Origin of the sequence: Saccharothrix luteola (assembly GCF_020859565.1) — a bacterium.
In the GTDB taxonomy this organism is placed as follows: Bacteria; Actinomycetota; Actinomycetes; order Mycobacteriales; family Pseudonocardiaceae; genus Actinosynnema; species Actinosynnema luteola.
This window is the reverse complement of the sequence record NZ_JAJHUO010000019.1, coordinates 115,344-173,014: the sequence shown is the minus strand read 5'-3', so window position 1 is coordinate 173,014 and position 57,671 is coordinate 115,344. Positions and strand designations below refer to the sequence as shown.

Below are 57,671 nucleotides of genomic sequence, written 5' to 3'. Positions count from 1 at the left end.
GGCGAGCCCGCACACGTGCTGGTCCGGCGCGACCACCAAGGACTACCGCAACCCCGACTGGTCGCGGTACCAGGAAGCACCCCTGGGCGAGGCGACGGAAACCGCGAACCGCCTCCCCTCCGGCGTGTGGGACCGGCGCTTCACCGGCGGCTACGTGGCCGTGAACCCGACCGGACAACCCGCCAGGATCACACCACCACCCGGTCTGGTGAACATCGACGGCGGCGCCGCCGCCCCGGCCACCGTCGAGATCGCCGCCGGCGACGCCATCGTCCTCGTCAACCGCACCGGCATCACCACCACCGTCGCCACAGCCACCACCACCCCAACCACGAGCAGCCCCGCCACCACCACCCCAACCACCACCAACCCCGCTACCACCAACCCATCCACCACCAACCCGTCCACCACCCACCCCAGCACCACCAAACCCGTCACCACCGCCCCACCAAACCCTCCTTCGTAACCACCGCCTCACAATCGCCGCACAACGGCATCACCGGTCATCACTTCATCATCGGCTCAACCCATGAGCTACTCATGAGCCACCGATGAGCTACTCATGACCTCGCGGTAGAGGGCGAGGTGGCGCCGCGCGCAGACGTCCGGCGCAAACCTCTCCCGCGCCCGCTCAGCGAACTCCAACCCGATCCGCGCCGGATCGGGATCCGCGAACAACTCACGCAACCGAGCAGCCAACCCCTCGACGTCACCGGGCCTCGCCAACGCCCCAACCGCTCCCCGGTCCCCCAGCATGTCGGCCACCCCACCGGTGTCCGTCGCCACCACCGGCTTGCCCGCTGCCATCGCCTCGGCCACCACCAACGGCTGCTGCTCCATCGTGGACGGCAGCACGAGCGCATCGTGGTGCCGCAACAAATCGGGCACATCCGTCCGGAACCCCAAGAACTCCACCCTCCCACCCAACTCGCGCGCCAACGCCTCGGCCTTCCCCCTCTCTGGCCCATCACCCACCACCGTCAACGTGGCGTCCGCCGGCATCACCCCGGGCAACGCCAACGCCGCCAACAACGTGGCCAACCCCTTGCGCTCCACCAACAACCCGACGAACACCAACCGCCGCACCCGCCCCACCGGCGGCTGCGCGTGCGCGGGCTCCACGCAGTTGTCGATGTGCGCCAACCTCGACGCGGGCACCCTCAACCGTCCCGACAGGAACCGCCCCATCGCCCGCGCCGGCACCACCGTCCGGTGCACCGCCCGCGCCACCACCGCATCGGCCCCCAACACAACCCTCGTATAGGCAGAGGGCCTCACCGCCCCCGGCACACCCCGGAACCACTCCTCACCCACATCATCCGGCACACCGTGATAGGTCTGGATCACCTTGTGCCGCAACCGCAACCCCACACTCACCAACCCCGCCCGCCGGTCCTGCGCGTGCACCACATCCGGCCCCCACTCCCGCACCACCGCCCGCGCCCGCCGCCCAGCCCGGACATCAGCCTTGTCCCCCACCTCGACAACCTCGTGGTGCCCGCTCAACACCTCCACCCCCCGCCGAGGCAAGGGCCCGAACACCCGCACCTCCGCCTCCCCGGACCCAATCACCGCCCGCGCCAACCGAACAGTGACGTCCACCGGCCCCCCACTGTCCTGCGTCAACACATACGCAACCCTCAAATGCTCACCCACCCTGACCACCAATCCTCTCAACCACAACGGACCCGAAACATCCCACCGAGGCCCGATTTGACATGGGTTCGGCCTGCCTTGAGTGCCCGTAAGGGCCCCATGTCAAATCGAGCCGGGCTTGACCCGAGCCCTGAACGTTGAACTCGGGGTACCTGAACGTAGGACTCTCGCTCTCCGAACGTAGGACTCTCGCGTTCTGAACGTAGGACACACCCGACCTGAGTGTTCGACACGCGGGACCTGAGTGTTCGACACGCGCGAGCGTCCGACTCACCGCGCCCCCACCAACAACTTGTCCACCAGCGTCGCGATCTGATCCGCCACCTGCCTCCGATCGAACAGCAGCTCCACCCGCCGCCGCCCGTGCGCACCCTCCAGATCAGCCGCCGACGGATCGGCCAACCGCACGGCCACCGCCTCCGCCAACCCCTCGACGTCACCGGCCGACAACACGGCCCCCGCCTCCCCCACGCTCTGCCGCACCCCGCTCACGTCGAACGCCACCACGGACCGCCCGCACGCCATCGCCTCCAACGGCACCAAGGCCATCCCCTCGGCCCGCGACGGCAGCACGACCACGTCCGCGGCGGCGTAGAAGTCCGCGACCGAATCGTCGTGCCCCCACCACCACACGGACCCGTCCTCGCAGGCCGCCCGCCACCTCTCCGCCATCGGTCCGTCCCCGACCAGCACCAACAGCGCGTCCGGCACCTGCTCCCGCACCGCCGGCCACGCCGCGAGCAACTGGTCCTGCCCCTTGTAGGGCACCAACCTCCCCACGCACACCGCCGTCGGCACGTCCGGCAGCCCCAACCGCCGCCGCGCCGCCGCCCGGTCGCCCGGCCGGAACCGCTGGACGTCCACGCCGTTGCACACGACCTCCGCCGGCCCCCGCACGCCGGCAGCACGCCCGACGGCCAACTCGTCGTCGCTCACGCACACCAGCTGGTGCGTCCACCGCGCACCGACCCGTTCCCAGACCCGGGCCGCCCACGCCACCACCCCGCCGGCGCTCTGGAACGACCACATGTGCGGCTGGAACAACGTCGGCCGCCGCCCGCGCACCACCAACCGCCCGACCAACCCGGCCTTGGAGCTGTGCAGGTGCACGACATCCGCCTCCAAGTCGCGCAGCACCCGCCGGAGCCGCACCGCCTCCCCCACCGTCCCGATCCCCGGCTGCCGACTGGCCCGCCACGCCCGCACCTCCACACCCAGTCCACGCGCCCGTTCGGCGAGCGGCCCCGGCGGGGACACCACGGTCACCCTCCACCCGAGGTCCCGTTGCGCACGGGCGAGTTCCAGCACCACCGCCGCCACACCCGCCGTGACGGGTTGGCTCACGTGCACGACCCTCACCGACGCACCACCTCCGGGTTCGCCGCCAGCACGACCACGACGCACACCACCGCCAACACGACCCCTTCGCCCAACGCGGCCACCACGGAACCGGGTGGCCCGAACACGTCACCGACTCCGAACGCCACCGCCGCGCAACACCCGGCCGCCGCGACCACCCCGCCGGCGCCACGCGCCACCGAGGCCAACGGCGGGCCGATCCCCCGCCGCGCCAACGCCCACCACGTGCACGGCACCACCAGCCACGCCGCCGCGACCTGCACCAGCGCGACCGCCACCACCCCGTGCCGGGTGAACACCACCAGCCCGCCGACCAGCAGCACGAGGTGGCTCACCTCCAGCGCCAGGTAGCGGCGCGCGTGCCCGGCGGCCTTGAGCACCTGGTACCACAGGTGCAGCAGGCTGATCCCCAAGCCGTACAGGCACAACAGGGCCAGCGGCAGGGCCGCCTCCGCCCACCGCGCCCCGAACACCACGACCCGGTCGGCCAACGCCGCCGTCACCGCGTACAGGCCGCCGGTCACCGCCAGCACGGCCGACGTGAACCGTCCGACCACAGCGGACAGTCCCTCACCGTCGCGGATCAGCTTGGCGCACAAGGGCAGCACCACACCACCCAGCACCACCGCCACCAGGATGTACGGCACCCACGCGATCCGGTAGGCCAACGAGTAGACGCCGACCGCCTCCGGCCCGTGCACCCGGGCGATGGCCAGGTAGTCCACGTTGATCAGCAGCACGGCCACCACCGCGCCCGGTCCGACCACCGCGATCCACCGCGTCGCCTCACCGGCCGCGCCCGCGTCCCACACCGGCCGCACCCGGACGCCGACCGCCACGCCGAGCACGGGCTGCGCCACCGCCGTGCACAGCAACCCGACGACCAGCGAGTACGGCCCGGCTCCCGTCACCGCCAGCACGACCGTCACCGCCGCGCCGAGCACCGCGCCGCCCGCGTCCGGCAGCAGCCGACGGCGGAAGTCCAGGTCCCGGTGCAGCAGCCCCATCTGCACACCGGCCACCGCCGAGAACGGCAGGCTCACCGCCGCCAGCCGCACCAGCGGCGCGACCGACGGCGCGTCCAGCGCGTGCGCGATCCCGTCGGCCGCGAGCACCAGCGCTAACGCCAGCACCACCCCCGCGCCCGCGCTGAGCACGAGCAACGTGCCCGCCGCCCGGCGCGGGTCCCGGTCGGTGCGGCTGACCACGTCGTACACGCCCATCGACTGGACGACCTGGCCGATGTTGACCAGCGCGACGGCCAGCGCCACCAGCCCGAGCCCTTCCTCGGTGAGGAACGCGGCCAGCACCAGCGTGACGGCCATCTGGCTGCCCTTGCTGACCAGGTTGACCAGGAACAGCCAGAGCGACCCCCGCACGGCGCGCCGCCCAACCCCCGATGCCGAACCCGGCCTCGCCTCCGACCCCGACCCCGACCGCGCACCAGAACCCGGCCTCGCCTCCGACCCCGGCGTCACGTCCGAACCGTGCCCACAGCCGAACACCGGCGGGTCGCCGCGAACACCGCCGCCAGCGCCCACGCCACCACGACCGCCACCCCGTCGACCGTCACGTCCACCCGCGCCCCCGTCACCTCCCGGATCGCCAGGCTGACGAAGTGCAGGTGCGCGAACGGGACCAGCAGCAGCACCACCGACAGCCCGAGCCGCCAGTCCCGCTCGCACCGACGCCGCCACCACACGACACCCACCGCCACCAACGACGGCACGGCGATCAGCACGTCACCCGGCTGGTGCACCACGGCCGCCACCACCGCGAGGCACGTGAGCAGGTCCGCCGCGGCGGGCTGCCCCATCCGGTCCAGCCGCCGCACCAGCAGCGCGCTCACCACCAGCACACCCACCAGCGCGACCGGTTCCGCGCCGCCGGGCAGCCAGCCCGTGACCCGGTAGAACACCGCCGCGAGGTCGACCCGCTGCGCCGTCATCGAGTCCACCGCGCCGTACGCCGTCTCCCCCGCGTGCGCCAGGTTCGCCGCGATCACGTCGAGGAACGGCCCGACGCCGCCTCCTCGCACCACCAACGGCACCACCACGACCATGCTCGCCACCGCCGCGACCGCCGTCCCGGTCACCGCCACCCGCTGGGACCCGCGCACGAACAGCAGCACCGCCAGCGGCAGGCCGAACTGCGGCTTGAGCCACGCCAGCGCCAACGCGACCGCCGCCCACCTCGGCGCGTCCCGCCGGGCCAGCAACGCGCCCGCCGCGCCGAGCGCGATCAGCGGGTTCACCTGGCCCACGTACAGCTGCGCCTTGCCCACCTGGCTGAGCACGAGCAACGTCGCGATCACCGCCGTGCCGAGCGCCAGCGGCACGTGCGGGCGCAACCGGCCGGCCGCCAGCACCGCCAGCGCGATCAGCAGCACCAGCGACGCCAACGCGAACGCCACCGCGCCGACCCGGTACCCCGGCAGCGCGAACGGCGCGTGCAGCAGCAGGTGGTAGGGCTGGTAGAGGTTGAAGCTCTGCCGCACGGGCCAGTGCTCCACCATCGTGGCCGGGTGGTACGGGTTGCCGCCCGCCAGGAACTCGCGGATCGGGAAGTAGAGCGCGTCCCGGAAGTCCTGCATCCGCTCCTCGGGCCGGGTGGCCCAGGTCGGCAGCGGCACCTGCCACGACGGCCGCAGCGCGCGCCACGACGCCACCGCGCCGACCGCCACGACCAACGCGGTGAGCACCCACACCTTGTCCTTCAGCGCGGTCTTCAGCGCCACGGTCCTCAGCGCGACGGTCTTCAGCACGTCACCACCGCCACCAGGGTCGCCGTGCCCGGCAACGCGCCGACCACGGTCGCCAGCTCGTCCTGCGGCCCGCCGTGGGGCACGACCGCGATCACCGCGTCGCCGTCGGCGGGCTCACCGGTCTTCTCCGGCAGCTCACCGGCCAGGGCCTCGGCGCGGTCGGCCAGCTCCGGCACGACCGCCACCACGCGCGCGGGCCGGGCCGACGCCTCGCACAGCAACGCCAACCGCTGCGCCAGGTCGGGGTCGTCGTCCGGCAGCACGGCCACCGGCCGCCGCACGCCACCGGCGGTGAGCGCGGCGCGCACCCGGTCACGGGGCCGGGTCCGGCGCAGGTGGCCGACGGCGTGCGCGGCCAGACCCGCCAGCACGCCGGCGATCAGCGCCAGGCCGTAGGCCAGCGGCCGGTCGGGCGCGACCTGCGTGGTCTCGGGCCGGTCGAGCAGGCGCAGCCGGGCGGCGGGCGCGAACAGGTCGGCCTCCACCACCGTCTGCGCGATCCGGGTCGCGGCCTGCGCGGCCCGGTCGGCGGTCTCGGCGCGCACCGACAAGCGGGCCAGGCCGGAGGCGGGCACCAGCTCCACGGACACCCGGCGGGCCAGGTCGTCGATCGTGGTGCCCAGCTCCCCGGCCGGGCCCCGCAGCACGGACGGGCTGCGCGACACCTCGACCAGCGCGGGCAGCGACAGGGCGACGACCTCGCCGAAGCTCGCCTCCGGCGGCTGGTCGGGATCGCCGACGGCCGGCACCGCGAGCACGCCGACACGGCTCTCGTACTCCTTGCCCGCCACCTCCACCGCGACCACCACGGCGGTCGCGACCAGCAGCGCGATCCCCAGGCTGACCGCGAGCGGACGCTTCAGGACCGCCGGCACCTCCGGGACCCGCAGGTCCCACAACACGCTCAGACCCTTCATGATGCTCCGATCGCGGTGCGCAGCAGTTCGTCGTAGGACCGCATCAGCAGACGCGGGTCGTGCTCGCGCCGCACGGACGCGCGGCCGGCCTCGGCCAGCTCGGCCCGGGCCCGCGGGTCGAACAGCAGTGACCGCAACGCCTCGGCCGTCGCGGCGGGGTCGCGGCGCGGCACCACCACTCCCCCACCACCGGCCAACGCCTGCCGCACACCGTCCACATCGGTCGCCACCACCGGACGTCCGGCGGCCAGCGACTCCAGCACCGCGATCGGCATGCCCTCCCAGTCGCTGGTGAGCACGGTGACGTCGGCGGCGGCCAGCAGGTCGGGCACGTCGCAGCGGTTGCCCAGGAACCGCACCCGGTCCGCGACGCCCAACTCGGCGGCACGCACGCGCAGCACGTCCCTGAGGCTGCCGTCGCCCGCCAGCCACAGCACCGCGCCGCCGTCCAGCTTCGCCCACGCCTCCAGCAGCACGTCGTGCCGCTTCTGGGGTTCCAGCCGGGCCGGGCACAGCGCGACCGGCACGTCCGGCGCGACGCCGTGCACCGCCCGGACCGCGTTCCGGTCCACCCGTTCGGGTTGCGGGAACACCGCGTTCGGGATCACCACCGGGTCGGGCACGCCCGCCGCGCGCAGCCGGTCGGCCGTGGCGTCGGCGACCGCGACGACCGTGCGCGAGGTCCGCTTGAGGATGCGGGCCGCGCCGGTGTAGTCGGTCTCCGCGACGCCGTGGAACACGGTCAGCAGCGGCAACCTGCCCGGCAGCACGGCCAGGCGCGCGACGAGGCTGGCCGACACGTTGTGCGCCAGCACGACCTGCGGCCGGAAGCTGCGGATCGCGGCCTTGGTGGCCGTGGTCGCGCGCAGCACGCCGGTCGCCCGGCGCCGGGCTACGGGCACGGTGAACGTCGGCACGCCGCACGCGCGCAACGCCTCGGCCCGGTGCCCGCCGCCGCTGGCCACGGCCGACTGCCAGCCGAACTGCCCGCCCGACCTGGCCATCCCGGCGACGAGCGCTTCGGCGCCGCCGGTACCCATCTCACTGATCACGTGGAGCACACGCAACGTCGCTCGCTCTCCTCGGACGAAGGTCGGCCGCGGCCACGACCGCGACCAGCGACCACAACGGCAGGTAGTACTGCTGGGACAGGAACGTGGAGGCGACCACGACCGCGATCAGGGACGCCTGGACGGCGACGATCGGCAGCGGATCGTCGGTGGTGCGGCGCACGCGTGCGCAGGTGACCGCCGTGAGCACGAGGAGCGCGGCGAACAACGCGAAGCCGGGCACGCCGAGTTCGGCGGCGACCTCCAGGTACATGTTGTGCGCCACCGGGGTCTGCTCGTCGATCTCGGCGTTGTTCGAGGCGGCGGGGTAGCCCTCGCGGAACCCGCCCGGTCCCACGCCGAGGGTTGGGTGCTCGGCGACCATGCGCGCGGCGGCCTGCCAGCGCAGTTCGCGGGTGTCCACGTTGGTCTCGGCGACGTGGGTCTTCTCCCGCACCGCCCGGTCGATCTCCGGTCCGGCGAACAGCACGGCGGCCACGCCGAGCACGGCCAGCGCCGCCACGCCGCCCGCCAACGCCTTGAGCGGCACCGCGCGGCGGGCCAGCAGCCACGCCACGGCGGCGGTGAGGGCGAGCGCGCCGCCCCGGGAGAACGTCGCCGCCGCGCCCGCCGCGAGCACGACGGCCGCCGACGCGGTCAGGACCGAGCGGCGCAGTGCGACCAGCAGCGGCAGGGCGGCGACGAGGAAGTAGGCCAGGTCGTTCGGGTCCTCCAGCGGCCCGGCGGCCCGCGTCTGCCCCTCGGCGACCATGCCGACCAGCGCGCCGACGGCCGCGACCACGGCTCCCGCCACGGTCGCGGCGAGCACCGCCCGCAGCGGCACCTCCCGGGAGACGACGTCGATCAGCACCACCGTGACCAGCAGGAACGGCAGCCAGCGCAGGGCGTAGCCGGTCGCGAACGGGCCGCCCGCGTGCACCGCCCAGGACGCCAGCAGCACGACGGCGAGCGCCGCGAGGACGACGTGCACGGGGTGCGGCTCGGGCGCGCGGCGTTGCCGCACCCGCAGGACGGCCCAGACGAGCACCAGCAGGGCGGACGGCGCCTTGGCCAAGTGGCCGTGCACGTGCAGGAGGTAGCCCTCCAGGGGCGCGGCGAACACCGTCGCGCACGCCAGGGCCCGCACCAGCCACGTCAACCGCATCGCGCCCGCCACGTCATCCGCCGCACCGCGCCACGTCATCCCCCGCGTCATCCCCCGCACCGCGCCAGCAGCCCGGTGTCGCGCTCGCGCAGGCCCGCGTCGAGCCGGTCGACGTGCGCGCCGGTGCCGATCACCTCGAAGTGGTGCTCGCGCAGCGCGCCCAGCACCCAGCCGAGGAACTCGACCTTCCGCGCGCCGGGCACCGCCATGCCGGGGAAGAACTCCATGCCGGGCGCCTCGGCCGCGCCGAGCACGTCGGTGGGGTGCAGCAGCAACGACGGCTGAACGCCACGCGCCCGGCACAACCGCAGCGCTGCGGTGAAGTACGCACGGGCCAATCGTGGTGAGACCTGGTGCAGTTGCAGCAGGTAGGAGCCGTGGATCGGAACGCGCAGGAGCGGCATCGTGGTGACCGGCAGCTCGACCAGGCCCGCGCCGACGCGCCAGCGGTAGGCGGCGTTGGGCGCCCGGACGCGGGAGAAGCCGCCGAACAGGTCGCGTTCGCCGCCGGTCGGCGCGGTCCGGTTGTGGTAGGCGCGGGCGAGCGGGCCGATCCAGGTGGGCAGGGTGCTGGCGTCGTAGCGGTAGCCGCGCTCGGCCAGCAGTTCCAGCAGGTCGCGGGTGACGCTGTAGCCGGGGCCGCGGAAGCCGGTCGGCCGCGGCGCGCCCGCGGCGACGATGGCCGCCTCGGTGCGGGCGAGTTCGGCTTCGAGCCGGTCGCGGGTGTAGCGGTGCAGCCAGGGTTCGTGGCCGTAGGAGTGGTTGCCGACCTCGTGCCCGGCGGCGGTGATGTCGGCGACGGCCTGCGCGCCGTCGTCGCGTTCGGCGTCCGCGCCGACGACGAAGACGGTCGTGGTGAGGCCGTGGGCGCCGAAGACTTCGAGCAGGCGTGGCACGGCGGTGGGCAGGAAGCTGGGGCGGCGTTCCCACTCGGGGTCGCCGTGGGTCTTGAGGTAGGCCCAGAGGTTGTCGAGGTCGAGGGAGACGCTGGCGGTGCTCACCCGGCCACCTCCGCGGGCTTCTTGGCGAACCGGTCGGCGAAGCCGAGCAGGAGCACGCCGGACACGACGAGCGCGACGCCGAGCGCCACCCACCACTCGCGGCCGGGCGTGATCCGGTCGCCGAGCGCGGCGATGCCGATGACCGAGGTGAGCACGACGGTGGTGGCGTCCATGGTGGCGACGGTCGAGGTCGCCGAGCCGCGGCGCAGGGACAGCGCCAGGTAGGACTGGCCGACGAGCGCGGCGACGATCATCAGCCACGCCAGCGGGTACAGCGGGAGGGTGAGGAACGGTTCGTCGGCCAGCGTCCGGCTCGTCATGGCGACCACCGCGAACGCCAGGCCGGCGGACGCGGCCAGCGGCACCACGCCGCCGATCCGGCGCTGCACCAGCACGAGCGCGACCAGGGGCAGTCCGAACAGGACGATGCCGAGGCCTTGGGGCACGTCGTGCGCGGCCGACGGCGTGGCCGCCGCGACGAGCAGCACCAGCCCCGCCGCCATCACGACGAGCACCACGACCTCGATCACGCGGACCCGCCAGCCGAGCACGGCGATGCCGAACAGCGTGGCCAGGCCGACCGCGCACGACGAGCCGGCCTGGACGAGGTAGAGCGGCAGCTCGGCGCGGGCCAGGAACGCCAGCGCGAACCCGCCGACCTGGCCCGCGAAGCCGAGCAGGTAGAGCCGGTCGCGGGCGAGCCGGGCGAGCAGCCCGAGCCCGCCGCCGCCTTCGTCGGCGCGGCGTGAGGCGATCGACTGGGCGACGATGCCCAGCGCGTACAGCACCGCGGACGCGGCGAGTTCGAGGTAGCCAGTCACGCGACCCTTCCCCTGGAGATGACGGCCCGTGGAGACAGCCGGCGCGCGGTAGCGGTCGGTGTGATCCCGATATCGGAAGGGGAGCGTAGAACCCGAAAAACCTCGACTCGTTCGAGCGATAGGCGACTACACGATCGAGTTAAATCGCTGACTACACAACGACTCCGCGCCCGGGATGGCCTGGCTGCCGGCACCCGTGTCGCACTGCGGGATCGACAGGCTCTCGCGACCGGCGGGCGGCGGCGCGGTCCACGCGGGGGTGAGCGTGCCGCGCGCGATGCGCGGCGGCTGGTTCACGGTCGTCCACTCCGGACCGGCGGTCATCGCGGGTGCGGTCGTCACCACAGGCCCGCTGCCCACAGGTCGCGTGTCCGGGGGCGCGGCGAGCTCGCCCTGCGCGGCCGTGCCGAACCCGACCCGCGACGACGACCGCCGGCACACCCGCCGACGCGTCGATCAGCGCGCTCCCGCCGTACCTCCGACCAGTGGGCGAGTTGCCGGATCGGCAACTTTGTTTGCCGCTCGGCCGGGGTGGTCCGCACTATCGGGGCATGGACGCAACTGAGGAGTACTGGGAGACGTTCTACCGCGACCGCGACCAGGTGTGGACGGGCAAGGCCAACGAGCTGCTCGTGCGCGAGGTCGCCCACCTCGACCCGGGCACCGCGCTCGACCTCGGCTGCGGCGAGGGGGGTGACGCGTTGTGGCTGGCCGAGCAGGGCTGGCAGGTGACGGCGGTCGACGTGTCCACCGTCGCCCTGGCCAGGGGCGCGGCCCGGGCCACCGAGCTGGGCCTGGCCGCGCGCATCGACTGGCAGCGGCACGACCTGGCGCGCTCGTTCCCCACCGGGGTGTTCGACCTGGTCTCGGCGCAGTTCCTGCACTCGTCGGTGGCCGTGGAGGGCGAGCGGGAGGGCATCCTGGCACGGGCGGCCGAGGCGGTGGCGCCGGGCGGGCGGCTGCTGGTCGTGGGGCACGCCGGCTGGCCGACGTGGCTGGCGCACAACCCGCCGGTGGACTACCGGTTCCCGACGAACGCCGACGTGCTGGCCTCGCTGGCCCTCGGCCCGGAGTGGGTCGTCGAGGTGGACGAGTCGGTCGAGCGGGTGATGATCAGCCCGGAGCAGGAGCACGGCACGCGGACGGACGTCGTGCTGCGCTTGAAGCGCGGCTGAGGACGGGCGAGGTCAGGTGACGGCGCCGCGCTCGTCGTGCGTGGGCAGGCCGAGGCGGTCGCGGGTGCCCTCGTCGAACTCGTCCAGGAAGTCGTGCAGGACGTCGGCGACGTGGTCGAGCGAGCGCACCGCGTACAGCACCGGCTGGTACCCGGCCGCGACGTAGGGCGTGTTCACGACCCGTTCGACGGCCCACGGCCTGATGTCGGCGCGGTGCAGCTGTCCCAGTTCGCCGTAGGAGGACAGCAGCGCCGCCCCGTACGCCTTGACCCGGCGCCGCTCGAACGCGACGCCGTACTCCAGGGTGAACCAGTACACGCGGCTGATCAGGTCCAGGGCGTCCTCGCTGGACACCCGGGAGGCCGCCGCGCCGACCAGCCGGTAGAGGTCGGCGAACCACGGCGCGGACAGGTGCGTGCCGTGGCCGAACACGTCGTGCACGACGTCGGGCTCGGGCGTGTACAGGGGCATCGCCGGGTGCCGCACGTACTGCACGGCGTGGAAGTACCCGCGCGCCATGGAGCCCAGGAACCGCTCGTCCGGCACGAGCCCGCCGGCGAGGGTGAACCGGAACCCGGTCAGCTCGTGGAGGCGGTCGCCGACCTCGGCGTGCTGGGGCACGTGGTCGGCGGGGATGGGCGCGGTGTCCCGGGCGCGCAACACCGCCCGGCACACCGTGTCCTGCTGGGCCGCGGTCAGCGCGGCGTGGACCTGCCGCCAGGTCTCGTGCTCCCGCTCGGTGTAGGCGACCGGAGGTGAGGGCGCGCCCACCTCGTGGCCCTCGGCCAGGGCCGCGATCGCGTCACGGCGGCGGACGTACGCGGGATCGCTCAGGCCGGGGTGCAGCGGGGCGGCGCCGAGCCTCCCGTCCGGCGCCACCGGCGTCCGTGCGCGCACGTCGACGGTTTCGCTCGTCATGTCCCGGGGCGTACCCGGCCGTTCCGCCGGCACGCGGCCGAAGGACACCGCTCACCCCGTCGGGTGACATCGGGCCCGCCTTCGGGGACGGAGCGCTACAACCGGGCGAGCAGCTCGGTCAGGGCCGGGCCGAGGGGCCGGTCGACGCGGACGGTCGCGTGCACGTCGCCCCTGGTCACGCCCTTGTTGATGATGAGGACCGGCTTGCCGGCGGCAGCGGCGCGCCGGACGAACCGCAGGCCGGACATGACGGTCAGCGAGGAGCCCAGCACGAGCAGCGCGTCGGCCGCGTCCACCAGGCGGTAGCACTGCTCGACGCGCGGTCGCGGCACGTTCTCGCCGAAGAACACCACGTCCGGTTTCAGCACGCCGCTCTCGCAGTCGGCGCACCCGACCAGCCGGAACGACCGGACCTCGTGCTCGGCCAGGTCCACGTCGCCGTCCGGGTTGATCCGGGTGGAGGTGGCCTCGAACGCCGGGTTGGCGGCGCGGAACCGCCGGTCGAGGTCCTCGCGGGGGCTCACCGCGCGGCAGTCCAGGCAGACCACGCGGTCCAGGCCGCCGTGCAGCTCGACCACGTCGGGCGTGCCCGCGGCCTGGTGCAGGCCGTCGACGTTCTGCGTGATCACGCCGGACAGGTGGCCGCGGGCGTGCAGCTCGGCCACGGCGCGGTGGCCGGTGTTGGGCGCGGCGCGGGCGATGGTCCGCCAGCCGAGGTGGCTGCGCGCCCAGTACCGGCGCCTGCCCTCGGCGCTGCCGACGAACTCGTCGTAGGTCATCGGGGTGTGCTTGCGCAGGCTGCCCGCGGCGCCCCGGTAGTCCGGGATGCCGGACTCGGTCGACAGCCCGGCACCGCTGAGCACCACCACCCGACCGTCCGCGACGACCGGCACGACTTCGTCCAGGCTGGTGGTGCGCGGCAAGGGCGCACCGGTCGGCGTCCAGCTCAACGTCGGCCGTGTGCGCATGCGCTCCACTTTACGTGCGGGCGGCGGCAGGTCCCGTGGACTCGCGGACCACCAGTTCGGGTGGTCGGACGGCGAGTGACGCGTCCTCGACCTCGTCGAGGGACGCGAGCAGCACGCGCGCCGCCGCGCGGCCGAGGCCGACGAGGTCTTGGCGCACGGTGGTGAGCTGCGGGTAGACGAGCTCGCCGAGCGGCAGGTCGTCGTGGCCGATCACGGACAGCTCGCCGGGCACGTCGACGCCGAGCCGGCGGGCCGCGCTCATCCCGGCCACGGCCATGGAGTCGTTGGCGAACAGCACGGCGGTGGGACGTCGGCGGTCGGCGAGGAGCCTGCCCACGGCGTCGACCGCGCCGGCGGCGGTGAAGTCGGACGCGATCGAGTGGCTGGGCGCGAGGTCGTGCGCGGCCAGCGCGTCCTCGAACACGCGTCGCCGGTAGAGCGTGTGGACGCGGTCCTCGGGGCCGGAGACGTACGCGATGCGCCGGTGCCCGTGCGCGACGAGGTGCTCGACGGCCGCGCGGACGCCGCTGTCGAGCCCGGTCGCCTGCACCGACGGCACGGGGTCGTCCCGCCACGGCGTGCCGATCAGCACGGTGTTCACGCCGAGGGTCCGCAGCAGCTCGAACCGGGTGTCGCCGATCCGGCTCTCGGTGAGCACGACGCCGTCGACCCGGCGTTCGTCGGCCAGCCTGCGGTAGGCGGCCTCCTCCGCGCTCGGCTCCTCGCCGACGATGTGCAGCAGCAGGCCGTACCCGAGCGGGGACAGCTCGCTCTCGATGCCGGAGATCAGCAGGGTGAAGTGCGGGTCGGCGCTGAGCAGGTCCGGCGAGCGCTTGGCGACCATGCCGATGGCGCGCGTCTTCGCCGAGCGCAGGGCCACGGCGGCGGCGGACGGCGTCCACCGGAGCTTGCTCGCGGCGGTCAGGACGCGGTCACGGGTGGGCGCGGAGATGCCCGCCTTGCCGTTGACGACCTTCGACACGGCCGCCACCGACACCCCGGCGAGGGCGGCGACGTCGGCGATCGTCGGCTTGCGGCTTGCCACCCGGTGAACGTTACACCTGACGACCTCAGTGCCTCGACAGATGTCAGGTTAAACGATATACCTGTGGCCATGCAGCGCAACTCCGCCAAGCTCGCCGGCCCCGACACCTGGGTGGGGGTCAACTACTGGTCGCGGACCGGTGGCCCGTTGATGTGGCGCGACTACGACCCGGCGGTCGTGGACGAGGAGCTGCGGGTGATGCGCGACCACGGGATCGGCCTGACCCGCAGCTTCTGCTACTGGCCGGACTTCATGCCGACCGAGGACGCGCTGGACGCCGACCTGCTCGCCAGGTACGACGACTTCCTCGACCGGCACCTCGCGCTGGGCATGCGGACGATCCCGACGTTCGTCGTCGGGCACATGTCGGGCCAGAACTGGGACCCCGCGTGGCGGAACGGGCGGGACATCTTCGCCGACGAGTCGTTCCTGGACCGGCAGCGCTGGTACGTCCGCGAGCTGACCGCCCGCTGGAAGGACCACCCGGCGGTGGCGGGGTGGCTGCTGAGCAACGAGATCCCGATCTACGCCGACTGGCGGTCGCGGGGCATCGGCACGCTGGACGCGGACGCGGTGACGGCGTGGGCGGCGGCGTTGATCGGGGAGATCCGCGCGGCGGGCGCGGCGCAGCCGGTGTCGGTCGGCGACGGCGCGTGGGGCGTGGAGGTCACGGGGCTGGACAACGGCTTCCGGGTGCGCGACCTGGCGCCGTTGATCGACTTCCACGGGCCGCACGTGTACCGGATGGACGACGACCAGCTGCGGCTGCACCTCGGGGCGGCGTTCGTGTGCGAGCTGCTCGACATCGGCGGCAAGCCGGTGATCATGGAGGAGTTCGGCGTGACGTCGGACTACGTGTCGGAGGAGAACGCCGCCCACTACTACCGGCAGGTCCTGCACACGACGTTGCTGGCGGGCGCGACCGGCTGGATCCCGTGGAACAACACCGACTACGACGACCTGGCCGACCAGGAGCCCTACCGGCACCACCCGTTCGAGATGCACTTCGGGCTCACGGACGCCGCGGGACGGCCGAAGGCTCAGCTGAGGGAGGTCCGGGCGTTCACGGAAGTGTTGCGGCGCACGGACTTCGCGCGGCTGCGGCGGCCGGACACGTCGATCGCGCTGCTGGTGTCGTCGTTCCTGGAGGCGCGGTACCCGTTCACGCAGCCCGAGGACGCGACGAGCGTGGCGAACAACGCGCGGCAGGCCTACATCGCGGCACGGGAGGCGGACCTGCCCGTGGGTGTGGCGCGCGAGCTGGACGGCGTGCCGGACGACTGCGCGTTGTACCTGGTGCCGTCGGTCAAGCAGCTCACCGCGCCGACGTGGCGGACGTTGGTGGAGCGCGCCGCGGCGGGCGCGGTGGTGTACGCGTCGTACTTCGTCGGCGAGCACCGCACGCAGCGCGGACCGTGGTGGCCGAAGCTGGACGAGACGTTCGGCGTGGTGAAGCAGCTGCGGTACGGGTTGGTCGACCCGATCGAGGACGACTCGCTGCGGATGGTGTTCCGGCGGGACTTCGGCGGCATCGGCGCGGGCGAGGAGCTGGTGTTCCGGGTCGGCGGCACGGCCGAGTCGCGCGCGTTCCTGCCGGTGGCGCCGGACGGGGCGGAGGTGATCGCGGTGGACGGGCACGGGCGGCCCGCCTTGCTGCGGCACCGGGTCGGTGACGGGTGGATGGTGCTGTGCACGTACCCGTTGGAGCACATGGCCGCGATGACGCCCAGGGTGAACCCGGAGCCGACGTGGCGGCTGTACGCGGCGCTGGCGGAGGTGGCCGGTGTGCCGCCGCGGGTCCGGGTGGACGACCCGCTGGTGATGACGGGGTTGATGGAGCACTCCTCCGACGGACGGGTGTTCGCGTGGTTCGTCAGCCAGCACGCGTCGCCGGTCACGGTGAACCCTGTTCTCGACGGGCGGTTGGTGACGTTGGACGGCGTGCCGTTGGGCGCCGTGGAGTTGGACGCGTACGGCGTCGTGGTGGCCGAGGTGCGGGAGGTGGAGTCGTGAAGATCGCGGCCGTGGAGGTCGTGGTGACCTGTCCGGGGCGGAACTTCGTCACGCTGCGGATCACCACCGAGGATGGGATCACCGGTCTGGGTGACGCCACGCTGAACGGGCGTGAGCTGGCGGTGGAGGCGTACCTGCGGGAGCACGTCGTGCCGCTGCTGGTGGGTCGGGACGCGTCGGCCATCGAGGACACCTGGCAGTACCTGTACCGGGGCGCGTACTGGCGGCGCGGTCCGGTGACGATGGCCGCGATCGCCGCCGTCGACACGGCGTTGTGGGACATCAAGGCGCGGGCGGCGGGGATGCCGCTGTACCAGTTGCTCGGCGGGGCGTGCCGGGTGGGCGCGCTGGCGTACGGGCACGCGTCGGGACGTGACCTGCCGGAGCTGTTCGACTCGATCCGGCTGCACCTGGAGCTGGGGTTCCGGGCGATCCGGGTGCAGACCGGCATCCCCGGGCTGGAAACGGTGTACGGGGTGGCGGCGTCGGCGGCCGGCGGCGGTGACCGGTACGACTACGAGCCGGCGCGGCCGACCGCGTTGCCGGTGGAGGAGAGCTGGGACACACGGGCCTACCTGCGGCACGTGCCGTCGGTGTTCGAGGCGGTGCGGTCGGAGTTCGGCCCGGCGTTGCCGTTGCTGCACGACGGCCACCACCGGATGACCCCGATCGAGGCGGCGCGGCTCGGGAAGGCGCTGGAGCCGTACGACCTGTTCTGGTTGGAGGACGCGACGCCCGGCGAGGACCAGGCGGCGTTGCGGTTGATCCGGCAGCACACCACGACGCCGCTGGCGATCGGCGAGGTGTTCAACTCGATCCACGACTACACGACGTTGTTGAGCGAGCGGCTGATCGACTACGTCCGCTCGGCGGTCACCCACACCGGTGGCGTGACTGCGTTGAAGAAGGTGCTCGACTTCGCCGCGGTGTACGGGATCAAGTCGGGGATGCACGGGCCGACGGACATCTCGCCGGTCGGCATGGCCGCCGCGCTGCACCTGGACCTGGCCGTGCACAACTTCGGCATCCAGGAGTACATGCGGCACACGCCGGAGACGCTGGAGGTGTTCCGGACGTCCTACACGTTCGCGGACGGCCTGCTGCACCCGTCCGACGAGCCGGGGTTGGGTGTGGAGCTCGATGTGGACGCGGCAGGCCGATTCCCCTACCGTGCCGCGTACCTGCCGGTGAACCGGCTGGCCGACGGCACCCTCCACGACTGGTGAGCGAACCCATATGGAGGGGCACTGGCCGACGGCCGACCAGGACCCGAACGCCTCCCCGCCGGAGGTGGAGTTCACCCGATCTGGCAGGGCGTGCCCAAGGTCGTGCACTCGCGGACGTCGCAGGCGGCGGGGCCGAACGCGACGATCGTGCGTGACGTGGTGGCGGAGGAAGTGCCGGCACTGAAGGCGTCGGCGACCGGGACCTGGTGGTGGGCGGCCCGAACCTGGCGGCGTCGTTCCGCCGCCTCGGCCTGATCGACGAGTACCGGGTGTACGTCCACCCGTGCTGCCGGGAGGCGCCGGCGGGTTGTGGCGATCGAACACGTGGCGGGCAACCGCCTCGTCGGCGACCTGATCGCGGCCAACGGGGTCGACGTCGGCTGGACGTTCCCGACCGCCACCACCGCGGGTCCCACCGCCGGATGCACTGGCCGCCTTGCCGCTCCAGGACGTGTACAGCGTAGACAGCCCACGTGTACGGTGTAGACATGACGGAGACGGCCGAGCGGATCTCGGCGGCGGCGTTGGCGATCTTGCTGGCCGAAGGCGCGCAAGCGGTGACCATGCGGCGGGTGGCGGCGGATGCCGGGGTGACCGCCATGGCCACCTACCGCCACTTCCCCAACCGTGAAGCGCTGCTGCGCTCGGTGGCGGACGCGGCGGTGGCGGAGATGACCGCCGACTGGGGCGGACGCGGCCGTGAGCTGGGACTGGCCCGTCGGCTCGACGCGCTGGCCGATGCGTTCCTGGACTTCGCGCTCGGCCGGCCGAACCTCTACCGCTACCTGGTCACCGAGCACCGGCCCGACGCGCTGCGGTTCCCGGACGACTTCCGCACCGGCGGCTCGCCCGCGTTCGCCCCGGTGTTCGCGGCCGTCGAGCAGGCCATGGCGGAAGGCGTGCTGCGCGACGACGACCCGTTGGAGGTCACGTTGGCCCTCACCACACCGTTCATAGGCCTGGTCCAGCTGTACCTGGGCGGCCGGATGAACATGCCCGAGAGCGACTTCCGCGCGCTGTGCAAGCGCACGACAGGAAGGGTCCTCAATGGACTCCAGGTCTGAGCTCGCGCTGGTGGGACTGGCCGGGTCTGCATCGGCCGCCCTGTTCTACTTCGGCACGGGGCTGGCGCCGATCGCCGCGTTGGCCTGGCTCGCCCCGCTGCCCGTGCTCCTCGCCGCGCCACGCACCTCCGGACGCGTCGCCGCCGCGCTGGCCTTCGGGTCGTGCCTGCTTGGACTGACCAACAGCTGGCCGTTCCTGGCCCACTCGTACGACCTGCCGCTGTTACCGTGGGGCGTCGCCGTCACGGTCGGGATGGCGGCGACCTTCGCACTGGCGGTGGCCCTGTTCCGCGCGCTGCTGAACAGCGGACGCGCGCTGCTCGCGGTGATCACGGCGCCCGCCGCCTGGGTCGCGGTCCTGTACCTGGTGGCGTCGGCCAACCCCACGGGGATCATGGGCTCGCTCGCGACGACGCAGGCGGACGTGCCGCTGGTCCTGCAGACCGCCGCGATCACCGGCGCGTGGGGCGTCGAGTACCTGGTCCTCTTCGCACCGGCCGCCGTCGCCGCGGCGGTGACCAGGCGTGACGTGCGGGTCGCCGCGGTCGGCGGTGTCGTGCTCGCGGCGGTGTCGATCGGCGGCGCGGTGCGGCTGGCCCAGGACGGCGGGCCGGCGCGGCGCGTGGCGCTGGTCGCGGGCAACCACCACGGCTGGGCCACCGACCTGGACACGCCCGCCGGACCCGAGCTGGTGGCCGCGTACGCGCGGCAGGTCGAGGCACTGCCGGACGGGGTGCGGGTCGCGGTGCTGCCGGAGGCCGCGTTCGGCGCGCGCGAGGCCCGGCCCGCGGTGCTGGTGGACACGATGACCGCGCTGGCCCGCGCGGAGGGCATCGACATCGTGGTCGGCCTCGCCCAGTGGACGGACGGCAAGAAGTACAACTACGCGGTGACGTTCCCCGCGTCCGGCGGCGAGCCCGTGAAGTACCTCAAGCACCACGACACGGTCAGCCCGACCGGGCGCGATCTCACGCTCCTCGGCTCGACCGGTGTCGCGATCTGCGCCGACGTCAACCACCCCGACCCGAGTTCCGACTACGCGACGGCCGGCGCACGGCTGCTGGCCATCCCGGCGTCCGACGAGGACGACAACGGGTGGCAGCACAGCCGGACGGCGTTGCTGCGCGGTGTCGAGAGCGGGGTCGCGGTGGCGTGGAGCGGGCGGCAGACGCGGTTGATGGCGTCCGACGCCCGGGGTCGGGTGGTCGCCGAGGCGGGCACCGGCGGCGCGGGCGCGTTCACCGTGGTGGTCGCCGACGTGCCGACGGGTGACGGGCCGACGCCGTACGCGCGGCTGGGCGACTGGTTCGCGTGGCTGTGCGTGGGACTCGCCGTGGCCGGTCTGGTCGGCACGCGGGTCAGGCCCACGCGGATCACGCCCACGCCGGTCGGGGCCGCGTGACGAGCGGTCAGAGGCGGAACTCGGCGCGGACCACGGCGGCGTCGAACGCGCGGCTGCCGGACTGGACCGGCATGGCGTCGGGTGGGCGCGGGCCGACCAGGGACGTCGCCTCGGTGGGCAGCCCGGCCCACTGGTCGGCCACGGCCACCTCCAGCGGCGCGCCGGGGTCCAGGGCGCAGGTGATCTCGCGGGCGGACGGGCCGTACAGGTCCAAGGTGGCGTCAGGGAGGTCCGTGGCGCCGAGGCGGCACGCCGGCCGACCGGGGCCGGACAGCGTCACGAGCGTCCGCCACGCCCGCGCGTTCGGCGTGACGCGGAACGTCACCGTCCGCACGGCGGCCTCGGCGACGGCCACCGGGACGACGGTGGGCGCGGGCAGGCCCAGGTCGGGCGCGGCGGCGCGCATCATCGGCTTGTCCAGCGCCGGGTACGGCAACGTCACCCGTTCCGGGTTCTCCCCCAGCACCCGCGCGGTCCACTCGTCGGGCGCGGGGTCGGCGGACAACCAGCTCGCGCCGCTCGTGTCCTGCAGGTAGATCAGCGAGTCGGGGCGCGGCTCGTCCGGCGCGAAGCCGAACCGCACCGTCCCCACCGCGATCAGCGCCACCGCGAGCGCCGTCACGCCGTGCGCCGGCCACCACGAGTTCCACACCGTCAGCAACGGCATCAGCAGCACACCGGCCAGCACCGCGAACACCACCGCCACCGCGCTCAACGGCATGCCCAACGCCACCATCATCGTGCCGACCAACGGCGGGAAGATCGCCGCCGCCGCCAGCGGCGGGAGGAAAGCCGCCCGGGTCGTCCACAGCGCGGGCAGGCCTGCCAGCAGCGTCCACTGGAACAGGAACCCGGCACCCGGCACGGCGACCGTCGTGGCCGCCAGCAGCACGGCCGTCACCACCAGCACCCCGGCGACGACCTCGGCCGGCGACCACCGCCGCACCACCCGTGCCGCCGCGAGCAGCACCGCCGACCCGAGCAGGCAGAACCCGGCGACGAACCAGCCCCGCTCGGGCGGCTCCGACAACGCCAGGAACCCCAACCCCGGCCGCACGGCCGCCACCAGCGCCCACACCCCGAACGACACCGCGCCCGCCACGACCACCGCACCGACCGCGACCCCGGCCACCGCGAGCACGCCCCGCCACCGCAGCCGTCCCCGTCGGACACCCAGGACCAGCAGGAACGCCACCGCGAGGACCGTCACCGCGGCCAGCGCCACCGCGAGCCACGTCGGGTAGCGCACCAGCACCCGGGAGAACAGGTCGAAGTACACCGCGTCACCGGCGCCGGCCCGCAGGTCCCGGTCGCCCAGCGCCCGCACCAGCCCCACCATCGTCTCGCCGTGGTGCTGCACGCTCCCCCGGTCCAGCCGCTCCAGGTCGTCGTACGGCGAGTGGTAGTCGCCGACGTGCTCGATGAACGCGCTGTTCAACCCCCGTGCGCCCGCCTCGGCGAACACCGTGAAGTCGCTGTAGTTCGGCATCCGGCGGTAGACCTCGTAGGCGAACGAGTTCGCGATCGGCCGGCTGCTCGCCTCGCCGAACGCCGACACGAGCGGCGCGTTGTCGTCGCCCGTCTGGAACATCCACACCGGCCCGCCGCTGCCCCGCGCCTCCCAGTTCAGCACCGCGCCGACGCCGTCGACCCCGTGGCGTTCCACGTACGCCGCCGCGCCGAGCGCCCCGACCTCCTCGCCGTCGGTGAACAGGAACACCACGTCGTTGCGCACACCGCCGGTTCTCAGCGCGCGCAACGTCTCCAGCATCGCCGCGACCGCCGCGCCGTCGTCGGCCGCGCCGGGACCGGTCGGCACCGAGTCGTAGTGCGCGACCAGCAGCAACGCCTTGCCGCCGCTCACCGACGGTTCCGCCCCGCGCACGCGCGCGACGACGTTGTGCGTGGTGGCCACCCGGACGCCCCGCCACGGCCGGACGACGTCGTCGGACTCCACCACCACGTCCGCGCCGAAACCGCGGGCGGTGTCGACGATGTAGTCGCGGACGCGCTCGTTGTCCGCCGAACCGATCGGGTGCGGTCGCTGGGCGATGGCCGCCAGGTGCCTCTCGGCGCGTCCGGCGGCGAACTCCGACGGCGGCGCGTCCGCCACGGGCGCGGGCGGCCGGAACGCCAGCACGGCCGCCACACCCACCCCGACGATCACCGTGAGCAGGACCGGTACCCGACGGACGCCCTCGACCATCCGGAGACCCTAGCCCGGCGGAAACCCGGTCGACAGGGCCGGACGCGCGGCGCACCATGTCCCGCCATGGACGCCCTTCCCGCCGGTCACACCGTCCGGCCGCCCCGCGCCGACGACGCCGAGCTGATCCTCGGCCTGGTGCACGCCTGCACCACGGCGGTCATCGGGTTCGCCGACTACACGCTCGACGACATGCGGGACGAGCTGGCCCGGCCGGGTTTCGACCTGGAGCGCGACGCGTGGCTGGTGCTGGACGCGGCGGGCGCGCCGGTCGGGTACGCGACCGCGAACGGCAAGGGCGACAGCGACGAGGTCGACGTCGAGGTGGTGACGCAGGACGCGGCGCTGGCGGACTGGCTGTTCACCAGGGTGCTGGACCGCGCCCGTGAGATCGGGCGGGCCGGCGGGCACGACCGGGTCACCGTCGACCACGGCGTCTACCGGGACGACGTGGTGCTGCGGGCGCAGGTGGCGGCGCTGGGGTTCGAGGTCGCGACCACGTTCCACCGGATGCGGATCGACCACGCGGCCGCCGTGCCGCCGCCCGCGCAGGCGCCGGGGCTCGTGCTGCGGCAGGCCGTGGACGAGGACGTGCGGCGGGTGGCGCACGAGGTGTTGAACGCGTCGTTCGCCGGGCACTTCGGGTTCGTGCCGAAGACCTACGAGGAGTGGCACGAGCGGCAGGAGCGCAAGTCGACCTTCGACTGGTCGGGGCTGTGGCTGGCGGAGCTGGACGGGCGGCCGGCCGGGTTCCTGGAGCGCACCGACCAGTTCGCGGCCGACGAGAACTGCGGCTACGTCGGTCACCTGGGCGTGCGGGCCGAGGCGCGGGGTCGCGGGGTGGCGAAGCACCTCCTGAGGCACGCTTTCCACCTGGACGCGTCCGACGGGCGGGTGGGCACGATCCTGCACGTGGACTCGAACAACCCGACGCCCGCGCTCGGCCTCTACGAGTCGGTGGGCATGCGGCCGGTGCTGGTGATCGACGTGTGGCGCGGCCGGTTGGCGTGACGGTCGCTAGGCGTTCTGCTGCCCGTCGATCGCCCACTGCCCGTTGACCTTGACCAGCGTGTAGAGGTGCCGCTCGGTCTGGGTCCCACCGGACTTGAACGTGTACGACACGCTCGCCGTGACCTGCTGCGGCCCGACCGCCTGCACGTTGCTCACGGTCACCGCGCTCATCTGGCCCCACCAGCCCTGGTAGTCGGCGAACGTCGGCGACTTGGCGGCCTTGAAGCCGTCGGTGAGGCGGCCGTACGCGACCTCCAGGTTGGTCGGCAGCAGGCCGTAGTAGTCGCTCAACGCCTGGTCCGGGCCGATGTCGGCGGGCGGCTGGGACGTGGTCGTGGTCGTCGGCTCCGGCTCCGCGGTGGTGGTCGTGGTCGGCTGGTCGTCCTCGGTGGGCTGGGCGGGTTGGGTCTGGGCGGGCGCGTCGGACGTCGGCTGGGTGGTGGTCTCGCTGGTGGTGCCCGACCCGGCCGACGGTGAGGTGTCGTCACCCCGGTTGACCAGCCACGCGACGAAGGCGATGGCGATCAGGGCCACGACGGCGAGCGCGACGAGGGCCTTGCGGTCGCCTCGCTTCTCCTCGTTCGGCGGCGCGACCGCCGGGACGGGCTGCGGCGGGGTGGGTTGGGGAGGCGTGGGTTGGGGCGGGGTGGGCTGCGGTTGGGCCGGAGCGGGGTTGACCGGCTCGGGCTTGGGCTCGACGGGCGTCGGCTCGGGGGTGGGCACCGGTTCGAGGGGCGAGGCCAGGATCGCGGTCGGCGTCGGGGACGGTGGTGGCGGCGGCGGTGTCGTGCCGTCGAACCGCACGTCCCGCAGCATGTCCGCCGCCTCGGCCATGCTCGGCCGGGTCTCCGGGTTCGTGTCGAGCAGGCGCATCAGCACCGGCGTCAGCGGACCGGCGTTGCGCGGCGGCGGGAAGCGGCCGTCGGCGACCCGGTGCAGCAGCGCGATGGTGTTGCCGTCCACGCCGAACGGCGGCGTGCCCTCCAGGGCCGCGTAGAGCGTCGCGCCCAGCGCGAACACGTCGGCCGGGAACTCGCCCTTGCCGCCGCGCGCCACCTCCGGGGCCAGGTAGGCGGGCGTGCCGACGAGCATCCCGGACGCGGTGACGGTCGCCTCGTCGGTGGCGCGTGACGTGCCGAAATCGGTGACCTTGACCGTGCCGAACTCGGTGACCAGCACGTTGCCCGGCTTCACGTCCCGGTGCGTGACGCCCGCCTTGTGCGCGGCGGCCAGCCCGTCCGCCAGCTGCACGCCGAGCCGGGCCACCTCGTCGGGCGGCAGGGTGCCGCGCTCGGTCATCACGGTGGCCAGGCTGCGCGACGGCAGGTACTCCATGATCAGCCACGGGTGGCCGTCGTACTCGACGACGTCGTACAGCGCGATCACGTTGGGGTGCGACAGGCGGGCCGCGATGCGCCCCTCCCGGATGGCGCGGTCGATCGACTCCTGGTCGAACCCGGTGCGGGACAGCAGTTCCTTGACCGCGACGATGCGGCGCAGCCGCTGGTCCTCGGCCCGCCACACCACCCCCATCCCACCCGTGCCGATCCGCTCGGTCAGCCGATACCGGCCTGCGATAGTGCGGTCCACCACCCGTGCTCCCAACGTCGCGCGCACGTCCGGCGACGGGGGTACCCGATCGGGTGACCCCTCGAACGTGCGTTTCAGTCGTAACACTTCCAGTGGTCGTTTGTCCCTTCACCACGCGGGTCCGCCACGCAGGTGAGCCGAGCGCCACCGAACCGCCGGTGGCGGGTGCCCACCGGACGCGTCAGTCCTTTGTGGACTGAGGTGTGCGCCGGTTCGGCGAGGTGGGGCGGCCCAGCCCCGACCACAGCCGACCGTCGACCAGTCCGGGCGGCACCTCGACGGGATCGTCGTCGAACAGCGCGTGCACCGGACCGTCCGGCAGCAGCACGGCGTGATCGGTGACGACCGCGACGTACCCACCCACGCGGAAGTCACCGACGACGGTGGCCGGGAACAGGTCGTCCGGCGGCGGGTCCTCGTCCTCCTCGACCACGATGACGGCTTGGGCGGCGCGGACGTCACGCGCTTCCGCGTCCGCCGACCGGTGCACGACGCGGTCGAACACCAGCCAGGCGACCTCCCGGCGGTGCCTGTCTGCGGTGAGCAGGGTCGTTCGAGGTCCCGGCTCGAACCGGACCAGCACCTGCGCGGCCGGTGCGGGGCGGGACAGGAGCCGTCGCGGGGCGAGCCGTGCGGCGGTGAGGCGTGCGGTCTGGACGGCGACGACGAAACCGATCACGCCGACCACCAGCCACAGGGTCGGGTGATCGCCGCGCCACGCCCACACCGCGAGCGCCGCGCCCGTCACCAGCATCACGCCGATCAGCAGCTTCCGCAGCCCCGGCGCGCGCCGCGTGACCGGATCGTCCTCCGGGAGGTCGACCGTGACGGGTGCGGCGAGTCCGCCGAACACCCGCCGTTGCCGCCTCGGGCCGATCAGGAACCGTGCCAGGGAGTACGTGCAGTACGCGCCGTTGATCGCGAACGGGACGACGACCCACGGCGGTTCACCGGCCACGCCCAGCAGGACCGCCGAGGCGACCGCCACCGCACAGCCCAGCCTCGGCCGCGCGATGAGCACGATCGGGGTGGCCAGCACGACCAGGTAGCGCACGCTCCGCGGGACGGGGCTGTCGGCTTCGGAACCGTCCGCGATCAGCGCGATCACCAGCGCGATCAGCCACGTCGTCACCGCCAGCGCCACCCGACCGACCCGGAAGGACGCCGGGTGCCGCCACTTCTGCGCGAACGCCCAGTCCAAGACCGGCGCCGGAGGTCTGCCCATGACGTCTCGCCCCTTTCATCGCCAACGGGGTTCGTCGGTGCCCCAGAGGGTTGGCGGATGGTCCCACGTCCCGTGATCGGTGAGCGGCGGGCGGGCGTGGCGCAGGACGCCGTAGGGCGACGGCGTCTCGACCAGCCAGGGGTCGGGGTCGTAGTCGCCGCGCACGGGCGAGGGCTCGATGTCGTGCAGGAGCCAGGACGCGGTGCCGGCGAGCGACAGGCTGACGTGCCGGCCGTGGGGTTCGACGAGGGCGCGGAGGACGGCGGCGGCGAGCAGGTAGCCGGTGCCGTGGTCGAGGGCCTGGGCGGGCAGCACGCCGGGAGTGCCGTCGGTGCTCTCCGCGGCGGCGATGCCGGTGGCGGCCTGGACCAGGCTGTCGAACCCGCGCCGGCCGGCCAGGTCGCCGGTGTGGCCCCAGGCCGTCAGGTGGGCGACGACCAGGTCGGGGCGCTTCGCGTGCAGTGCCTCCGGGCTCGCGCCGTGGCGGTCGAGCGCGCCCGGCCGGTAGCCGGTGACGACGACGTCGGCGTGGTCGAGGAGGTCGTCGAACGTGCGCCGGTCGTGCCGGTCGGCGAGGTCGAGGAGGGTGGAGCGCTTGCCCATGCCGGTGTCCGCGTGGGCGTCGGGGTCCTCGGGCAGGTGGGGTGGGTCGACGCGGAGGACGTCGGCGCCGAGGAACGCGAGGGTGCGGGTGGCGACCGGGCCGGCGATGACCCGGGTGAGGTCGAGGACGCGGATGCCTTCGGCGGGGCGGGAGGCCGGTGGGAGCACGCGTTTCGCGGCGTCGGTGGGGCGGGTTTCGACCAGGGGACGGCGGGTCGGGTCGGGTTCGGTGGCGACCGCGACGGCCAGGCCGCCCGCGGCGTAGACGGTTTCCTGGACGTCCAGGGCTCGGCGGGTGGCCAGCTCGCGGGCCAGCGCGGTGCGGTCGTCGGCGACGTCCAGGGCTTCGAGCAGGCGTTCGCGGTGGTGGGGGTAGTTGGCGTGGGTGCGGACCCAGCCGTCGGCGGTGCGCCAGAACCCGGACAGCGGCGCGAACGTGGCGCCGGGGCGGCCGTCGACGAGGAGGTGGCGTTCGCTGGTGAAGGCGGTGGCGACGGCGGCTTCGCGCACCGTGACCGGCGGGATCGGGGTGTGGTCGCGTGCGGCTTTCAGCTCGGCCGCGGCGAGGGCGCACGCGCCGACGGTGGCGCGGGCCAGGTCCCGGACGGGCAGTCGGGCGCGGAGGACGTCGCCCGCCGGGGTGAAGTCGACGGTCAGGTCGGGTCGGCCGCCGAGGGCGGCCCAGGCTTGCGCTGTCACCGGGTCCACGGGTGCAGTTTGCTTCTTCTCGCGCCTGTGGGTGGCGGATGGCGGCTATAAGGTCGATCACCATGGACTACCCGATCGCGCGTCGTCCGGGGTTCGACCCGCCGGCGGAGTTCGCGTCGTTGCGGGCGGAGGCGCCGGTGTGCCCGGTGTCGTTGCGGCACGGTCAGCAGGCGCACCTGGTGACGCGGTACGACGACGTGCGGGCGGTGCTGCGGGACCACGGCCGGTTCTCGTCGGATCCGAGCACGCCGGGGTTTCCGCAGCTGCGGCCGGTGGTGGACCGCAAGGCCGCGCCGGGGAGCTTCCTGGTCACCGATCCGCCCGAGCACACGCGGTATCGCCGGATGGTGACCGGTGAGTTCACCGTGCGGCGGATGGCAGCGCTGCGTTCCGACGTGGAGCGGATCACGCGGGAACGGTTGGCCGCGTTGCGTTCGGGGCCGCGGCCGGCGGACCTGGTGACGGCGTTCGCGCTGCCCGTGCCGTCGGACGTGATCTGCCTGCTGCTCGGCGTGCCGGTGTCGGACCAGGAGTTCTTCTCGACCCGGAGCCGTGCCCACCTGGACCGGTCGTTGTCGGCGGCGCAGGTGCAGGGGGCGTTGGACGAGCTGCACGCGTATCTGGCCGAGCTGATCCGCGCGCGCAGGCTCTCGCCGCGGGACGACCTGATCAGCCGGTTGGTGCGGGAGCCGGGGCTGACCGACGAGGAGGCAGTCGGGATGACCGTGCTGCTGCTCGTCGGGGGGCACGAGACGACCGCGAACTCGATCGCGCTGTCCGTGCTGGCGCTGCAACGGGAACGGGCGTGGTGGGAGGCGCTGGTCGCGTCGCCCGATCTGGTCGACAACGCGGTGGAGGAGCTGCTGCGGTTCTTGAGCCCCGTGCACCACGGGGTGGTGCGGGCGGTGGGGGGTGAGGCGACGGTCGGTGGCACCGTGCTCGCGGCGGGCGAGGGCGTGATCGCGTCCCTGTTCGCCGCGAACCGCGACCCCGCCGCGTTCCCCGATCCCGACCGGCTCGACCTGCGGCGGGACGCTCGGACGCACCTCGCGTTCGGCAGCGGGGTGCACCAGTGCGTCGGGCAGCTGTTGGCGCGCTTGGAGATGCGGGTCGCGCTGCGGGCATTGGTGACGGAACTGCCCGACCTGCACCTGGCCGTGCCGTTCGAGGAGGTCGAGTTCAAGTTCGACGCCCCGATCTACGGCCTCCGCTCTCTGCCGATCACCTGGTAACCCCGCCGATCACCTGGTAACCCCGCCGCGCGCCGGGTTCACGCCTGCCCCACACGCGCGATCCGCAGCGGCGAGGCGATCTCCGCCGGGCCGGGATGGTCGTGGGGGTCCGCCAGGCCCGGGTGGTCGAGGCAGCGGCGGTGGGACCGGCGGCGGCGAGGCGGGTGATGGCCAGGGCTCGGCCGACGGCCTGGGCTTGGCTGGTCGGCGGCGCTTCGCCAGCGGGCGGGTGTGATCAGCGATCGGCGCTCGGCCGGCGATCAGGGTGTGGGTAGCGGGCTGGGCGGGGGTTGGGGTGGCGGGGTGGTCGCGGTTCCTCATGTTGCAACCGAGGGGCCGTAACAGTGTTTCCGTACTTTATCGGGCGATGATCACCCGATCGTGTTTCGGCGCGGTTCGGTCCCGGAGGCAGTGTGGTCGATCGTCGATCATGCGGCAACCGGACGACCGCAGGACGAGGTGACGCCGGCGCCCACCGGTGGGGTGGGCGCCGGCAACGGTCACTCCCCCGTGCTGAACGCGGCGTCGAACGACGCTGCCGGTGGGTCGAACAGGTGCCGCCGGATGAACCCGACCGCCTCCTCCGCCCCCCGCAACCGGTCCATGCCGGCGTCCTCCCACTCCACCGAGATCGGCCCCCGGTAGCCGATCGCGTTCAACGCCCGGAACGACTCCTCCCACGGCACGTCACCGTGCCCGGTCGAGACGAAGTCCCACCCCCGGCGCGGGTCGGCCCACGCCAGGTGCGAACCGAGCCGCCCGTTGCGGCCGTCGAAGCGCTTCTTCGTGTCCTTGCAGTCGACGTGGTAGATCCGGTCGGCGAAGTCGAGGATGAAGCCGACCGGGTCGAGGTCCTGCCAGACGAAGTGCGACGGGTCCCAGTTCAGGCCGAACGCGGGCCGGTTGCCGACCGCGTCCAACGCCTTGCGCGTAGTCCAGTAGTCATACGCGATCTCCGACGGGTGCACCTCGTGCGCGAACCGCACCCCCACCTCGTCGAACACGTCGAGGATCGGGTTCCACCGCCGGGCGAAGTCGGCGTAGCCCTCGTCGATCACGGCCTGCGACACCGGCGGGAACATCGCCACGTACTTCCAGATCGACGACCCCGTGAACCCGACGACCGTGTCCACGCCCAACCGGGCCGCCGCACGCGCCGTGTCCGCCATCTCCGCGGCGGCACGCTGCCGCACGCCCTCCGGCTCGCCGTCACCCCAGATCCGCGCGGGAAGGATCGCCTGGTGCCGGAAGTCGATCGGGTCGTCGCACACCGCCTGCCCGACCAGGTGGTTGGAGATCGCGAAGACCTCCAGCCCGTGCTGCTTGAGCACCGCGCGCTTGGCGGGCACGTAGTCGTCCTCCGCCAACGCCCGGTCCACCTCGAAGTGGTCACCGGAACAGGCGATCTCCAGCCCGTCGTAACCCCACCCGGACGCGAGCCGGCACACCTCCTCGAACGGCAGGTCCGCCCACTGGCCGGTGAACAACGTGACCGGTCGGCTCATCGGTGGTCTCCAATCGTGGTCCAGGTCGACTGCTGCCCGGCACTCTCCTCCACGGCCGCGAGCACGCGCTGCACCCGCAGGCCGTCGGCGAAGCTCGGCGACGGGTCGACTCCGCCGCCGATGGCCGTGAGGAAGTCCGCCGCTTCGTGCGTGAACGTGTGCTCGTACCCGAGCAGGTGACCCGGCGGCCACCACGCGCCCACGTACGGGTGATCGGCCTCGGTCACGAGGATCCGCCGGAACCCGGCCGCCGAGCCGTCGTCGGCCGAGAACACCGACAGCTCGTTCATCGACTCGAAGTCGAACGCCAGGCTGCCGCGCGTGCCGTTGACCTCCAGCCGCATCGAGTTCTTGCGGCCCAACGCGTACCGGGTCGCCTCGAACGTGCCCAGCGCGCCGGACGAGAAGCGGGCCAGGAACACGGCCGCGTCGTCCACCGTCACGTCGGCGAACCCGTCACCGTCGGGCCGGGAGCGGACGAAGGTCTCGGTGGTGGCGCTGACGCCCGTGATCAGGTCGCCGGTGACGTACTGGGCGGCGTCCACGATGTGCGCGCCGAGGTCGCCCAACGCGCCCGAACCGGCCTTCTCCTTCCTCATCCGCCACGTCATCGGCGACGAGGGGTCGGACAGCCAGTCCTGCAGGTACACCGCGCGCACGTGCCGGACCTCGCCGATGCGGCCTTCCTCCACCAGCCTGCGGGCCAACGCGATCGCGGGCACGCGCCGGTAGTTGAACGCGACCATCGACCGGACACCGCGCCCGGCGGCCTCCTCGGCGGCGGCGGCCATCGCCTCGGCCTCCGCGACGGTGTTGGCCAACGGCTTCTCGCACAGGACGTGCTTGCCGGCGGCGAGCGCGGCGAGCGCGATCTCGGCGTGCGTGTCGCCGGGGGTGCAGATGTCGACGAGGCCGACGTCGTCCCGGGCGACGAGCGCGCGCCAGTCGGTCTCCACGGCCGCCCAGCCGTACTTGGTCGCCGCGTCCTTGGTGCGCACCGGGTCACGGCCGCCGAGGACGGCCAGGCGGGGCGTCAGGGGCACGTCGAAGAACCGGTGGACGCTGCGCCAGGCGTGCGAGTGCACCGCGCCCATGAACGCGTGGCCGACCATGCCCACGCCGATCTCTTCCGTCATCAGCAGCCTTTCGCAGCAGTGTCGATCCAGCGACGCCGTCGGTCCGACGACCCGGTCAGGAGTCGAAGCCGACGTCGAGGTACTGGTCGACGTTCTCCTTGGTCACCACGGCGGAGTAGGTGGTGATCGACGCCGGGATGTCGTGCTCGGCCATGTCGCCGATGCCCTTGGCCTGGCCGAGCAGCCTGGCCAGCGCGATCGCCGAGGACGCCATCGACGGGCTGTAGAGCACGGTCGCCTTGACCACGCCGCTGTCCGCCTTGATCAGGTCCATCATGTTGCGCGAGCCCGCGCCGCCGACCATGACGAACTCCTTGCGGCCGGCGCTGTCGATCGCCGCCATCACGCCGATGCCCTGGTCGTCGTCGTGGTTCCACAGCGCGTCCAGCTTGGGCGCGGACTGGAGCAGGTTGGCCGTCTGCTGCTCGCCGGACTCGGAGGTGAACGACGCCGAGACGCGCGGGCCGACCGAGAAGCCCGCCTTCGCCAGGGCGTCCTTGAAGCCCTGGCTGCGCTCCTGCGTCAGCGGCAGCGAGTCGATGCCCGCGACCTCGCCGATGATGGGGTTCGAGACGTTCTTGGCCTTCAGCTGCGCGGCGATGTACTCGCCGGCGTTGACGCCCATGCGGTAGTTGTCGCCGCCGATCCACAGCCGGTAGGCCAGCGGGGTGTCGAAGACGCGGTCCAGGTTGATCACGGGGATGCCCGCGTCCATGGCCTGGCGGCCGACCTCGGTGAGCGCCTTGCCGTCGAACGGCAGCACCACCAGGACGTCGACCTTGTCGTTGATCAGCGTCTCGACCTGGCCGATCTGCTGGTTGACGTCGTTGGTGCCCTCGGTGGCCTTGAACGTGACGTCGGAGAACTCGTCGGCCTGCGCCTTGGCGTTCTTCGTCATCGCGGCCATCCAGCCGTGGTCGGCGGCGGGCGCGGAGAAGCCGATGGTGACCTGCTTGCCCGGCTGGCTGTTCTGGCCCGACCCGCCCGCGACGACGTTCTGCGCGGTGTTGCCGGACTCGTTGGACGTGCACCCGGCCAGCAGGGCGGCGGTGCCGACGGCGGTGGTTCCCCAGAGGAAGCGACGACGGTCGAGTGAGGGCATGGCGGTCTCCCGGGTGGTGTGTCGGGGTGGTGGAGGCGTCGGGTGGCGCGTCAGGTGGTGTGCGCGCGGCGGCGGGCGGTGGTGCGCTGCAGGAGCACCGCGGCGATGATGATCACGCCCTTGGCGATGTTCTGGATGTCGGTGTCGAGGTTGTTCTGGGTGAAGATGTTGCCCACCACGGTGAAGATGAGGACGCCGATCAGCGTGCCGATCAACGAGCCCCGGCCGCCGCTGAGCAGGGTGCCGCCGATGACGACCGCGGCGATCGCGTCCAGCTCGTAGAACATGCCGTTGGTGGACGCGCCGGACGTGGTGCGGGCGACGACCATGAGCGCGGCGATGCCGCAGCACAGGCCGGCGATGCCGTAGACGAGCGCGGTGTGCCTGCGGACGTCGATGCCGGCCAGGCGGGCGGCTTCGGCGTTGCCGCCGACGGCGAACGTGCGGCGGCCGAACGCGGTGCGGTTGAGCACCACCCAGCCGACCGCGAACACCGCGGCCAGCATCCAGATCAGCACCGGGACGCCGAGGATGTCGCCGCGGAAGAAGGTGGTGAACCCGGTCTCGGTGACGACCTGCGTGCGGCGGCCGGAGAGCCGTTCGGCCAGGCCCTTCGCCGACGCGTACATGGCGAGGGTGGCGATGAACGGCACGATCTTGCCGTAGGAGATCAGCACCCCGTTGACCAGGCCGCAGCCGAGGCCGACCAGCAGGGCGCACAGCACCATCACCACCGGCCCGTAGGACTGGGTGGCGACGGTGGTCATCCACACGCCCGACAGCGCCACGATCGAGCCGACGGACAGGTCGATGCCGCCGCTGATGATCACGAACGTCATGCCGACGCTGACCACGCCGATCGCCGCGGCCAGCCGCAGCATGGTGGAGATGTTGGCCTCGGTGAGGAAGCTGTCGGGTCGGGTGGCGTAGCCGACGACGCACAGCACCACCAGCACGCCGAGCAGCCCGGTGAGCCTCAGGTCGAGGTTGCGGCGGTGCTTGGGCGGCTCCTGGGGTGCGGCGGATTTCGGGTCGAGGACCCTTGCTTCGGTCACGGGGCCTCCTCAGGCACGACCTCTGGGGTGTCGGTGTCGGCGGCTTCGGTGACGACGCGGCCCGCCATCACCATGTCCAGCACGGCGGATTCGGTGAGCTCGTCGGCACGCCGGTCCGCGATCACCTCGCCGTCGCGCAGCACCAGCACCCGGTCGGCGAGGCCGAGCACCTCGGCGACCTCGCTGGACACCAGCACCACGGCCACGCCGGCCGCGGCCAGTTCGTGGATCACCCGGTACAGCTCGGCACGCGCGCCGACGTCCACGCCGCGCGTCGGCTCGTCCAGGAGCAGCACCTTGCAGCCCCGGACCAGCCACCGCGCCACCACGGCCTTCTGCTGGTTGCCGCCGGAGAACTCGGCGACCAGCCGGCGCGGGTCGGCGGGACGCAGGTCGAGCCGTTCCAGGGTGGCCTTGGAGTCGGTCAGCTCGCGGGCGCGGTCGAGGAAGCCGGCGCGGCTGTAGGCGGGGAGGCTGGACAGCGTCACGTTGTGCGCGACCGGCAGGTCGAGCAGCAGGGCCTGGGCCTTGCGCTCCTCCGGGGCCAGGCCGATGCCGGCTTTCACGGCGGCGACGACGCTGCCCGGCCGCACCGGTTTCCCGTCGACCGCGACGTGCCCGGTGTCCGGTTTCCGCGCGCCGAACACGGTTTCCAGGATCTCGCTGCGGCCCGCGCCGACCAGGCCCGCGATGCCCAGGATCTCGCCCGCGTGCACGTGGAAGCCGACGTCGCTGAACTCGCCCTTGCGGCTCAGGCCGGTGACCGTGAGCACCTCGCGCGTCGTGTCCACCGTGGACGCCTCGCGGTGCGGGAAGACCGTCTCGACCTTGCGCCCGGACATCAGGTCGACCAGGTCGGCGGTCGGGGTCTCGGCGGGGAGGTTCGCGGCGACCGTGCGGCCGTCCTTGAGCACGGTGACGCGGTTGCCGATGCGGCGGATCTCTTCGAGGCGGTGGGAGATGTAGAGGACGGCGACGCCGTCCTTGGTCAGCTCGCCGACGATGCGGAACAGGTTGTCCACCTCGTCGGCGGCCAGGGCGGCGGTCGGCTCGTCCATCACGATGAGCCGGGCGTCGTGGGCCAGCGCGCGTGCCATCGACACCAGCTGCTGACCGGCGGCGGACAACCGGCCGACCTCCCGGTCGGGGCCGATCTCGGGGTGGCCGAGGCGCGCCATCAACGTCCTGGTGAGGTCGCGGGCGGCGCGGCGACGGGTGAAGCCGAACCTGGTCGGTTCGTGGCCGAGGAACACGTTCTCCGCCACCGGGATGTCCGGCACCAGGTCCAGTTCCTGGTACATGGTGGCGATGCCCAACCGCAGCGCGGCCACCGGCGACGGGAGGGTGGTCCTCGCGCCGCGCCAGGTGATCTCGCCGTCGTCGGGCTGGTGCGCGCCGGCCAGCACCTTGATCAGGGTGGACTTGCCCGCGCCGTTCTGGCCGAGCAGGCAGTGCACCTCGCCCTCGGCGACCTCCAGGTCCACCTGGTCCAAGGCGCGCACGCCGGGGAACGTCTTGCCGATGCCGGCCATCCGGAGCAGGGTCATGCCGAGGCCCCTTCGTGTGAACCGCCCGTCTCCGGGCCGCTTTCCTTGACGGGCACGACGGTCGGGTCGTCCAGCACGCGGCGCAACGCGGCCAGTGCCGCGCCCTTGCCGCCCGCGGTGAAGCCGAGGGCGGAGGCGGTGACCCGGGTCCGGCCCTGCTCCTGCGGTGCGACCAGCCAGTCCGGCAGGGCGGCGAAGTAGCCGCCGAGCACGATCTTGCGCGGGTTGAGCAGGGTGGTGAGGACCGAGAGGCCGGACGCCAGCGCCTCGGCCGTGCGGTGCAGCGCGTCGAGGGTGCGGGCGTCACCGCGTTCGGCCCGGCCGCGCAGGATGGCCATGCGCTCGGTCGGCGCGAGCGCGGGGTCGTGCACCCGGTCGTCGCGGGGCGCGCAGGCGTGCAGGAACGCGTCTAGCCCGACCTGCGTCTCCCAGCAGCCGCGCCGGCCGCACGCGCAGCACGTGCCGCCGAGCGGGTCGAGCACCACGTGGCCCACCTCGCCCGCGCGGTTGTCCGCGCCGCGCACCAACGCGCCGTTGGCGATCACGCCAGCGGCCACGCCGTGGTCGCCGTTGAGGTAGACGAGGTCGTCGACCGGGTCGCCGTCGTGCTCGGCGTAGGCGGCCAGGTTGGCCTCGGTGTCGAGGTCGAGCCGGTCGAGGGGCAGGCCGGTCCGGGCGGCCAGGCCGTCGACCACGGCCACCTCGCGCCAGCGCAGCCGGGTGGCGGTGGCGGTGCCCGCGGTGCGGTCGGCGCGGCCCGGCACGGCGACCGTGACGCCTGCCCAGTCGGCTCTCGGCAGGTTTTCCAGGGCGGCGCGGGTCAGGTCGGCGAGTCGGTCGAGGGCGTGCTCGGGGACGCTGGTGTCGCACCTGGTCTGGCGGCGCAGGTGGACGTCGCCGGTCAGGTCGGTGATGGTCGCGCCGAGGTGGCCGGGGCGGACGTCGAGGCCGATGCCGCAGACCGCACCGGGGCGCAGCTGGACCAGTTCGCCGGGCCTGCCCTGGGTGGTCGTGGTGCCCGCGCGTTCGGTGAGGCCGCGGCGTTCGAGGTTCACGAGGAGCGGGGCGACGGTGGCCTTGGACAGACCCGATCCGGCGGCCAGTTGGGCTCGGGAGAGGGGGCCGCGGGCGCGGAGCGTGCGCAGCAGGAGGGCGAGGTTGGCCTCACGCCTGCCTTCGGTCTGCGCCTGCATCGTGGCTCCGACTTCGTCGGGGAGTCGATCGAACGGGGTGGTCCAGCTCACGTTGGAGGGTGAGTTGCGGCAGATCCTGGCATTTGAGCGCTCCGCCTGACAAGAACTTGGGCCCTCTTTTGTCGATTCGTTGCAAAAGTCGGCGCAGTTTTGACGGAAGCTCGCGATCGGCTTACGAGTGGGCGGAGATGCGGAAGGCACGGGGGCAGGACGCGCCGCTTGGGAGGCGGCGCGGCGCTCCCGGTCGGCCTCTGTGCTCGGGGCGGCCTGGCGCTCGGGGCGACTCGACGGCTCGGGGCGCGGTGTTCGGGGGTGGGCTCGGCGTTCGTGGTGGAGTTCGGCGGTCAGGAAGGCTCGGCGTTGAAGCCCCGGGTCCCTGCGGGACCAGCCCGGTCAGCCGGCCGGGGAGAACGCCCGGTCGGTGGCGGACCAGGCGGCGCCGGTGACGCCGGCCAGGTCGCCCAGTTCCGAGAGCACGATGGGCAGGTTGCCGGTGGCCAGCGGCAGGGAACGGCGGTAGACGGCGCTGCGCACCTCGGCCAGCAGGGAGTGCCCCAGCCTCGACACGCCGCCACCGATGACGACCATGCCCGGGTTCAGGAAGCTGACCAGGGACGCGACCACGTGCCCGAGCCGCCGGCCGCCCTCGCGCACGAGGTTCGCGGCGGCGAAGTCGCCGGCCGCGGCGGCGGTGCCGACGTCCTCGGCGGTGAGCAGGCCCTTGTCGTGCAGGGCGGTGGCCAGGGCGACGGAACGACCGCTGCGGGCCAGCGTGTTGGCGTCACGGGCCAGCGCCGAGCCGCCGAAGTACGCCTCCAGGCAGCCGACCTCGCCGCACGCGCAGGCCGGGCCGAAGTCGTCCAGCCTGATGTGCCCGATGTCGCCCGCGGTCCCGGCGACGCCTCGGTAGACCTTCCCGCCGAGGACGATCCCGCAGCCGATGCCGGTGCCGACCTTGACGAAGATCAGGTCTTCCAGCGACCGCGCCACGCCCGCGTGGCGTTCGCCCAGCGCCATGGCGTTCACGTCGTTGTCGACCGTCACCGGGCAGCCCCACCGGCCCGCCAGCTCGTCCCGCACGGGGTAGCGGTCCCAGCCGGGCATGATCGGCGGCGCGACCGGCATGCCGTCGCGGAAGCTCACCGGACCCGGCAGGCCGATGCCCGCGCCGATGAGCCGGCCCGACGCCTTGGCGTAGACGACGTCGGCCAGCTCGGCGACCCGGCTCAGCACCGGCGCCGGCCCGCTGCGGACGTCGCACTCCTCGCTGCGGCTCTCCAGCACCTCGCACCGGCCGTCCGTGACCGCGACCGTCACCGAGGTCGCACCCACGTCCACGCCGAGCACGCGCAGGTCGTCGGCCAGGTGGACGAGCGTCGACCGCCGTCCGCCCCGGCTCGCCGCCGGTCCCCCGACCTGCACCAGGCCCACGTCCACCAGCCTGGCCAGCTCGGCGGTCAGCTTGGCCCGCGGCAGCTCCAGCCGCTCGCCCAGCGCGACCCGGGACATCGCGCCCTCGTCGCGGAGCAGCCCCAGCAGTTCGGATTGCCTGCCGGAAACCACCCGCGGCTGCTGGCCGCTGCCCGTCGCGCTCATGGCACCAATTTACGGCCAGCGGTCCTCCAGGTGCGCGGCGATCAGGGCGGCGTGGGACAGCGGGGTCCGCAGGTCCGCCACGTCGCCGTTCGTCGTGTAGTCGAGCAGCACCACCTCCCCTCGTGCGCTCAGCTCCTTCAGCTCCGCCACCTCGTCGACGACCCGGTGCTCCAGGACCCAGCGGTAGGTGGGCAGGTAGATGGCGCGCCGCGCGTCCTCGTAGGCCAGCAGGCGCTCACCGGCCAGCCCTTCGCGGTGGCCCCGGACCGGGCCCGATCTTCGGACCGTGCGCTTGAGCCCGGCCATGGTCTTCACGTCGAGCTTCGCCCGGTCGACGTCCTCGCCCTCGAAGACCTTCAACGCCTGCCAGACGCCCTCCACCGACTGCGCCGTCACCTCCGGCGTGAACGGCACCGGTATGCCGCCGTGCGGGAAGAACGGGCTCAGCCTTACCCACGGCTGCGGCCCCTTCGACGTCACGTCCACCACCGTCGCGCCGGGATGCGCCTTCGCCAACCACGCCGCGCCCCGCCGCCTGCTCGCCACCCGCACCGCCATCGCTGCTCCCCTCCTCGACACCGTGATGGTGCCAAAGGGGTCCGACAATTCCGGGGGTGTCCACTCCGGACGCCCGGGGATCGCGGGGGAAGGTCCGGGTGGGCGCGGTCCAGTGCTTGGGAATTCACGGGCGCATCACGCCGACCGGGTGTTTGCATGCCGGCATGCCGATCGACCAGCACCTGCTCGTCCTGTTCACGGTGACCACCGTCGTCGCGATGGTCACGCCCGGCCCCGACATGCTGTTCGTCCTCGGGTGCGGGATGCGCGGCGGCCCCCGCGCCGGTCTGCTGGCCACGGCGGGCGTGGCGACCAGCGAGGCCGTCCACGTCATCGTGGCCGCCGCGGGCCTGGCGGCGCTGTTCGCCGCGGTGCCGGTGGCGTTCACGGTGGTCCGCACGATCGGCGCGGCCTACCTCGTCTACCTGGGCGTGCAGGCCATCCGCCACCGCGGGCGCACCGTGGTCGGCGAGCCGGTGACGGGCGGCATGTCCGGCCGCCGGGCCTTCCTGACCGGGATGGCGACCAACCTGCTGAACCCGAAGATGGTCACGTTCACGATCGCGTTCCTGCCGCAGTTCATCAACCCGGACCTCGGGCAGGTGTGGCTCCAGTTCGCCATCCTGGGCGCGATCCTGATCGCGCTGGAGTTCGTGGTGGACGGCGCGGTGGGCGTGCTGGCCGGCCGCATCGGCGGCTGGCTGCGCCGCAGGCACGCCGCCCGCCGCCGGATCGACGTCGCGACCGGCGGTGTGTTCATCGGGCTGGGCGTCCGGCTGGCCGTGGAGCGCTGACCAGCGCGGGCATACTCACATCGCGGGCTTCGTCGACTCGGCGGGCCGGTCGACCCACCCACCCGGACCAGTGGCAGCGGTTGCGGGCCGAGCCCCGCCTTGCGAGGGTGGCGTTCGACGAGGCCGTGCGAGGGGAGTCGCCCGCGCAGGCGTTCTCCCGCACGGCGACCGCCGACCTCCGGATCGGCCCGAGAAGGGTTCTCAGTGACTCAGACGGTTCGCGGCGTGGTGGCCCGGGGCCGAGGCGCACCGGTCGAGGTGACCGACGTGCCGCGCTCGGCGGTGGTCAGCTGATGGCGCGCGTCGACCACGCCGTCACGCGGGGCACGTTCACCCTCGACGGCCAGACCTTCGCCGTGGACAACAACGTCTGGGTCATCGGCGACGACACCGAGTGCGTGGTGATCGACGCACCCCACGACGTGCGGGCGATCCTCCGCGTCGTCGGCGGCCGTGAGGTGAAGGCGATCATCGTCACGCACGCCCACGACGACCACGTGCGCGTGGCGCCGGATCTCGCCCGCGCGACCGGTGCGCCCGTCCTGCTGCACCCCGCCGACCGCGTGCTGTGGGACATGACCCACCCGGACGTTCAGCCGGACGGCGACCTCGCCGACGGCCAGGTCGTGGAGGTGGCGGACATCGGGCTGCACGTGCTGCACACGCCCGGCCACGCGCCCGGCGCGTGCTGCTTCCACGTGCCCGCGCTGGGCGTGGTCTTCACCGGCGACACCCTGTTCCACGGCGGTCCGGGCGCGACCGGGCGGTCGTACTCCGACTTCGACCTCATCGTCGACTCGATCTCGCGGCGGCTGCTGACCCTGCCGGAGCGGACGGTCGTGCACACCGGTCACGGCGAGGACACCACCATCGGCGCGGAAGCGCCGCACCAGGGCGACTGGATGACGCGGGGACGCTGAGCGCCTCAGTAGATCCTCGTGGACGTGTAGATCAGGGTGAAACCGGTGTTGACCAGGGCGCCGGCGGCGTCGAAGCAGGCGATCCAGAAGTGGCTGTCGTCCGCACGGCTGTAGTCGTTGAGCTGCATGACGGCGCAGTGGTTGCCGTGGCCGTGCGCGGTCACGTGGACGGTGCTGCGGATGTAGCCGTTGGTGAAGTGCGCCTTGTACTTGCCGGTGGACAGCCGTTCCAGCGTCGTCGGCGCGTTGCCCGACGCCCACTTCGCCGTGATCACCGGCGCGCTCGACGACGGCGAGTCCCCGATGACGAGGTAGTCGCCGACGGGCTTGCGCGGGTCGTCGAGCAGGTTGTGGTCCACGGTGAACGCGGCGGTGAACGCGGTGTCCGCCGGCGAGCCGTCCGGCGCCGTGCACGCCAGGTCGGCGAGTTGCCCCCGCCTGCCCGTCACCGCGCAGTGGCGCAGCGCCGGGCCGACCGCCGTCACCTCGACCGCGCCGCCCGCCGAACCCGGGAAGTCCGCGGTGTAGCGGCCGACACCGGTCCTGGTGACCGCGCCCGCGTTCACGCCGTGCCGCCAGTCGGGGGTGAAGGTGGGCGCGGTGGGCTGGTCGTCGAAGACGAAGCCGCGCCCGGTCGAGGCGGACCCCGCCACGTACCGCAGGAAGAACGGCACGTCGGCCGGGTTGCCCGCGCGGTCGAAGCACACCACGTCGACCACCTCGTCGGCGCCGTCCTGGAACCAGGTGGACGGCTGGCAGGACACGCCGGGCCGGTAGCCGACCGCACCGCCCCAGGCGGCGTAGTCCTGGGTGGTCACCTTCACGCTGCCACCGGGCGCGCCGACGGCGGGCAGCCGGATCCGCTGCTTGCCGACGGCGACGTGCGTGGCGGTCGGGTAGCCGGCGGCGGGCGTGATCATCTCCCACGGGCCGTAGGTCCAGTTCGCTTCGTTGTTGTTAGGCACGGTGGGGCCGGACAGCGGGCGGGTGGTCCCGATCGCGCCGTCGACGGTCCAAACCCGGACGTGCCCCCACGTGGCGGGGATCGTCGTCCGCGGTTCGGTGGTCTGCGGGTGTGGTGACTCGGTGCGGCTCGTGCCCGGTGCCTGCCGGTCCTCCGGTGTGGCGCCGTTGGTGGAGACCCGTGTGGTCGGGGTGGGGTCGTTCGGCGGGGTGCCGGTGGCGGCGGAGTTCGAGTCGGTCGGTGCGGGGTTCGATTCGCTGGTGGCGACTGGTGGCTGTCCGGCGACGACGCCGGTCGGCGGCATGGCCGTGGCCTCGTCACGGCTGCCGGACGCCGACATGGTGGCCAGCACCAGACCGGCGACCGCCACCATCGACGCGACCCCGCGCACGACGGCCGGGTTCTCCTGCGCCAGCCGTGCCAGCTGGGCCCCTGCCGGCGTGCTCGTCAGCACGGCGCCGCATGCGTCGCGCACGGCCCTGGCCGACGCCGCCACCGTGCTGCCCGCCTCGGCGACCCTGGCCAGGACGGCGTCCAGCGCGGACCACGGCTGCCGGGCGGACAGGTGCTGGATCTCCGCGTCCAGCTCGCGCACGCGGACGGCGAGCCGCTCGTCGTCGCCGCTCAGGCTCAACGCGCCGGCCAGCACCTCGGCGGCCTGCCTGGTGCTGCCGTCGTTGAGCCGGCACACGGCCAGCGCGTAGCGGAAGGAGATCTCCTCGCGCACCGACCCGGCACCGATCGCGGCGCGCAACCCGAGCCCGAGCACGATCGCCAACGCGCCCCAGTGCCGGGTCCACGCGAGCCCGGTGGCGGCCGTGCGGGCCAGTGCCAGCGCGGTCTCGTGCAGCTCCGCGTCCAGGGTCCGCTTCAGCGCGCGTTCGAGGACGTCGAGCTCGGCGGCGACGGCATCGGGTGGCGCGCTCGTCACCCACTCCGTGACGCGGTCGACGAGTGGGACGAGATCCGATCCGGTGAACGGCGCGGACCGGGCCGCGACGTCGCTGACGAGGTAGCCGTCGTCCTCGAAGTGCGCCAAGCGCTTGCGTGCCAGCGTCGCCGCGCCCTCGGCCTCGGGGACGCCGGAGATGGCGGTGAGCAACCGGGTGCCCCACCGCACGTCGTCCCCCAGCGCGGCGAGCGTGCCCAGGGCGCGGCGGGCCTGGTCGGTGAGCGAGCCGAGGACGATGGCCAGGCCCTGCGCGAGCGCTTCGGCGCTCGACTCGCCCTGCGGCACCGCGCCCAGGCGGCGGGCGGCGTCACGGACCGCGGCGCGCTCGACGATGTCCCGGGGGTTGCCGTCGCACTCCCGCCAGTCGCTCTCCACCTCGTCGACGTCGACCCGGTCGCCGACTTCGTCACGCGCCACCGTGATCGCGTCGGCCAGGGGCAGCCCGCCCAACGGCCGCGTGCGGCCCACCTCCCACAGGTCGTCGCGCCGGGACGACAGGACGAACACGCTGCGGGGCATGGCGGACAGCAGGAGCTGCGCTTCGGCGGGAGGCAGGTCGACGCCGTCGAGCACGACGAGCGCACGGACGTCGCCGAGCGCCCGTCGGGCCAGGGCGTCGGGCACGATCACGTCCGCGTCGACCTCGAAGCACTCCTGCAGGAGTTCGCGGACGACGTGCGCGGCGGTCCGGAACCTCCCGCTCAGCCACACCATGCCGACGTCGTCGCCGAGCACGCGCCCGGACAGCTCCCCGGTCTTCGCCGCGTGCTTGAGCAGCAGGGTCTTGCCCGCGCCCTTCGGTCCCGTCACCACCACCGGACTGCCCGCGGCCACGTTGTCGCGCAGGAAGGCCAGGTCGTCCTCACGGCCCCGCAGCGGGGAGCGGGGAGTCTGCTCGACGGTCGCCGGCAGCACCCGTCGCACGAGGTCGGCGCGCCTGAGCACCGGACGTTGATCGACCACGTAGTGGACGTGGACGTCCCGCCCGGCCTGCACGACCTGTGAGGCGCCGAACGCCAAGGCCCGCTGGCCGAGCACCCTCCGCCCCTGCCAGGGCCGTCGCCGAGTACCCATCGCCCGCCATGGTCCTACGGCGTTCCGAACCGGTGACCGCAACGATGCGGACCGCTGTGGACGCGTTGCCGGACCGGGATGTCGGATCACTCGACCGGGCGAAGAGTGCAACCCAGGACAACCCCAATCGCATTTCTCACGTTAGCCGGATAAAACGGCCGGCCCGGCGGCGGACACGGGTGTGGGCAGGCGGAAGGAGGTGGAGGCGAGCGGGTGCGCGGGTGAAAGGAGGCGTAGGCGAGCGGGTAGGTGAAGGGAGGTGCAGGCGGGCGGGGTTCGGTGGGCGACCGGTGGGCGACGAGCGGCCGAGCGCGACGAGCGCGACGAGCCACCGCAGCGGGACGAGCGGCTCCAGCGCGACGGGCCATCCCAGCGGGACGAGCGGCCCCAGCGTGGCGAACCACGCCAGCGTGGCGGGCAGCCTCAGCGTGGCGTGGTGGGGCACCAGGACGCGCGGCGGAGGTCGACGTCCTGGCGGTTCGGGTAGCCGCCGCACGACGCCAGCACGGTGGGCGCCTTGCCGTCCGCCACCCGCAGCACGGCCAGGAACTTGTCGATCGGCACCTGGCCACCACCGAAGTCGATCACGCCGCTCTCGCCGGACAGCGCCCGCGGACCGCCCACGTCGCTCATCTCCTTCCAGATGTGGCCGGGCGAGACCGGGATGCCCCCCAACTGGATCATCGCGTGCACGTACAGGTAGAGGGTGTCGTAGGTGAGCGCGGCGTGGCCGTCCAGCGACGGGTCCGCGTTCCCCTCGCACTCCTCCGGCACGAGTTCGCGCAACGCCTGGTACATCTCGGTCGCCGCCGCGCAGCCTTGGGCGCCGACCGCGAACGACACGTACTCGAACGGGATCTCCGGGTGCCGGCCGCGCAGCTTGTCGTCGGCGGCGTAGCGGGCGATGTCGTCACCGGCGAGCAGCGCGGGCGGGTCGCCCTTGCACCCCGCGCTCACGCCGTCCAGCAGCTTGCCGAAGTCCGCGGGCCGCCCGGCGAAGAACACCACCTCGTCGTCGCCGACGTCGCACAGGGACTGGCCGAGCCGCCGGGCGTCGGAGCCCTGCCCGACCGCCACCGGCTGGTACGGCTCCTCGCGCACCTGCAGGCCCTGCTCGGCGAACCGCGCGGCCACGTCGAGGCGCAGGTTGGCGGCGTAGGAGTCCGCCTCGTCGCTGGAGTGCACGATCACGACGCCCCGCTTGTCGGGGTACGCCGCGCTCACGTGCCGCGCCGCGACCTGCGCCTGCCGGTCGTTGGTCGGCGAGACCTGGAAGTACATCCGGGACGCGGTGGGCATCGCGTCGTCCGACAGCGTCGCGGCCACCACCGGCAGCCCGACCCCGCCCAGCTTGGCGATGGTGTTCCTGGTCGGCGTGCTGCTCAACGCCATCCCGAGCACGCCGATGATGCTCTTGTCCTTCGCCAGCATCGACTGGAGCTTCTCGGCGACCACGTCACCGTGCTGCATGGCCGAACCCGCGTTGCTCAGCAGGATCCGGATCAGGGGTTCGTCGGAGTCGGTGCGGTCGAGCTGCCGCGCCTGCCTGGCCGCGACGCCGACCAGCCGGGCGGTGTTGCTGGCCAACGCGTCGCGCGCCGCGCCCATCGCCGACACGTACACGACGGTCGCGTAGGGACGGTCGGGGTCGCGCTCGTGCGCCGCCAGCACCTCCGCGTTCTGGCGGACGATCAGCTCCTGGATGCGGTTGAAGCGCCGCAGGTCCGCGGGGTCCGCCTCGCCGAACAGCGGCACGTGCCCGGTGGTGACGCCGACGCAGTCGTCACCGATCCGCTTGAGGGTGTGCGCGTCGGGGTTGTCGCGGTCCAGCCCGCAGTGCTCGTGGCGCCACGCCTCGTCCGCGGCCACGATGTCGCGCACGTGCCGGTAGCCGACCGTCGCCACCGACGCGAGCAGCAGCAGCACCACGATCGCGAGCACCGACGTGCGCGACCAGACCGGCGCCTGCCGCACGGACAGGGTGGCCTTCGGCGGCACCTCCACGCGCACCACGCTCACGTCGGGCACCTGCAACGGCAGGAACCACGCGGTCGGTCGGCGGCCCCGGCTGTCGGTGGCCAGCCTGCGCGCCCACGTCTCGTAGGCGTGGCTGGCCTGGCTCACCGACGCCGGTTCGCGCTCGGCGGTGGTCTCCGCGTCCGGCGGCACCTTGGCGCTACCGCTGATGATCACCAGCGGGTCGAACGCGCCGGTGTCGTTGCGCACGTCGTTGATGATCTTCAGCACGGCGTAGCCGCCGTTGTCGCGACGGATGCCGTCCAGCAGCACGACCGGGTACACCGTGCGGCGGGCCGACCTGATCCGCCACCACGACCGGTGGTACGCGCGGCGCACGTCCTCCAGGAACGCGTTGACCAGCAGCTTGGCCAGCTGGCCGGTGTCCTCGCGCGGCTCGGCGCTCTCGCCGGGCACCAGCGCGGACGTCAGCCGCTCGGCGAAGCCGATGAACGTGCCCGGGTCGTGCGGCGCGAGGTAGGGCTGGCGCAGCAGCCACCGGTACTCGCTGCCCGGCACGAGCCCGCGCAGCTTCGCCCGGAACAGGAAGGACGGCACGAGCCGCACCACCAGCCGCACCCACCACGGCGCGGCCCCGGTGGCGTCGTCCAGCACGTCCTTCAGGTCGTCGCCGCTGCGCCGGCGGAGGTCCCGCTCCCGTAATCGGGTCAGCAGGGTGGCGGCCGACTCGGGGTCGACGCCGTCCGTCCGCTGGTTCATCAGCCAGTAGACGAGCTCGAAGCGGCGGAACTCGTGCCGCCCGTAGCGGTCGTTGGCGCCGTGCGCCAGTTCGCGGGCGACGCGCACCAGCACCGAGCCGACCGCTTCCAACGCGCCGGTCTCGGGTGCGCCGGCGTCGTCGGCCGGTTCGGGGAAGCGGTGGTACGCGTGCGGCACGCGGCCGGGGTCCGCCCCGCGCAGGTGGGCTTGGAGCACCTGGAGGAGACCGGCGGCGGGCTTGCCGCGGACCAGGCAGACCAGCGGGATGCCCCGATCCCCGCTCACCCGAGCGCCGGCCCGGCGGCCGGGCAGCTCGCCGAACCGGGGTCGTTCGGTGAGGTCCTGCAGGAGCTTCACGAGGGCGTCGACGACGTCGGCGGACGACAAGCGCTCCCCTGCACCGTGTTCGGCCACCGGACTCCTCGCGGACCAGCCTCGTCCCACCCCCGGCGGCGTGACGCAGGACTTCCGACTTTAGCCGTCCGGAGGGTCCGGTTCGGGCGGTTCCGGCACGATCGCCCCACGTCACCGCACTCTTGCGGACTCCGGACGGCCCGTTGTCCGGAATTCACGCGGAACCCGCCCGTGAGCACCGCGGCACCCGGTAGGAACGGCGTCATGCGCAAGCTCGGGGTCGTGCTCGTGGTCGTGCTCATGGGGTTGGTCGTCGCACCCGCGGCGGCGAGCGGTGTCCGCCGCTACGAAGGGGAGATCGACGGCGCGCGGTACCGCGTGATGGTGCCGGACCGGTGGAACGGGACGCTCGTGCTGTGGAGCCACGGCGCCTTCGGCTCGATGCCCGCGGCGATCCCGTTGACCAACCGGCCGGAGACCGAGGAGCACCTGCTGTCGCAGGGCTACGCGCTGGGCGCGTCCTTGTTCCGCACGCCGGTCGGGTGGTCGGCCGAGGACGGGTTGCGCGACCAGGTGGCGCTGCTCGACTGGTTCCGGCGCGAGGTCGGCGCGCCCCGGCGGACGGTCTCGGCCGGCGCGTCGATCGGCGGCGCGACGTCGCTGGTGCTGGCGGAGCGCAACCCCGGGCGGTTCGACGGCGCGCTGTCGCTGTGCGGCGCGACGGCGGGTGGCGCGACGTACTGGAACTCGGGGCTCGACGTGGTGTTCGCGCTGTCGGTGCTGCTGGGCGTGGAGGTCGACCTGGTGGAGGCGGCGGACCCGGCGGCCAACGAGGCGCGGCTGACCGAGGCGGTCACGGCGGCTTCCGCCGACCCGGCGGCCCGGCCGCGGCTGGCGCTGGCGGCGGCGTTGGCGGACGTGCCGGGCTGGTTCGACCCGACCGCGCCGCGCCCGGCGTCCGTGGACGAGCAGGTCGACTGGGCGGCTGTCTGGTTGCGGTACTTCCGGGTCTGGGCGGCGGGGCCGGCGCGGGCGGACATGGAGAGGTGGGCGGGCGGCAACCCGAGCTGGAACGCGGGCGTCGACTACCGGCGGCTCCTGTCGCGGTCCGACGAGCGCGCGCTGGTGTCGAAGGCGTACGCGGCGGCCGGGCTCGACCTGGAGGCGGACCTGGACCGGTTGGCCGCCGCGCCGAGGGTCGCGCCCGATGCGCGGGCGGTGGCGTACCTGGCGCGGACCAGCCTGCCGGTGGGGTTGACGCCGTGGCCCGTGCTGACCGTGCACAACGCGGGCGACGGCCTGCTGCCGGCGTCGAACGGGTCGGCCTACGCGGCCCGGGTGCGGCAGCCGGAGCGGCTGCGCCAGTACTCCGTCGACCGGGCCGGGCACTGCCGGTTCAGCGCGGCCGAGGAGATCGTCGCGTTCCGGGTGCTGTTCGAGCGGATCGGGACGGGGCGGTGGCCGGCCGCCGACGTGGCCGCGATGAACGCCGAGGCGACCGCGCTCGGACCGGCCCGGCACCTCGTCCACAACCCGGTGACGGGCGCCGAGGTGGCGGTGGCTCCCGCGTTTGCGCCGTTCGAGGCTGGTCCGTCACCACGCCCACTACCCTTCTCACCCGCTAGTGGCACACAGAGCAACAATCGGTAGTGGTTGCTCGGCACAAACGTGACGAGCGTCACCCATTAACGCCCATGCCTTGCCTCCGCAAAACACGAACGGTTACGTTCTCGGCCGCAGATCACGGTTCCATCACCGAAGGGACACGGGCCCGACATCCCCTGGGACGGCCCGAGTCCACCTGGATCCCCCGCCAGGTCTCCGGTGACGGAGTTCCCCGACCGCAGGAGGCTGCACCCTTGGCTCGGCATGTCCGTCACAAGAACAAACGTGGGCAGACCACCTTCCAGGTACCCCCGCCGCCGCCCGGCTACAAGGGCGCGCACCGGGCCGAGGCCGAGCGGGTCCTCCCGCGACGCATCGCCGGAGTCGCGGTGGCCGTCGGCATCGTCTCCGGCGCCGGAGCGGCGGCGCACGCGATGACCGGGACGTTCAGCCCGGTGGCCGGTGGCGCGGACCTCGGCGGCGTGCCGGACGAGACGGTGCGCACCGGCAAGGTCGACACGGTGCACGCCGTGGACCTCGGCTCGGAGACCGCCCGGATCATCCGCCAGGAGCAACTGGCCGCGCTGCACACGTTCAACCAGGCCAGCGGCATCGCGCAGGACGGCTACACGGCCCGCAAGGCGGCCGAGGAGCAGGCGGCGCGGGAGGCTCGCGAGGCCGAGGAGGCGCGCAAGCCGCCGAAGCAGCGCCAGATCGAGGGCTGGATCCGCGAGGCGATCGCCGTCCTGGCCGCCAACGGCACCGCGATCGACGAGAGCAGCGTCGACGAGATCTACACGATCATCATCAAAGAGTCCAACGGCAACCCCAACGCCGTCAACACCTGGGACTCCAACGCCGCCCGCGGCACACCCTCCAAGGGCCTGATGCAGTGCATCGACCCGACGTTCCAGTCGTACAAGCTGGCCGGTTACGACGACATCTACGCGCCGGTCGACAACATCATCGCGGGCGTCCGCTACACCTACGCGCGCTACGGCGGCTTCGCCCGCCACCCCGGGCTCGTCGGCATCAACGCCGGCACCGGCTACGTCGGGTACTGAGTCGCCGTCCCGGCGCAGGGATCCTCGGATCGAGGACCCCTGACCGAGCAGGCGGATCGCGTGCCCGAGCGGGCGGTGTCGAACCGGCCTCAGCCGAGGCGGAAGTCGGCCACCCGGATCGGTGACGGCGTGGTGCCGCTGGAGCGTTGCTGGTACTGGACCGACAGCACCCCGTCCGCGGCCAGCCTGGACGTGTCGACGTTGACCTCGCCGAACGCGTTCATCGACGACCGGTCGAAGACCAGGGCCCAGTCGGTCCACCCGGAGGCCTTGCTCGCCGACACGATCCGGCCGCGCGGCATCACCAGGTAGGCGTTGTCGGCGCGGTCGAACACGAGCTTGGTCCGCTGGGTGCTGCCCGGCGGCACGGGCACCTCGCGCTTGGTCCACGTGCCGTTCGCGTTGCGCACGACGTGGAACGTCCGGCCGTACTGGGCGCGCTGCTGCGAGTAGTTCGAGACGCACTGCGTGAACCGGCCCGGCACGTAGCTGATCACCACGTGGGGCGTGCCCGCCGAGTCCGCGCCCTGGCCCTCCTGGTTCATCAGGCCGTGGTTCGGGTCCAACGGGTCCGCGACCAGGCCCGGCGAGGTCACCGACACCCGCGTGCCGCCCGTCGTGCCGACGACCGCGCCCGCCCCGTTGCGCCAGGTCCGACCGCGGTCGTCGCTGTAGGCGTAGCCGGTGTCGTGGTTGGTCAGACCGCCCGGGCTGCACAGCACGCCCGAGTTGCCCTCGCGCCACGTGAACGCCGCGTGCAGCCGACCGCGCCGGTCGTAGGTCAGGCCGTGCAGGTACATGTTGCGGGTCGTGGACACGACGCCGTTCGGACCGGTGTAGTTGCCGGTGGCCGACGACCACCCGCCCAGCCGCCGCCACGCGCCGCCGGTGTACTCGGCCAGCTCGTTCACGCCGTTGCCCGACCGGCCCGTGCGGAAGCTGAACTGCAACGCGCCCTCGGGCGTGACGACGAACTGCGGGTAGGTCATGTTGCCGAGCTCCACGCCGCCCAGCGTCCGCTGCACGGCGCCGAACACCGACGGCGACCAGGCGTGCGAACCGGGCTGCGACGCGAGCCCGGCGACCGACTTCGAGTAGTACAGCCGCGTGTCGTGGGTGTCCATCGCGACGTGCAGCGTGCCGTCCTGGGGCGAGATGCCCAGCGAGATCACGTTGTGCGAGTCGTTCGTGCTCAGCCGGTGCGGCAGCACCGCCTTCTCCCAACTGCCGCCCAACACCCGCCGCGCGATCACGGCGTTGCGGGTGGAGGTGTACCAGGCCGCGTACTGGTGGCCGTTGTAGGTGACCAGGGCGTCCTGGAACGCGTTGTTGTTGACCAGGCCGTCGTAGGAGACGAAGTACAGCGCCGACTGGTCGAGCAGCGTGTCGGACAGCAGGGTGACGCCCGGCGCGGCCTGCGCGACGCCGGGGTGGACCAGGGACGCGGCCAGCACGATGGCCGCCGCGAGTGGTGCCTTCCTCATTGAAGACCTCGGGGATCGGTTGTCGGTGACGGTTGGCGGGCGGACCACGACTGTCGCACAGAAGTGAAACGTTTCATAGTAGGAGCGTCGGACAGCTGCCCGTGCGCGGCGCCGCGTCGGGCGGGTGTGGAAACGTTCGAGGCCGACGACACGGCCTCACCCGGAACGGACCACGCTGGTGATCACCTCGCACGCCTTCCCCCTGGAGCCCACGCCGATCCACGTGCCCGACGAGGTCCTCGACGACCTGCGCGACCGGCTCACGTCGACCCGGCCCCCGCTGGACGAGGGCAACGAGGACTGGTCCTACGGCGTGCCGCACAGCTACCTCCGCGAGCTGGTCGCCTACTGGCGGGACGGCTACGACTGGCGCAAGGCCGAGGCCGCGATCAACGCCTACGAGCACTACCGGGTGAGCGTCGCCGGCGTCCCCGTGCACTTCATGCGCAAGCCCGGCCGCGGCCCACGCCCGATCCCGTTGATCCTCACCCACGGCTGGCCGTGGACGTTCTGGCACTGGTCGAAGGTGGTCGACCCGCTCGCCGACCCGGCCGCGTCCGGCGGCGACCCCGCCGACGCGTTCGACGTCATCGTGCCGTCCCTGCCCGGCTTCGGCTTCCCCGGTCCGCTCACCGGCTTCCCGGACGTCAACTTCTGGAAGGTCGCCGACCTCTGGCACACCCTGATGACCGAGGCCCTGGGCTACGAGAAGTACGCGGCCGGGGGCTGCGACATCGGCGGCGTCGTCTCCAGCCAGCTCGGCCACAAGTACGCCGACGAGCTGTACGGCATCCACATCGGCTCGGGGCTGCCGCTCGACTTCTTCACCGGCCCCCGCGCCTGGGACTTCGCCCGCAACCGGCCGCTGACCGACGACCAGCCCGCCGACGTCCGCGCCCGCATCGTCGAGCTGGACCACCGCTTCGCGACCCACCTCGCGGTGCACGTGCTCGACGGCGCCACCCTGGCCCACGGGCTCAGCGACTCGCCCGCGGGACTGCTCGCCTGGCTGCTGGAGCGCTGGCGCGCCTGGAGCGACAACGGCGGCGACGTCGAGTCCGTCTTCACCAAGGACGACCTGCTCACCCACGCCACGATCTACTGGGCGAACAACTCCATCGCCACGTCGATGCGCTACTACGCCAACGCCAACCGCCACCCCTGGACCCCCTCCCACGACCGCACCCCGGTGGTGCGGGCCCCGGTCGGCCTCACCTTCGTCACCTACGAGAACCCGCCCGGCATCCGCACCGCCGACGAACGCGTCCGGGCGTTCACGACCGGCCCGCTGAGCGGGTACTTCAACCACGTCAACGTCACCGCTCACGACCGCGGCGGCCACTTCATCCCGTGGGAGAACCCCGACGCCTGGGTGGACGACCTGCGCCGCACGTTCCGCGGCCGCAGGCCCTGACCTACCCGGTCGGAGCAGGCGCGCAACCGCCTGTCGGCCGTACCCGGACCATCCTTCAGCGGCTGATCGAATGATTGCCTGCCGGTCCGCGCGCCACCACGATGAGGTCAGGCCGAACGTGGAGGAGGCCGCGGTGGGGCGATACCGGTTGCACGTCAACGGCGAGCGGCGGGAAGTGGACGTTCCCGGGCAGACACCGCTGTTGTGGGCGTTGCGGGAACAGCTGGGCGTGCTCGGACCCAAGTACGGCTGCGGGGTCGGGGCGTGCGGCGCTTGCACCTCCCTTGTGGACGGTCAGGCGGCACGGCCCTGCGTCACGCCCGTCAGCGAGGCGCAGGGCAAGCGCGTGACCACCATCGAGGGCCTGTCGGAGGACGGCGACCACCCGGTGCAGCGGGCGTGGCTGGAGCTGAACGTCCCGCAGTGCGGCTACTGCCAGGCCGGCCAGATCATGTCGACGGTGGCGCTGCTGGCCGCCAACCCCGACCCGGACGACGCCGAGATCGACGCGGCCTTACGCGACAACGTGTGCCGCTGCGGCACCTACACGCGGGTGCGGGCGGCCGTTCGCCGTGCGGCCCAGCTGAAGCGGGATGAGCGATGAGCATCAGCCGGCGCACGTTCCTGGGTGGCGTGCTCGTCGTCTCCGTGCCCGTCGCGCTGCCCGGTTCGGCCGAGGCCGCCGAGGAGTTCGCGCCCAACGTCTTCGTCCGGTTGGACGAACGGGGCCGGATCACCGCGACCGCGCCCAAGCCCGACTCCGGGCAGGGTGTGCGCACGATGGTCGCGCTGCTGGTCGCCGAGGAGCTGGCGGTCGGCCTGGACGACGTCCGGCTGGAGCAGGCGCACGGCGACACGGCCCGGTTCGGGTACCAGGGCGTCGGCAACTCGTTCTCGGCCCGGCAGCTCTACGAGCCGATGCGCCGGGCCGCCGCGACCGCCCGTTGCCTGCTGGTCGCCGCCGCCGCGCGACGGTGGGGCGTCCCGGTCGAGGAGTGCTCCGCCCGGGACGGCGCGGTCCACCACGGGCGGCGCGTGCTGCGGTACGGGAGCCTCGTGCGGGACGCCGCGGCGTTGGACCCGGCGACCGTGCCGGTGACGACGACCCCGCCGGAGCGGTGGCGGCTGCTCGGCCGCACCCGGGCCGGCGGCGTGGACGCGAAGGCGATCGTGACCGGCCGGGCGCGGTACGGCATCGACACCCGGCCGCCGGGCGCGCTGGTCGCCGTCGTGCTCCGTCCACAGTGGATCGGGGCGCTGGTCGACGCGGTGGACGACAGCGCGGCGAGGGCGGTGCCGGGCGTGGTCGCGGTGACGACGCTCGACCCGGCGACGTCCGGCCAGGGCGGGGTGGCGGTGATCGCCCGGTCGGTGCCGGAGGCGCTGCGCGGGCGTGAGGCGTTGCGCGTGACGTGGCGCGGCGGCACGCCCACCGCGGACAGCAGGCAGTGGCTCGCGGACCTGGAGGCCGCGCTGCCCGCCGTGCCGACCGCGCCGGGCCCGGTGGCGTTCGAGGCCACCTACCGGCTGCCCCTGCTGGCGCACGCGCCGATGGAACCGATGAACGCCACCGCGCACCTCACCGCCACCGGCCTCACCGTGTGGACGCCGACGCAGGACCCGGGCTCGTTGCGGCAGTCCCTGGCCGGTCAGCTCGGGCTCGACCAGGCGGCCGTGCGGGTCGAGCCGACGTTGACCGGCGGCGCGTTCGGCCGGCGCATCGAGCCCGACCCGGTGCTGGAGGCCGTCGGCTGCTCACGGGTGGTGGGCGCGCCGGTGAGCGTGCTGTGGACCCGCGACGACGACATGCGGCACGACTCGTACCGGCCGATGTCGGTGCACCGGCTGTCCGCGGTCCTCGACGCGTCCGGGATGCCCACGTGGCGGGCGCACGGCATCGCGACCTGGCCGTTGACCGTCCTGCCGTTCTTCGACAACCCCGCCATCGTCAAGGCCAGCGGCGACCACTTCCCGTACGCGGTGCCCGGCCGCGTGGACGTGGTCCTGCGGGCCGCGCCGCTGCGCACCGGGTTCTGGCGCGCGGTCTACGCCGGGCACTTCCAGTACGCCGAGGAGAACTTCCTGAGCGAACTCGGCCACCGCGCCGGGCTCGACCAGGTCGACCTGCGGCGACGGCTGCTGCCCGCCGACTCGCGGCTGCGGCGGGCGCTGGACGCGGCGGCGGCCAGGGCGGGGACCGCCCGGCCGGGCTCCAGCCGCGGTGTGGCGTGCCACGACGACTACGGCTCGGTGATCGCGGTGATCGCCGACGCCTCCGAGGGCCGGGTCCGCCGCGTCACGGCGGCCGTCGACGTCGGCCCGGTGCTGCACCCGTCCGGGGTGCGGGCGCAGGTCGAGGGCGGCGTGATGGACGCGTTGTCCACGGTGTCGGGCGCGCAGATCACCGTGCGGGACGGTCGGGTCGTGCAGTCGTCGTTCCGGGACTACGCGTGGGCGCGCATCGACCAGGCGCCGGACGTCGACGTGGTGCTCGTGCGGTCGGACGCGCCCATCGGCGGCCTGGGAGAACTGGCCTACCCGCCCGCGGCGGCGGCGATCGCCTTCGCCACCGGGCGGCCCGTCACGGGCATGCCGGTGAACGTGGACGTGGGCTGAACCGGGGGCGCGCCGAAAATCCGGTGGTGCCGCGGGGAGGTCGACCTACCCTTCCGCCATGGACATGGTGGACCTGTGGCGCCCGACCGGACGTGCCGAGCTGGACCTCGTCGCGGCGTCGAGGTGGCGGGCGTGGCCGCCGCGGCTGCCCGACCAGCCGATCTTCTACCCGGTGGCGAACCGCTGGTACGCCACCAAGATCGCGCGCGAGTGGAACGTGCCCGCCGAGGGCGTCGGTTTCGTCACGCGGTTCAGCGTGCGGCGCGACTTCCTCGACCGGTACCCCGTGCGGCAGGCCGGCGGGCGTGACGTGCTGGAGCACTGGGTGCCCGCCGAGGACCTGGAGGAGTTCAACGCCAACGTCGTCGGCGAGATCGTGTGCGAGGCCGAGTACCGGGGTCCGGTGGCGGACGAGGAGTTCGACCGCGCCGAGGCCGCGCTGGTACGTCCGCTGCCGGTTGCGTGGCGGCGCTACCTCCAGGGCGAGTCGTGGTTCCGCAGCGGGTGGCGGGGCGACACGTTCGTCACCCTCTACACGCCAATGGAGACGCTGGAGGCCACCGAGACCGCCGGCATGGCGGTCATCGGCGACGACGGCGCACGCGGGCGGCTCTCGTTCGACCTGACCCTCGACCCGGCTCCCGTGTCGCTGTCGGACGCCCTGCCGGTGGCCCCGGACGCCGACGCGTTCACCGCGCGGGTGGAGTCCGGCGACCTCTCCTGGTGACCGCGCACGAGCCGCCGATAGTGCATTCGGGTGGCCGAACACCCTTCCAAAAGACGCTGACCGCACCGTGACGGGTGGCTAGCGTCGAGGCGTCGGGGGCTTCGTCACCTTCCGGTTCCACCGCCACCGCGGGTCTGCGACGCCCCCGGACCGCGCGATCCTCGCGCGCGCCGAATCCGGGAGGTATGCGTGTTCAGACCACGAAAGCGCGGTAAAGCCCTGGGAGCCGCCGTCCTGGCGTTAGGGCTCGTCTCCGCACCGGTCACGGGGGTGGCCGGTGCGGAGACCGCGTCGGCGACCCCCGCGGCGGGCGTCCAGCCGCGGACCGTCACCCTCGTCACCGGTGACCGGGTGGTGGTGACCGGCGAGGCGGTCGGGTCGCTGCGGCCCGGTCCGGGTCGCGACGACGTCACCTTCCACTCGACCTATCGGGACGGTCGGCTCAACGTCGTCCCCGAGGACGCGCTCAAGGGCATCGCCGCGGGCAAGCTCGACCCGCGGCTGTTCGACGTGACGGGCCTGATCGAAGCCGGCTACGACGACGCCGGCCGCGACCACGTGCCGCTCATCGTCACCGGCACGCCGACCACCGGTCTGCGCTCCGCCCGCGCGCTGCCCGGCGCTTTCGCCACCGAGGCGCCCAAGGCGGACGCCGGCGGCGTGTTCCGCGACCTGCTCGCCGACCCCGGCGTGACCAGGGTGTGGCTCGACGGCGTGCTGCGCCCGTCCCTCGACCGCTCGACCGCCCAGATCGGCGCGCCGACCGCCTGGCGGGCAGGCCTCACCGGCAAGGGCGTCCGGGTCGCCGTGCTCGACGGCGGCGTCGACGGCGACCACCCCGACCTCAGGGGCAAGGAGGTCGTGGAGCGCAACTTCACCGCCGACCCCGACGCCACCGACGTCACCGGGCACGGCACGCACGTCGCCGCGACCATCGCCGGCGGCGGCCGGACCTACCGGGGTGTCGCGCCCGACGCCCGCATCCTCGACGGCAAGGTCTGCGGTGCCAACGGCTGCCCCGAGTCCGCGATCCTGGCCGGCGTGCAGTGGGCCGTCGACGAGGGTGCGGACATCGTCAACCTCAGCCTCGGCGGCTACGACTCACCCGGCGTCGACCCCCTCGAGGACGCGATCAACCAGCTGACCGAGAAGACCGGCACCCTGTTCGTCGTCGCGGCGGGCAACGGCGGGCGGTCCAAGTCGATCGACTCGCCGGGCAGCGCCGACGCCGCGCTCACCGTCGGCGCGGTCCGGCACGACGACGACCTCGCCCACTTCTCCAGCCGCGGCCCGCGCAACGGCGACGACGCGGTGAAGCCCGACATCACCGCGCCCGGCCTGAACATCGTCGCCGCCAAGGCCGCCGAGGGGATCCTCGGCACCCCGGTCGGCAGGCGGCACACGGCCCTGTCCGGCACCTCGATGGCCACGCCGCACGTCGCGGGCGCCGCCGCCCTGCTCGCCCAGCGGCACCCCGACTGGACCGGCGCGCAGCTCAAGGCCGTGCTCATGGCCTCCGCCAAGCCGAACCCCGGCCTGTCCGTGTTCGACCAGGGCACCGGCCGGGTGGACGTGCCGCGCGCGATCACGGCGACCGTCGGCGCGACGCCGGTGAGCGTCACGTTCGAAGAGCAGCTGTGGCCCCACCACGACGACACCCCGGTCACCAAGACCGTCACCTACCGCAACAGCGGTCCCGAGCCCGTCACGTTCGACCTCACCGCCGAGCTCCGCGGCCCGAACGGCGCCGCCGCACCCGCCGGCCTGCTCACCGCGACCCCGGCGAAGGTCACCGTGCCCGCCGGCGGCACGGCAGCCGTGGCCGTCACGGCGGACACCAGGGTCGGCACGCTCGACGGCGTCTACTCCGGCGCGCTGGTCGGCGGGCCGACCCGCGTCCCGGTCAGCCTCGCCCGCGAGGTCGAGAGCTACGACATCGCGATCGAGAACATCGACGCCGACGGCAACCCGGCCCTGGACAACTCGACCGCGCTCGTCGGCATGAACAACGACGTCTACGAGAACCTGTACGGCCCCGACGGCACCGCTCGCGCTCGCGTGCCCAAGGGCGAGTACATGGCGCGGGCAGTGATCCGGTCGTGGCCCAAGACCTGGGTGCTCGCCCGGCCGGCGCTGACCGTCGACGCCGACCACACC

Annotated in this window: 47 protein-coding genes (2 of these 47 cut by a window edge); 19 read left to right on the top strand and 28 right to left on the bottom strand. The window is 73.3% G+C overall.

The genetic code is table 11. The annotated features are described in order from the left end of the window. On the top strand, nt 1-466 hold the end of the coding sequence (locus tag LNK82_RS26225) for a putative glycoside hydrolase family 15 protein (RefSeq protein WP_230569657.1). It extends 938 nt beyond the left edge of the window; 466 of the gene's 1,404 nt are visible here — the last part of the coding sequence; its start codon lies beyond the left edge, outside the window; it ends in the stop codon at nt 464-466. 68 nt (nt 467-534) lie between these two features. On the opposite strand, the gene LNK82_RS26220 is transcribed toward LNK82_RS26225, so the two are convergent. From LNK82_RS26220 to LNK82_RS26175, 10 genes are all read right to left on the bottom strand, one after another. After that, nucleotides 535-1,602, bottom strand: a complete 1,068-nt coding sequence (locus tag LNK82_RS26220) for a glycosyltransferase family 4 protein (RefSeq protein ID WP_308257273.1) — start codon at nt 1,600-1,602, stop codon at nt 535-537. A 324-nt stretch (nt 1,603-1,926) separates the two neighbouring features. Beyond that, nucleotides 1,927-3,015, bottom strand: coding sequence for a glycosyltransferase (locus LNK82_RS47905; RefSeq protein ID WP_230569656.1), 1,089 nt, complete (start codon nt 3,013-3,015; stop codon nt 1,927-1,929). Further along, nucleotides 3,012-4,394 (bottom strand): oligosaccharide flippase family protein, encoded by a 1,383-nt coding sequence (locus tag LNK82_RS26210; protein WP_230569655.1) that lies wholly within the window; start codon nt 4,392-4,394, stop codon nt 3,012-3,014. The genes LNK82_RS47905 and LNK82_RS26210 overlap by 4 nt, the downstream gene beginning before the upstream one ends. A gap of 95 nt (nt 4,395-4,489) precedes the next feature. Continuing rightward, on the bottom strand, nt 4,490-5,779 hold the full coding sequence (locus tag LNK82_RS26205) for a glycosyltransferase 87 family protein (RefSeq protein WP_230569654.1): 1,290 nt from the start codon (nt 5,777-5,779) through the stop codon (nt 4,490-4,492). After that, nucleotides 5,773-6,696, bottom strand: a complete 924-nt coding sequence (locus LNK82_RS26200; RefSeq protein ID WP_230569653.1) for a YveK family protein — start codon at nt 6,694-6,696, stop codon at nt 5,773-5,775. Before LNK82_RS26200 ends, LNK82_RS26205 begins: the two co-directional genes overlap by 7 nt. Continuing rightward, nucleotides 6,693-7,748 (bottom strand): glycosyltransferase, encoded by a 1,056-nt coding sequence (locus LNK82_RS26195; RefSeq protein WP_230569652.1) that lies wholly within the window; start codon nt 7,746-7,748, stop codon nt 6,693-6,695. Before LNK82_RS26195 ends, LNK82_RS26200 begins: the two co-directional genes overlap by 4 nt. Continuing rightward, nucleotides 7,738-8,961, bottom strand: coding sequence for an O-antigen ligase family protein (locus LNK82_RS26190; protein WP_230569651.1), 1,224 nt, complete (start codon nt 8,959-8,961; stop codon nt 7,738-7,740). Before LNK82_RS26190 ends, LNK82_RS26195 begins: the two co-directional genes overlap by 11 nt. Next, nucleotides 8,958-9,911, bottom strand: a complete 954-nt coding sequence (locus tag LNK82_RS26185; RefSeq protein WP_230569650.1) for a polysaccharide deacetylase family protein — start codon at nt 9,909-9,911, stop codon at nt 8,958-8,960. Before LNK82_RS26185 ends, LNK82_RS26190 begins: the two co-directional genes overlap by 4 nt. Beyond that, nucleotides 9,908-10,732, bottom strand: coding sequence for a DMT family protein (locus LNK82_RS26180; RefSeq protein ID WP_230569649.1), 825 nt, complete (start codon nt 10,730-10,732; stop codon nt 9,908-9,910). Before LNK82_RS26180 ends, LNK82_RS26185 begins: the two co-directional genes overlap by 4 nt. 126 nt (nt 10,733-10,858) lie before the next feature. Next, complete coding sequence (locus LNK82_RS26175) at nt 10,859-11,056, bottom strand: hypothetical protein (RefSeq protein WP_230569648.1); 198 nt, start codon at nt 11,054-11,056, stop codon at nt 10,859-10,861. 227 nt (nt 11,057-11,283) lie between these two features. Here LNK82_RS26175 and LNK82_RS26170 point away from each other — a divergent pair, with 227 nt between their 5' ends. Further along, nucleotides 11,284-11,907 (top strand): SAM-dependent methyltransferase, encoded by a 624-nt coding sequence (locus LNK82_RS26170; RefSeq protein WP_230569647.1) that lies wholly within the window; start codon nt 11,284-11,286, stop codon nt 11,905-11,907. Between the two features lie 12 nt (nt 11,908-11,919). Here the strand turns inward: LNK82_RS26170 and LNK82_RS26165 are convergent, their stop codons facing one another. The 3 genes from LNK82_RS26165 to LNK82_RS26155 form a co-directional block, all read right to left on the bottom strand. Beyond that, nucleotides 11,920-12,825, bottom strand: a complete 906-nt coding sequence (locus LNK82_RS26165; protein WP_230569646.1) for a phenylalanine 4-monooxygenase — start codon at nt 12,823-12,825, stop codon at nt 11,920-11,922. Nucleotides 12,826-12,920: 95 nt separating this feature from the next. Next, nucleotides 12,921-13,793 (bottom strand): NAD-dependent protein deacetylase, encoded by an 873-nt coding sequence (locus LNK82_RS26160; protein ID WP_230569645.1) that lies wholly within the window; start codon nt 13,791-13,793, stop codon nt 12,921-12,923. 10 nt (nt 13,794-13,803) lie between these two features. Then, nucleotides 13,804-14,838, bottom strand: coding sequence for a LacI family DNA-binding transcriptional regulator (locus LNK82_RS26155; RefSeq protein ID WP_230569644.1), 1,035 nt, complete (start codon nt 14,836-14,838; stop codon nt 13,804-13,806). A 69-nt stretch (nt 14,839-14,907) separates the two neighbouring features. On the opposite strand from LNK82_RS26155, the gene LNK82_RS26150 reads away from it, so the two are divergent. The 6 genes from LNK82_RS26150 (at nt 14,908) to LNK82_RS26130 (ending at nt 20,543) form a co-directional block, all read left to right on the top strand. Continuing rightward, nucleotides 14,908-16,851, top strand: coding sequence for a cellulase family glycosylhydrolase (locus LNK82_RS26150; protein WP_230569643.1), 1,944 nt, complete (start codon nt 14,908-14,910; stop codon nt 16,849-16,851). Continuing rightward, the gene (gene manD, locus LNK82_RS26145) at nt 16,848-18,077 is read left to right on the top strand and encodes a D-mannonate dehydratase ManD (RefSeq protein ID WP_230569642.1); all 1,230 of its coding nucleotides are present in this window, start codon (nt 16,848-16,850) and stop codon (nt 18,075-18,077) included. The genes LNK82_RS26150 and manD overlap by 4 nt, the downstream gene beginning before the upstream one ends. Before the next feature lie 90 nt (nt 18,078-18,167). Next, entirely contained in the window at nt 18,168-18,332 is a 165-nt protein-coding gene (locus LNK82_RS26140) for a hypothetical protein (RefSeq protein ID WP_230569641.1), read from the top strand. Then, the gene (locus tag LNK82_RS48390; RefSeq protein WP_372470646.1) at nt 18,284-18,541 is read left to right on the top strand and encodes a hypothetical protein; all 258 of its coding nucleotides are present in this window, start codon (nt 18,284-18,286) and stop codon (nt 18,539-18,541) included. The genes LNK82_RS26140 and LNK82_RS48390 overlap by 49 nt, the downstream gene beginning before the upstream one ends. A gap of 24 nt (nt 18,542-18,565) precedes the next feature. Continuing rightward, nucleotides 18,566-19,141, top strand: coding sequence for a TetR/AcrR family transcriptional regulator (locus tag LNK82_RS26135; RefSeq protein WP_230569640.1), 576 nt, complete (start codon nt 18,566-18,568; stop codon nt 19,139-19,141). Then, on the top strand, nt 19,125-20,543 hold the full coding sequence (locus LNK82_RS26130; RefSeq protein WP_230569639.1) for a nitrilase-related carbon-nitrogen hydrolase: 1,419 nt from the start codon (nt 19,125-19,127) through the stop codon (nt 20,541-20,543). The genes LNK82_RS26135 and LNK82_RS26130 overlap by 17 nt, the downstream gene beginning before the upstream one ends. Nucleotides 20,544-20,550: 7 nt before the next feature. Here LNK82_RS26130 and LNK82_RS47040 read toward each other — a convergent pair whose 3' ends face one another. Continuing rightward, on the bottom strand, nt 20,551-22,749 hold the full coding sequence (locus LNK82_RS47040) for a M20/M25/M40 family metallo-hydrolase (protein ID WP_268997057.1): 2,199 nt from the start codon (nt 22,747-22,749) through the stop codon (nt 20,551-20,553). Between the two features lie 66 nt (nt 22,750-22,815). On the opposite strand from LNK82_RS47040, the gene LNK82_RS26120 reads away from it, so the two are divergent. Then, nucleotides 22,816-23,760, top strand: a complete 945-nt coding sequence (locus LNK82_RS26120; RefSeq protein ID WP_230569638.1) for a GNAT family N-acetyltransferase — start codon at nt 22,816-22,818, stop codon at nt 23,758-23,760. Nucleotides 23,761-23,766: 6 nt separating this feature from the next. Here LNK82_RS26120 and LNK82_RS26115 read toward each other — a convergent pair whose 3' ends face one another. From LNK82_RS26115 to LNK82_RS26105, 3 genes are all read right to left on the bottom strand, one after another. Further along, nucleotides 23,767-25,353, bottom strand: coding sequence for a serine/threonine-protein kinase (locus LNK82_RS26115; RefSeq protein WP_230569637.1), 1,587 nt, complete (start codon nt 25,351-25,353; stop codon nt 23,767-23,769). A 178-nt stretch (nt 25,354-25,531) separates the two neighbouring features. Beyond that, a complete protein-coding gene (locus tag LNK82_RS26110; RefSeq protein ID WP_230569636.1) occupies nt 25,532-26,575 on the bottom strand; it encodes a hypothetical protein in 1,044 nt (347 codons plus the stop codon). Between the two features lie 15 nt (nt 26,576-26,590). Continuing rightward, nucleotides 26,591-27,886, bottom strand: a complete 1,296-nt coding sequence (locus LNK82_RS26105; RefSeq protein ID WP_230569635.1) for a CoA transferase — start codon at nt 27,884-27,886, stop codon at nt 26,591-26,593. Nucleotides 27,887-27,948: 62 nt separating this feature from the next. On the opposite strand from LNK82_RS26105, the gene LNK82_RS26100 reads away from it, so the two are divergent. After that, entirely contained in the window at nt 27,949-29,118 is a 1,170-nt protein-coding gene (locus tag LNK82_RS26100) for a cytochrome P450 (RefSeq protein WP_230569634.1), read from the top strand. Nucleotides 29,119-29,618: 500 nt separating this feature from the next. Here the strand turns inward: LNK82_RS26100 and LNK82_RS26095 are convergent, their stop codons facing one another. The 8 genes from LNK82_RS26095 to LNK82_RS26060 all read right to left on the bottom strand — a co-directional run bounded on the left by LNK82_RS26095 (nt 29,619) and on the right by LNK82_RS26060 (nt 38,810). Next, entirely contained in the window at nt 29,619-30,623 is a 1,005-nt protein-coding gene (locus tag LNK82_RS26095) for a sugar phosphate isomerase/epimerase family protein (RefSeq protein WP_230569633.1), read from the bottom strand. Beyond that, nucleotides 30,620-31,759 (bottom strand): Gfo/Idh/MocA family protein, encoded by a 1,140-nt coding sequence (locus LNK82_RS26090; RefSeq protein WP_230569632.1) that lies wholly within the window; start codon nt 31,757-31,759, stop codon nt 30,620-30,622. Before LNK82_RS26090 ends, LNK82_RS26095 begins: the two co-directional genes overlap by 4 nt. A 55-nt stretch (nt 31,760-31,814) precedes the next feature. Further along, nucleotides 31,815-32,861, bottom strand: coding sequence for a substrate-binding domain-containing protein (locus tag LNK82_RS26085; RefSeq protein WP_230569631.1), 1,047 nt, complete (start codon nt 32,859-32,861; stop codon nt 31,815-31,817). Between the two features lie 50 nt (nt 32,862-32,911). Next, the gene (locus LNK82_RS26080) at nt 32,912-33,916 is read right to left on the bottom strand and encodes an ABC transporter permease (RefSeq protein ID WP_372470643.1); all 1,005 of its coding nucleotides are present in this window, start codon (nt 33,914-33,916) and stop codon (nt 32,912-32,914) included. Next, nucleotides 33,913-35,463 carry a sugar ABC transporter ATP-binding protein gene (locus LNK82_RS26075; protein ID WP_230569630.1) on the bottom strand — a complete coding sequence of 517 codons (1,551 nt, stop codon included), beginning with the start codon at nt 35,461-35,463 and terminating at the stop codon, nt 33,913-33,915. Before LNK82_RS26075 ends, LNK82_RS26080 begins: the two co-directional genes overlap by 4 nt. After that, the gene (locus tag LNK82_RS26070; protein WP_372470642.1) at nt 35,460-36,656 is read right to left on the bottom strand and encodes an ROK family protein; all 1,197 of its coding nucleotides are present in this window, start codon (nt 36,654-36,656) and stop codon (nt 35,460-35,462) included. Before LNK82_RS26070 ends, LNK82_RS26075 begins: the two co-directional genes overlap by 4 nt. 393 nt (nt 36,657-37,049) lie before the next feature. Next, the gene (locus LNK82_RS26065) at nt 37,050-38,252 is read right to left on the bottom strand and encodes an ROK family transcriptional regulator (RefSeq protein ID WP_230569628.1); all 1,203 of its coding nucleotides are present in this window, start codon (nt 38,250-38,252) and stop codon (nt 37,050-37,052) included. Between the two features lie 9 nt (nt 38,253-38,261). Next, nucleotides 38,262-38,810 (bottom strand): DUF6939 family protein, encoded by a 549-nt coding sequence (locus tag LNK82_RS26060; RefSeq protein ID WP_230569627.1) that lies wholly within the window; start codon nt 38,808-38,810, stop codon nt 38,262-38,264. Nucleotides 38,811-38,974: 164 nt separating this feature from the next. On the opposite strand from LNK82_RS26060, the gene LNK82_RS26055 reads away from it, so the two are divergent. After that, complete coding sequence (locus tag LNK82_RS26055; RefSeq protein ID WP_230569626.1) at nt 38,975-39,604, top strand: LysE family translocator; 630 nt, start codon at nt 38,975-38,977, stop codon at nt 39,602-39,604. A gap of 290 nt (nt 39,605-39,894) precedes the next feature. Continuing rightward, on the top strand, nt 39,895-40,524 hold the full coding sequence (locus LNK82_RS26050; RefSeq protein WP_230569706.1) for an MBL fold metallo-hydrolase: 630 nt from the start codon (nt 39,895-39,897) through the stop codon (nt 40,522-40,524). Nucleotides 40,525-40,529: 5 nt separating this feature from the next. On the opposite strand, the gene LNK82_RS26045 is transcribed toward LNK82_RS26050, so the two are convergent. Both LNK82_RS26045 and LNK82_RS26040 read right to left on the bottom strand, forming a co-directional pair. Beyond that, nucleotides 40,530-43,514 (bottom strand): hypothetical protein, encoded by a 2,985-nt coding sequence (locus LNK82_RS26045; protein WP_230569625.1) that lies wholly within the window; start codon nt 43,512-43,514, stop codon nt 40,530-40,532. Nucleotides 43,515-43,937: 423 nt separating this feature from the next. Beyond that, nucleotides 43,938-46,664 (bottom strand): ABC transporter substrate-binding protein, encoded by a 2,727-nt coding sequence (locus LNK82_RS26040; protein WP_230569624.1) that lies wholly within the window; start codon nt 46,662-46,664, stop codon nt 43,938-43,940. A gap of 204 nt (nt 46,665-46,868) precedes the next feature. Between LNK82_RS26040 and LNK82_RS26035 the strand changes: the two genes are divergently transcribed. Together LNK82_RS26035 and LNK82_RS26030 are read left to right on the top strand one after the other, a co-directional pair. Beyond that, nucleotides 46,869-48,254 carry an alpha/beta hydrolase gene (locus LNK82_RS26035; protein WP_230569623.1) on the top strand — a complete coding sequence of 462 codons (1,386 nt, stop codon included), beginning with the start codon at nt 46,869-46,871 and terminating at the stop codon, nt 48,252-48,254. A gap of 209 nt (nt 48,255-48,463) precedes the next feature. Continuing rightward, on the top strand, nt 48,464-49,273 hold the full coding sequence (locus tag LNK82_RS26030) for a transglycosylase SLT domain-containing protein (RefSeq protein WP_230569622.1): 810 nt from the start codon (nt 48,464-48,466) through the stop codon (nt 49,271-49,273). Nucleotides 49,274-49,362: 89 nt separating this feature from the next. On the opposite strand, the gene LNK82_RS26025 is transcribed toward LNK82_RS26030, so the two are convergent. After that, the gene (locus tag LNK82_RS26025) at nt 49,363-50,757 is read right to left on the bottom strand and encodes a BNR repeat-containing protein (protein WP_230569621.1); all 1,395 of its coding nucleotides are present in this window, start codon (nt 50,755-50,757) and stop codon (nt 49,363-49,365) included. 178 nt (nt 50,758-50,935) lie between these two features. Between LNK82_RS26025 and LNK82_RS26020 the strand changes: the two genes are divergently transcribed. From LNK82_RS26020 to LNK82_RS26000, 5 genes are all read left to right on the top strand, one after another. Further along, nucleotides 50,936-52,171 (top strand): epoxide hydrolase family protein, encoded by a 1,236-nt coding sequence (locus LNK82_RS26020; protein ID WP_230569620.1) that lies wholly within the window; start codon nt 50,936-50,938, stop codon nt 52,169-52,171. Between the two features lie 133 nt (nt 52,172-52,304). Continuing rightward, the gene (locus LNK82_RS26015) at nt 52,305-52,775 is read left to right on the top strand and encodes a (2Fe-2S)-binding protein (RefSeq protein WP_308257271.1); all 471 of its coding nucleotides are present in this window, start codon (nt 52,305-52,307) and stop codon (nt 52,773-52,775) included. Next, nucleotides 52,772-54,787, top strand: a complete 2,016-nt coding sequence (locus LNK82_RS26010; protein ID WP_230569619.1) for a xanthine dehydrogenase family protein molybdopterin-binding subunit — start codon at nt 52,772-52,774, stop codon at nt 54,785-54,787. Before LNK82_RS26015 ends, LNK82_RS26010 begins: the two co-directional genes overlap by 4 nt. A gap of 58 nt (nt 54,788-54,845) precedes the next feature. Further along, a complete protein-coding gene (locus tag LNK82_RS26005; protein WP_230569618.1) occupies nt 54,846-55,514 on the top strand; it encodes a hypothetical protein in 669 nt (222 codons plus the stop codon). Nucleotides 55,515-55,703: 189 nt separating this feature from the next. Further along, nucleotides 55,704-57,671, top strand: the 5' portion of a protein-coding gene (locus LNK82_RS26000; RefSeq protein ID WP_230569617.1) for a S8 family serine peptidase. 1,245 nt of this gene lie beyond the right edge of the window; the window shows 1,968 of its 3,213 coding nt (coding positions 1-1,968); it begins with the start codon at nt 55,704-55,706; its stop codon lies off the right edge, out of view.

Bases quoted from the DNA above. Each gene is read 5' to 3' on its own strand.
- LNK82_RS26200 (WP_230569653.1), bottom strand. From the start codon at position 6,696: ATGAAGGGTCTGAGCGTGTTGTGGGACCTGCGGGTCCCGGAGGTGCCG.
- LNK82_RS26190 (WP_230569651.1), bottom strand. From the start codon at position 8,961: ATGACGCGGGGGATGACGTGGCGCGGTGCGGCGGATGACGTGGCGGGC.
- LNK82_RS26175 (WP_230569648.1), bottom strand. From the start codon at position 11,056: ATGACCGCCGGTCCGGAGTGGACGACCGTGAACCAGCCGCCGCGCATC.
- LNK82_RS26170 (WP_230569647.1), top strand. From the start codon at position 11,284: ATGGACGCAACTGAGGAGTACTGGGAGACGTTCTACCGCGACCGCGAC.
- LNK82_RS26165 (WP_230569646.1), bottom strand. From the start codon at position 12,825: ATGACGAGCGAAACCGTCGACGTGCGCGCACGGACGCCGGTGGCGCCG.
- LNK82_RS26160 (WP_230569645.1), bottom strand. From the start codon at position 13,793: ATGCGCACACGGCCGACGTTGAGCTGGACGCCGACCGGTGCGCCCTTG.
- LNK82_RS26150 (WP_230569643.1), top strand. From the start codon at position 14,908: ATGCAGCGCAACTCCGCCAAGCTCGCCGGCCCCGACACCTGGGTGGGG.
- LNK82_RS26135 (WP_230569640.1), top strand. From the start codon at position 18,566: ATGACGGAGACGGCCGAGCGGATCTCGGCGGCGGCGTTGGCGATCTTG.
- LNK82_RS26130 (WP_230569639.1), top strand. From the start codon at position 19,125: ATGGACTCCAGGTCTGAGCTCGCGCTGGTGGGACTGGCCGGGTCTGCA.
- LNK82_RS47040 (WP_268997057.1), bottom strand. From the start codon at position 22,749: ATGGTCGAGGGCGTCCGTCGGGTACCGGTCCTGCTCACGGTGATCGTC.
- LNK82_RS26120 (WP_230569638.1), top strand. From the start codon at position 22,816: ATGGACGCCCTTCCCGCCGGTCACACCGTCCGGCCGCCCCGCGCCGAC.
- LNK82_RS26110 (WP_230569636.1), bottom strand. From the start codon at position 26,575: ATGGGCAGACCTCCGGCGCCGGTCTTGGACTGGGCGTTCGCGCAGAAG.
- LNK82_RS26100 (WP_230569634.1), top strand. From the start codon at position 27,949: ATGGACTACCCGATCGCGCGTCGTCCGGGGTTCGACCCGCCGGCGGAG.
- LNK82_RS26095 (WP_230569633.1), bottom strand. From the start codon at position 30,623: ATGAGCCGACCGGTCACGTTGTTCACCGGCCAGTGGGCGGACCTGCCG.
- LNK82_RS26090 (WP_230569632.1), bottom strand. From the start codon at position 31,759: ATGACGGAAGAGATCGGCGTGGGCATGGTCGGCCACGCGTTCATGGGC.
- LNK82_RS26085 (WP_230569631.1), bottom strand. From the start codon at position 32,861: ATGCCCTCACTCGACCGTCGTCGCTTCCTCTGGGGAACCACCGCCGTC.
- LNK82_RS26075 (WP_230569630.1), bottom strand. From the start codon at position 35,463: ATGACCCTGCTCCGGATGGCCGGCATCGGCAAGACGTTCCCCGGCGTG.
- LNK82_RS26070 (WP_372470642.1), bottom strand. From the start codon at position 36,656: ATGCAGGCGCAGACCGAAGGCAGGCGTGAGGCCAACCTCGCCCTCCTG.
- LNK82_RS26065 (WP_230569628.1), bottom strand. From the start codon at position 38,252: ATGAGCGCGACGGGCAGCGGCCAGCAGCCGCGGGTGGTTTCCGGCAGG.
- LNK82_RS26060 (WP_230569627.1), bottom strand. From the start codon at position 38,810: ATGGCGGTGCGGGTGGCGAGCAGGCGGCGGGGCGCGGCGTGGTTGGCG.
- LNK82_RS26055 (WP_230569626.1), top strand. From the start codon at position 38,975: ATGCCGATCGACCAGCACCTGCTCGTCCTGTTCACGGTGACCACCGTC.
- LNK82_RS26045 (WP_230569625.1), bottom strand. From the start codon at position 43,514: ATGGGTACTCGGCGACGGCCCTGGCAGGGGCGGAGGGTGCTCGGCCAG.
- LNK82_RS26035 (WP_230569623.1), top strand. From the start codon at position 46,869: ATGCGCAAGCTCGGGGTCGTGCTCGTGGTCGTGCTCATGGGGTTGGTC.
- LNK82_RS26025 (WP_230569621.1), bottom strand. From the start codon at position 50,757: ATGAGGAAGGCACCACTCGCGGCGGCCATCGTGCTGGCCGCGTCCCTG.
- LNK82_RS26010 (WP_230569619.1), top strand. From the start codon at position 52,772: ATGAGCATCAGCCGGCGCACGTTCCTGGGTGGCGTGCTCGTCGTCTCC.
- LNK82_RS26005 (WP_230569618.1), top strand. From the start codon at position 54,846: ATGGACATGGTGGACCTGTGGCGCCCGACCGGACGTGCCGAGCTGGAC.